Source organism: Streptomyces sp. NPDC093795, from assembly GCF_044764665.1.
In the GTDB taxonomy this organism is placed as follows: domain Bacteria; phylum Actinomycetota; class Actinomycetes; order Streptomycetales; family Streptomycetaceae; genus Streptomyces.
On sequence record NZ_JBIWIO010000002.1, the window covers coordinates 283123 to 339521 of the forward strand.

General features: G+C 72.0%; 52 protein-coding genes, 1 tRNA gene and 2 pseudogenes (2 of these 55 only partly in view). 18 read left to right on the forward strand and 37 right to left on the reverse strand.

The window, feature by feature from the left end; translation table 11 throughout:
• A protein-coding gene (locus ACIRB7_RS06305; protein ID WP_403593132.1) for an FG-GAP-like repeat-containing protein crosses the window boundary here: on the reverse strand, positions 1-219 show its 5' end (the start). 1998 nt of this gene lie to the left of the window's left edge; only the first 219 of its 2217 coding nucleotides appear in the window; the start codon lies at positions 217-219; its stop codon lies beyond the left edge, outside the window.
• Between the two features lie 279 nt (positions 220-498).
• Between ACIRB7_RS06305 and ACIRB7_RS06310 the strand changes: the two genes are divergently transcribed.
• A complete protein-coding gene (locus ACIRB7_RS06310; RefSeq protein ID WP_403594356.1) occupies positions 499-1872 on the forward strand; it encodes an esterase-like activity of phytase family protein in 1374 nt (457 codons plus the stop codon).
• Positions 1873-2053: 181 nt separating this feature from the next.
• On the opposite strand, the gene ACIRB7_RS06315 is transcribed toward ACIRB7_RS06310, so the two are convergent.
• Both ACIRB7_RS06315 and ACIRB7_RS06320 read right to left on the reverse strand, forming a co-directional pair.
• The gene (locus ACIRB7_RS06315; RefSeq protein ID WP_403593134.1) at positions 2054-2719 is read right to left on the reverse strand and encodes an endonuclease; all 666 of its coding nucleotides are present in this window, start codon (positions 2717-2719) and stop codon (positions 2054-2056) included.
• Positions 2720-2821: 102 nt separating this feature from the next.
• Positions 2822-3238, reverse strand: a complete 417-nt coding sequence (locus ACIRB7_RS06320; protein WP_403593136.1) for an arsenate reductase ArsC — start codon at positions 3236-3238, stop codon at positions 2822-2824.
• Between the two features lie 88 nt (positions 3239-3326).
• Here ACIRB7_RS06320 and ACIRB7_RS06325 point away from each other — a divergent pair, with 88 nt between their 5' ends.
• The 6 genes and pseudogenes from ACIRB7_RS06325 (at position 3327) to ACIRB7_RS06350 (ending at position 7709) form a co-directional block, all read left to right on the forward strand.
• Complete coding sequence (locus tag ACIRB7_RS06325; protein ID WP_403593139.1) at positions 3327-3641, forward strand: ArsR/SmtB family transcription factor; 315 nt, start codon at positions 3327-3329, stop codon at positions 3639-3641.
• Between the two features lie 47 nt (positions 3642-3688).
• Entirely contained in the window at positions 3689-4603 is a 915-nt protein-coding gene (locus ACIRB7_RS06330) for an aquaporin (protein WP_403593142.1), read from the forward strand.
• Positions 4604-4723: 120 nt separating this feature from the next.
• Positions 4724-5782, forward strand: coding sequence for an ArsO family NAD(P)H-dependent flavin-containing monooxygenase (locus ACIRB7_RS06335; RefSeq protein ID WP_403594359.1), 1059 nt, complete (start codon positions 4724-4726; stop codon positions 5780-5782).
• Between the two features lie 124 nt (positions 5783-5906).
• Positions 5907-6083, forward strand: a pseudogene (locus ACIRB7_RS06340) (flavoprotein); the annotation flags it as partial.
• Positions 6084-6210: 127 nt separating this feature from the next.
• Positions 6211-6699: a hypothetical protein gene (locus ACIRB7_RS06345; protein WP_403593144.1), complete on the forward strand. Its 489-nt coding sequence runs from the start codon at positions 6211-6213 to the stop codon at positions 6697-6699.
• 545 nt (positions 6700-7244) lie between these two features.
• Complete coding sequence (locus ACIRB7_RS06350; RefSeq protein ID WP_403593147.1) at positions 7245-7709, forward strand: pyridoxamine 5'-phosphate oxidase family protein; 465 nt, start codon at positions 7245-7247, stop codon at positions 7707-7709.
• A 16-nt stretch (positions 7710-7725) separates the two neighbouring features.
• On the opposite strand, the gene ACIRB7_RS06355 is transcribed toward ACIRB7_RS06350, so the two are convergent.
• The 5 genes from ACIRB7_RS06355 to ACIRB7_RS06375 form a co-directional block, all read right to left on the reverse strand.
• Positions 7726-8244, reverse strand: coding sequence for a hypothetical protein (locus ACIRB7_RS06355; RefSeq protein WP_403593149.1), 519 nt, complete (start codon positions 8242-8244; stop codon positions 7726-7728).
• Between the two features lie 282 nt (positions 8245-8526).
• The gene (locus ACIRB7_RS06360) at positions 8527-9435 is read right to left on the reverse strand and encodes a hypothetical protein (protein WP_403593152.1); all 909 of its coding nucleotides are present in this window, start codon (positions 9433-9435) and stop codon (positions 8527-8529) included.
• Positions 9416-9919 carry an Imm21 family immunity protein gene (locus ACIRB7_RS06365; protein WP_403593155.1) on the reverse strand — a complete coding sequence of 168 codons (504 nt, stop codon included), beginning with the start codon at positions 9917-9919 and terminating at the stop codon, positions 9416-9418. The genes ACIRB7_RS06360 and ACIRB7_RS06365 overlap by 20 nt, the downstream gene beginning before the upstream one ends.
• A gap of 230 nt (positions 9920-10149) precedes the next feature.
• A complete protein-coding gene (locus ACIRB7_RS06370) occupies positions 10150-10560 on the reverse strand; it encodes a RidA family protein (protein WP_403593158.1) in 411 nt (136 codons plus the stop codon).
• A 505-nt stretch (positions 10561-11065) separates the two neighbouring features.
• Positions 11066-11138: transfer RNA gene (locus tag ACIRB7_RS06375), tRNA-Arg, on the reverse strand.
• A gap of 293 nt (positions 11139-11431) precedes the next feature.
• Here ACIRB7_RS06375 and ACIRB7_RS06380 point away from each other — a divergent pair.
• The 4 genes from ACIRB7_RS06380 (at position 11432) to ACIRB7_RS06395 (ending at position 17413) form a co-directional block, all read left to right on the forward strand.
• Positions 11432-13048 carry a dynamin family protein gene (locus ACIRB7_RS06380; protein ID WP_403593161.1) on the forward strand — a complete coding sequence of 539 codons (1617 nt, stop codon included), beginning with the start codon at positions 11432-11434 and terminating at the stop codon, positions 13046-13048.
• A gap of 10 nt (positions 13049-13058) precedes the next feature.
• On the forward strand, positions 13059-15059 hold the full coding sequence (locus ACIRB7_RS06385) for a GTP-binding protein (RefSeq protein ID WP_403594362.1): 2001 nt from the start codon (positions 13059-13061) through the stop codon (positions 15057-15059).
• Positions 15060-15196: 137 nt separating this feature from the next.
• Positions 15197-15721 carry a single-stranded DNA-binding protein gene (locus ACIRB7_RS06390; protein ID WP_403593164.1) on the forward strand — a complete coding sequence of 175 codons (525 nt, stop codon included), beginning with the start codon at positions 15197-15199 and terminating at the stop codon, positions 15719-15721.
• Positions 15722-15946: 225 nt separating this feature from the next.
• The gene (locus ACIRB7_RS06395) at positions 15947-17413 is read left to right on the forward strand and encodes an LAETG motif-containing sortase-dependent surface protein (RefSeq protein WP_403593167.1); all 1467 of its coding nucleotides are present in this window, start codon (positions 15947-15949) and stop codon (positions 17411-17413) included.
• Positions 17414-17766: 353 nt separating this feature from the next.
• Here ACIRB7_RS06395 and ACIRB7_RS06400 read toward each other — a convergent pair whose 3' ends face one another.
• The 13 genes from ACIRB7_RS06400 to ACIRB7_RS06460 form a co-directional block, all read right to left on the reverse strand.
• Entirely contained in the window at positions 17767-19029 is a 1263-nt protein-coding gene (locus ACIRB7_RS06400; protein WP_403593170.1) for a tyrosine-type recombinase/integrase, read from the reverse strand.
• Positions 19029-19226, reverse strand: coding sequence for a helix-turn-helix transcriptional regulator (locus tag ACIRB7_RS06405; protein ID WP_403593173.1), 198 nt, complete (start codon positions 19224-19226; stop codon positions 19029-19031). Before ACIRB7_RS06405 ends, ACIRB7_RS06400 begins: the two co-directional genes overlap by 1 nt.
• A 2-nt stretch (positions 19227-19228) precedes the next feature.
• Entirely contained in the window at positions 19229-20623 is a 1395-nt protein-coding gene (repSA, locus tag ACIRB7_RS06410; protein ID WP_403593174.1) for a replication initiator protein RepSA, read from the reverse strand.
• Positions 20620-20796 carry a hypothetical protein gene (locus tag ACIRB7_RS06415; RefSeq protein WP_403593177.1) on the reverse strand — a complete coding sequence of 59 codons (177 nt, stop codon included), beginning with the start codon at positions 20794-20796 and terminating at the stop codon, positions 20620-20622. Before ACIRB7_RS06415 ends, repSA begins: the two co-directional genes overlap by 4 nt.
• A 91-nt stretch (positions 20797-20887) precedes the next feature.
• Positions 20888-21436 (reverse strand): GGDEF domain-containing protein, encoded by a 549-nt coding sequence (locus ACIRB7_RS06420; RefSeq protein WP_403593180.1) that lies wholly within the window; start codon positions 21434-21436, stop codon positions 20888-20890.
• Positions 21437-21441: 5 nt separating this feature from the next.
• Entirely contained in the window at positions 21442-21771 is a 330-nt protein-coding gene (locus ACIRB7_RS06425; protein ID WP_403593182.1) for a SpdD-like protein, read from the reverse strand.
• A gap of 11 nt (positions 21772-21782) precedes the next feature.
• Positions 21783-21941 (reverse strand): hypothetical protein, encoded by a 159-nt coding sequence (locus ACIRB7_RS06430; protein WP_403593185.1) that lies wholly within the window; start codon positions 21939-21941, stop codon positions 21783-21785.
• A gap of 19 nt (positions 21942-21960) precedes the next feature.
• A complete protein-coding gene (locus tag ACIRB7_RS06435) occupies positions 21961-22152 on the reverse strand; it encodes a mobile element transfer protein (protein ID WP_121828191.1) in 192 nt (63 codons plus the stop codon).
• Positions 22153-22164: 12 nt separating this feature from the next.
• On the reverse strand, positions 22165-22860 hold the full coding sequence (locus ACIRB7_RS06440; RefSeq protein ID WP_403593188.1) for a DUF2637 domain-containing protein: 696 nt from the start codon (positions 22858-22860) through the stop codon (positions 22165-22167).
• Between the two features lie 28 nt (positions 22861-22888).
• Positions 22889-23065, reverse strand: coding sequence for a hypothetical protein (locus ACIRB7_RS06445; RefSeq protein ID WP_403593191.1), 177 nt, complete (start codon positions 23063-23065; stop codon positions 22889-22891).
• Positions 23066-23149: 84 nt separating this feature from the next.
• Positions 23150-24505 (reverse strand): FtsK/SpoIIIE domain-containing protein, encoded by a 1356-nt coding sequence (locus tag ACIRB7_RS06450; protein WP_403593194.1) that lies wholly within the window; start codon positions 24503-24505, stop codon positions 23150-23152.
• 2 nt (positions 24506-24507) lie between these two features.
• The gene (locus tag ACIRB7_RS06455) at positions 24508-24852 is read right to left on the reverse strand and encodes a hypothetical protein (RefSeq protein ID WP_403593197.1); all 345 of its coding nucleotides are present in this window, start codon (positions 24850-24852) and stop codon (positions 24508-24510) included.
• Between the two features lie 139 nt (positions 24853-24991).
• Positions 24992-25771, reverse strand: coding sequence for a GntR family transcriptional regulator (locus tag ACIRB7_RS06460; RefSeq protein WP_403593200.1), 780 nt, complete (start codon positions 25769-25771; stop codon positions 24992-24994).
• 18 nt (positions 25772-25789) lie between these two features.
• On the opposite strand from ACIRB7_RS06460, the gene ACIRB7_RS06465 reads away from it, so the two are divergent.
• From ACIRB7_RS06465 to ACIRB7_RS06475, 3 genes and pseudogenes are all read left to right on the forward strand, one after another.
• Positions 25790-26257, forward strand: a complete 468-nt coding sequence (locus ACIRB7_RS06465) for an NUDIX domain-containing protein (protein WP_403593203.1) — start codon at positions 25790-25792, stop codon at positions 26255-26257.
• Between the two features lie 601 nt (positions 26258-26858).
• Positions 26859-27293: a hypothetical protein gene (locus ACIRB7_RS06470; protein ID WP_403593205.1), complete on the forward strand. Its 435-nt coding sequence runs from the start codon at positions 26859-26861 to the stop codon at positions 27291-27293.
• Between the two features lie 10 nt (positions 27294-27303).
• Positions 27304-28072, forward strand: a pseudogene (locus ACIRB7_RS06475) (transposase).
• A 65-nt stretch (positions 28073-28137) separates the two neighbouring features.
• Here ACIRB7_RS06475 and ACIRB7_RS06480 read toward each other — a convergent pair.
• The gene (locus tag ACIRB7_RS06480; protein WP_403593208.1) at positions 28138-29736 is read right to left on the reverse strand and encodes a hypothetical protein; all 1599 of its coding nucleotides are present in this window, start codon (positions 29734-29736) and stop codon (positions 28138-28140) included.
• A gap of 284 nt (positions 29737-30020) precedes the next feature.
• Between ACIRB7_RS06480 and ettA the strand changes: the two genes are divergently transcribed.
• Genes ettA through ACIRB7_RS06495 form a run of 3 tightly spaced genes read left to right on the forward strand, consistent with a single transcriptional unit; the run spans position 30021 to position 32777 of the window.
• Entirely contained in the window at positions 30021-31685 is a 1665-nt protein-coding gene (gene ettA / locus ACIRB7_RS06485) for an energy-dependent translational throttle protein EttA (protein ID WP_403593209.1), read from the forward strand.
• A gap of 4 nt (positions 31686-31689) precedes the next feature.
• On the forward strand, positions 31690-32115 hold the full coding sequence (locus ACIRB7_RS06490; RefSeq protein ID WP_351209849.1) for a thioesterase family protein: 426 nt from the start codon (positions 31690-31692) through the stop codon (positions 32113-32115).
• Complete coding sequence (locus ACIRB7_RS06495) at positions 32112-32777, forward strand: hypothetical protein (protein ID WP_403593212.1); 666 nt, start codon at positions 32112-32114, stop codon at positions 32775-32777. The genes ACIRB7_RS06490 and ACIRB7_RS06495 overlap by 4 nt, the downstream gene beginning before the upstream one ends.
• A 24-nt stretch (positions 32778-32801) precedes the next feature.
• Here ACIRB7_RS06495 and ACIRB7_RS06500 read toward each other — a convergent pair whose 3' ends face one another.
• From ACIRB7_RS06500 to ACIRB7_RS06520, 5 genes are all read right to left on the reverse strand, one after another.
• Positions 32802-33458, reverse strand: coding sequence for a hypothetical protein (locus ACIRB7_RS06500; protein WP_403593215.1), 657 nt, complete (start codon positions 33456-33458; stop codon positions 32802-32804).
• A gap of 96 nt (positions 33459-33554) precedes the next feature.
• Positions 33555-34523, reverse strand: coding sequence for an ABC transporter ATP-binding protein (locus ACIRB7_RS06505; protein ID WP_403593218.1), 969 nt, complete (start codon positions 34521-34523; stop codon positions 33555-33557).
• Entirely contained in the window at positions 34520-37363 is a 2844-nt protein-coding gene (locus tag ACIRB7_RS06510) for an FtsX-like permease family protein (RefSeq protein WP_403594365.1), read from the reverse strand. Before ACIRB7_RS06510 ends, ACIRB7_RS06505 begins: the two co-directional genes overlap by 4 nt.
• Before the next feature lie 98 nt (positions 37364-37461).
• On the reverse strand, positions 37462-40809 hold the full coding sequence (locus ACIRB7_RS06515; protein ID WP_403593221.1) for an FtsX-like permease family protein: 3348 nt from the start codon (positions 40807-40809) through the stop codon (positions 37462-37464).
• Positions 40810-41046: 237 nt separating this feature from the next.
• Positions 41047-41451: a globin gene (locus ACIRB7_RS06520; RefSeq protein WP_403593223.1), complete on the reverse strand. Its 405-nt coding sequence runs from the start codon at positions 41449-41451 to the stop codon at positions 41047-41049.
• 85 nt (positions 41452-41536) lie between these two features.
• Between ACIRB7_RS06520 and ACIRB7_RS06525 the strand changes: the two genes are divergently transcribed.
• The gene (locus tag ACIRB7_RS06525; RefSeq protein WP_403593226.1) at positions 41537-42499 is read left to right on the forward strand and encodes a methyltransferase domain-containing protein; all 963 of its coding nucleotides are present in this window, start codon (positions 41537-41539) and stop codon (positions 42497-42499) included.
• A gap of 19 nt (positions 42500-42518) precedes the next feature.
• Here the strand turns inward: ACIRB7_RS06525 and ACIRB7_RS06530 are convergent, their stop codons facing one another.
• The 10 genes from ACIRB7_RS06530 to ACIRB7_RS06575 form a co-directional block, all read right to left on the reverse strand.
• On the reverse strand, positions 42519-43931 hold the full coding sequence (locus ACIRB7_RS06530; protein ID WP_403593229.1) for an FHA domain-containing protein: 1413 nt from the start codon (positions 43929-43931) through the stop codon (positions 42519-42521).
• Positions 43932-43972: 41 nt separating this feature from the next.
• Positions 43973-45304 (reverse strand): VWA domain-containing protein, encoded by a 1332-nt coding sequence (locus tag ACIRB7_RS06535; protein ID WP_403593232.1) that lies wholly within the window; start codon positions 45302-45304, stop codon positions 43973-43975.
• A 54-nt stretch (positions 45305-45358) separates the two neighbouring features.
• Positions 45359-46837, reverse strand: coding sequence for a PP2C family serine/threonine-protein phosphatase (locus tag ACIRB7_RS06540; RefSeq protein ID WP_403593235.1), 1479 nt, complete (start codon positions 46835-46837; stop codon positions 45359-45361).
• Positions 46838-46839: 2 nt separating this feature from the next.
• Entirely contained in the window at positions 46840-49380 is a 2541-nt protein-coding gene (locus ACIRB7_RS06545; RefSeq protein WP_403594368.1) for a tetratricopeptide repeat protein, read from the reverse strand.
• 59 nt (positions 49381-49439) lie between these two features.
• The gene (locus tag ACIRB7_RS06550; protein ID WP_403593237.1) at positions 49440-50714 is read right to left on the reverse strand and encodes a hypothetical protein; all 1275 of its coding nucleotides are present in this window, start codon (positions 50712-50714) and stop codon (positions 49440-49442) included.
• Positions 50715-50761: 47 nt separating this feature from the next.
• A complete protein-coding gene (locus ACIRB7_RS06555) occupies positions 50762-51799 on the reverse strand; it encodes a glutamate ABC transporter substrate-binding protein (protein WP_403593240.1) in 1038 nt (345 codons plus the stop codon).
• An 11-nt stretch (positions 51800-51810) separates the two neighbouring features.
• Positions 51811-53274, reverse strand: a complete 1464-nt coding sequence (locus tag ACIRB7_RS06560) for a hypothetical protein (protein ID WP_403593242.1) — start codon at positions 53272-53274, stop codon at positions 51811-51813.
• 320 nt (positions 53275-53594) lie between these two features.
• Entirely contained in the window at positions 53595-54569 is a 975-nt protein-coding gene (locus ACIRB7_RS06565; RefSeq protein ID WP_403593245.1) for an N-acetylglucosamine kinase, read from the reverse strand.
• Entirely contained in the window at positions 54560-55825 is a 1266-nt protein-coding gene (locus ACIRB7_RS06570; protein ID WP_403593248.1) for a 6-phospho-beta-glucosidase, read from the reverse strand. Before ACIRB7_RS06570 ends, ACIRB7_RS06565 begins: the two co-directional genes overlap by 10 nt.
• A gap of 8 nt (positions 55826-55833) precedes the next feature.
• Positions 55834-56399, reverse strand: partial view of a carbohydrate ABC transporter permease gene (locus ACIRB7_RS06575; RefSeq protein ID WP_403593251.1) — the 3' portion only. Its footprint extends 340 nt past the window's final position; 566 of the gene's 906 nt are visible here — the last part of the coding sequence; the start codon falls outside the window, past its right edge; the stop codon is at positions 55834-55836.

The following is a 56399-nucleotide window of genomic DNA, read 5'->3' on the forward strand; positions in this document are numbered from 1 at the left end:
GTGCGAGTCGTAGGTGAAGAAGCCGGTGGAACCCGTACCGAGGAGCCGGGCACCCGTCGGGAAGACCGGAAGGGCGGCTGCCTGATCGGCCGCAACGGGACCCGAGGTCGCCGCGAAGGCGGCCGGCGCCGAGACGAGGGTGCCGGCGCCGAGCGCCGTGACGGCCAGGACCGCGGTGACGGCCGCGGCGAGACGGGAACCGGTGGAGCGGAACTGCAAGGTGAACCCCCACGAGAAGGACGGGCACGGAAACCCGTACCCGAACAGACTCGCGATCGGGTCGAGTGGTTGTACGGAGAGTTCGTTGTACGGAAAGTTCGCCCGTTCACCCAGGGATCGCCCTGTCGTCGCGGACGCGACGCTCGCCGTTGTGGCCGGAAAAGGACCATGGGGCCGCTTCCCCGGGCGAGATCGACATGCCCACGGGCGACATTCCATGTGCATGTGTTCAAGGGAGTCCAGATGAGTCCGCTGAGCCCGCTGAGTCTGCTGAAGCCGATGAGTTCGCTGAAGCCGCTGAAGTCGGTGAGCTCGCCGAGTTCGCGCCTCCTGCGCCGGCCCGCCGTCGTGGTCCTGCCGCTGACCTCCGCGCTCGCGCTGTCGGTGGTCGTCGGTACGGCCGAGGCGGAGCCGGCGCGACACGGCTCCGTCGCCCGGGTCGTCTCCACCTCGACCCTGCCCGACATCCCGCTGGCCGCCTTCAGCAACTCCCTGCTGCCCGGCAGCGTCGACGACGACCGGGACGTCGACCTGGGCGGCATCGGCAGCGACCTGTACCCGGCCGAACGGCGCAACGAGTACTGGACCGTGACGGACCGTGGGCCCAACGGGCAGATAGCCGTCGGCAAGGACAAGCGGCGTACGTTCCCGGTGCCGGGCTTCGACCCGGCGATCGTGAAGGTCCGGGCCGTCGGCGGCCGCGTCCAGGTGCTGAGCTCCATCCCGCTCACCACGGCCTCCGGCGCCCCCGTCACCGGCCTGCCCAACCAGCCGGGCCGCGACGAGATCCCGTACACGTACGACGCCTCGACCCCGCTCCCGTACAACCCGAACGGCCTCGACACCGAGGGCCTCGTACGGGACAGGGACGGCAGCTTCTGGCTGGTGGACGAGTACGGCCCCTCGCTCGTGCACGTCTCGGCGAAGGGCCGGGTGCTCGCCCGCCACGTCCCCGAGGGCCTCCGTCTGGCCGGTGCCGACTACCCGGTGATCGAGTCGCTCCCCTCGGTCTTCCTCAAGCGCAAGATCAACCGCGGCTTCGAGGGCCTCGCGCTGCTGCCCGGCGGCGACCTGGTCATGGCCCTGCAGAGCCCGCTGCTCAACCCCGACAAGGCGTCGGGCGAGGACTCCCGCACCACGCGGCTGCTGCGCTTCTCGACCCGTACGAACCGGGTCACGGCGGAGTACGCGTACCGCTTCGACCCGGTCGGTGTCGTCGAGCCCGGCCAGACGAAGACGTCCGAGCTGAAGATCTCCGCCCTCGTCGCACTCGGCGGCGACCGCCTCCTCGTCCAGGAGCGCACCGACAAGTCCTCCCGCCTGTACGAGGTACGCCTCCGCCGCGGCTCCGACATCCTCGGCTCGACCTGGGACACGTCCGCCGCCCCCACCCTTGAGCAGCTCGACGACGAGGCGGCCGCCGGCGCGCCGGTCCTCGGCAAGCGCCTGGTCGTCGACCTCAACACCGTCGAGGGCGTGCCCGGCAAGATCGAGGGCGTCGCCGTCGAGGATTCCTCGACCCTCGTCCTCCTCAACGACAACGACTTCGGCAAGACGGACGGCCCCGAAGCCTTCGACGCGAACGGCCGCCTGGTCGACAGCGGGGTGGAGACCACTCTGGTGAGGGTCAGGCTGGCGCATCGGGTGGGGTGAGGGGGGCGGGGGCGACGGGGGGTCGGGGCGGCTGTCTGGCGTCGGGGCGTCCGGCTCATGCGGCCTGTGGCTTGGGTGCCGTGTCGGCTTCGTGAGGCCTGCGGCCTGCGCGCCGTATCGGCGTCATGCGGCCTGAGGCGTCCGCCTCATGCCGCCCCGCGGCTTCCGCGCCGTGTCCGCCTCACGCCGCCCGCGGCTCCCGCGGCTCCCGCGCCGTGTCTGCCGTGCCCGTCGCGTCCTTGGACAGGCTGACGCGCACGAGGGCGGTGGCCAGACGGGCCACGTCCTCGGGGGGTACGTGCCGGGCGAGGCCGGCCGGGGTGTGGGGGAGGCCGAGGCGGTCGGCGGCGCCGCGTGACCGCTCGTCGAAGAACGGGCGCAGCTCCGGCCAGACGGCCTGGGCCTCCCGGCAGAAGATGTCGGCGCCCACCGGGCCGATCCTGGGCACCTCGCGCAGCAGCCGGCGCAGGACGTCCGTGTCGCCGGCCGCCTGTTCGCGGAGCCGGCGCAGATCGCCGTGGTACCGGTCGAGGACCAGCGCAGCGCCCTCGCCGAGCGCGGTCGCGGTGCTCTCGTCGTACCGGACGTAGTGCGCCCGCCCGAGGGCGTCCACGCGTGCCTGCCAGGTGGAGTCCGCCATGGCCCGCGGCGTCCGCAGACCGGCCGAGAAGAGCTCGCGGGCGGCGGCGGTGGCGATGTCCGCCTTGATGCGGATGGAGCACAGAACGGTGAGAACCAGGAGCTGGTACAGCGGGGCGGGTGTGTCCCGCAGAGCGATCCCGGCCTCGTCGGCGTAGGTCCGCCCGTGCTCCCGCAGGAGCTGCTCGATCGTCTCGGCGGTGTTCACGTGCCGCTCCTCGCCGTCGTCGCGCGGTGCAGTGCCCGAAGGCCTCCCACCGGGCGGCTACCCCGACGGCGCCGGGTCACCCACGCATGAGAGCCCCGGAGGTCACGCCTCCTGCTTCGCGTCGATCTCGGCGACGAGGCCCTCGATGAGGAGCTTGATCTCGTCGCGGATGGGGCGGACGGCCTCGACGCCCTGGCCGGCCGGGTCCTCAAGGGCCCAGTCGAGGTACTTCTTGCCGGGGAAGATCGGGCAGGCGTCGCCGCAGCCCATGGTGATGACGTAGTCGGACGCCTGGACGGCCTCGGTGGTGAGCACCTTCGGCTTCTGGTCGGCGATGTCGATGCCGATCTCCGCCATGGCTGCGACGGCGGAGGGGTTGACCTGGTCGCCCGGGACCGAGCCGGCGGAGCGGACCTCGACGCGGTCGCCGGCCAGGTGGCGCAGGAATCCGGCGGCCATCTGGGAGCGGCCGGCGTTGTGGACGCAGACGAAGAGCACGGAGGCGAGCGGAGCGGTCATCGGTTCTTCCTTGGGGCAGGGGTGAGCCGGTTTCGTGAGAGTCAGCCCACGCTGGTATCAGCCTCGGGTGATGTGAGAGTATCAGTCCATGATGACGTCAGTCGACACTGAACTGATCCGGGTACTGGGTGACCCCCTGCGGCTTCAGATCGTGACCCTGCTCGCCCGCGAGACGCTGTGCACCACCCACCTGGTGGAGGAGACGGGCGCCAAGCAGACCAACCTCTCCAACCACCTGAGGGTGCTGCGTGAGGCGGGGGTCGTGGAGACCGAGCCATGCGGCCGGTTCACGTACTACAGGCTCCGCCCACATGTCATCGAGCAGCTCGCCGGTCAGCTCGCCGTCCTCGCCGAGACCGCGCGCGCCACCACCGAAGCGAACGTCAAGCGGTCCTGCCCGTAGCCGACCCCGCCCTGCCGCACCTGCCGTACCTGCCCGAGGAGAACCCGTTGTCCGTCACCGAGCCCGTCGGCGCCGCCCCCGCGGCGGAGCCCGCCGCAACAGCCGACGAGCGCCAGCCCGTACGGGACGCGGCCAAGCCGACCGCCGACGAGCACCATTCGGCACAGGAGGGACCCCGGCCGACCGCCGACGAGCCCCGGCCCGTACGGGGTGAGACTCGACCGGCTGCGGACGAGCCCCAGCCCGCGCCGGGCGGCACCCCGCCGCGTACGCCTCTGGTGGCCCGCGCCGCGGCCGAGTTCGTCGGTACGGCCGCGCTGGTGGCGATCGTCGTCGGCTCCGGCATCCAGGCCACGGAGCTCACGAAGGACGTCGGGCTCCAGCTGCTCGCGAACTCCACCGCCACGGTCTTCGGACTCGGCGTACTGATCGTCCTCCTCGGCCCCGTGTCGGGTGCCCACTTCAACCCGGCCGTCACGCTCGCCGAGTGGTGGACCGCCCGACGCGGCGGCGCCGGGGTCGACACCCGAGAGCTGGCGGTCTACGTGCCGTCGCAGGTCGCCGGTGCGATCGCGGGCGCGATCCTCGCGGACGCGATGTTCGGCGAGCCGCTGGTGAAGTGGTCCACCCATGACCGCTCGGCCGGAAACCTGCTCCTCGGCGAGGTCGTCGCGACCGCCGGCCTGATCCTGCTGATCTTCGGCCTGGCCCGCACGGACCGCCTGCGGTTCGCGCCCGTCGCCGTCGCCTCGTACATCGGGGCCGCGTACTGGTTCACCTCCTCCACCTCGTTCGCCAACCCGGCGGTGACGGTCGGCCGCGCGTTCACCGACACCTTCGCGGGCATCGCCCCCGCCTCCGTCCCGGCCTTCATCGGGATGCAGCTCGTCGGCGCGGTGGTGGGCCTGGCCTTGGTGGCGGTCATCTTCATGCGGCCCAAGGCGAACGGGTCGAACGGGTGACGCGGCAGACAGCCCGGGAGGTCATCTTCGTGCGGGCCAATGGGTGAAGCGGCAGATAGACCGGGCGGTCATCTTCGCGCGGCCCGAGGCGGGAACGTGACGCGGCCCACGGCGGGGAACGTGGCGCGGCGGACGGACGTGGTGGTCATCGGCGGCGGCCAGTCCGGTCTGGTCGCCGGCTACCACCTGCGCCGTCTCGGACTGGACTTCGTGATCCTCGATGCCCAGTCCGCCCCGGGCGGCGCCTGGCCCCACACCTGGGACTCGCTCCGTCTGTTCTCCCCGGCCGCGTACTCCTCCCTGCCCGGCCGCCTCATGCCGCCGCAGCCGGGGGAGACGTACCCGGACGCCGCGCACGTGGCCGCGTACCTGAGCGCGTACGAGCAGCGGTACGAGCTCCCCGTCCACCGCCCGGTGAGGGTCTCCGGCGTCCACCGCGACGGCGCACGCCTGCGCGTGGAGACCGAAAACTCCGGTACGTGGCTCGGTCGCGCCGTCATCAGCGCGACCGGCACGTGGTCCCGGCCCTTCGTCCCCGCCGTGCCCGGCCGGGCCGAGTTCACCGGCACCCAACTCCACACCGTCGAGTACGACGGCCCGGCGGCGTTCGCCGGGAAGCGCGTGACGGTCGTCGGCGGCGGCAACTCCGGCGCGCAGATCGCCGCCGACCTCGCGCACGGCACCGAGCTGACCTGGGTCACCCTCCGCGAACCCCGCTACCTCGCCGACGACATCGACGGCCGCGCCCTCTTCGACCACGCGACCGCCCGCCGCCGCGCCCTCGACGAGGGTCGGACCGACACGGGAGGCGTCGCCTCGCTGGGCGACATCGTCGCCGTACCGCCCGTACGGGAAGCACGCGACGCGGGGCTCCTCAAGGCGCAGCCCATGTTCGCCCGGCTGACCACGACCGGCGTGGAGTGGGCCGACGGCACGCGTGCGGACTCCGACGCGATCATCTGGTGCACCGGCTTCCGCCCGGCCTTGGCCCACCTGGCGCCGCTGGGCCTGCGAGGCCCCCGGGGCCACATCCCCACGGCGGGGACGCAGGCCCTCGGCGAGCCCCGCGTCCACCTCCTCGGTTACGGCGACTGGACCGGCCCCGCCTCGGCCACTCTGATCGGCGTCGGACGGCCAGCCCGGGAGGCGGCGAGGTCGATCGCCGGACTCCTGAGCTGACGGCGGCGGGAACCGTCAATCGATCGTAAGGGTGGTCAGGCGGTCAAGCGGCGGTGATGGCGGCCTTGGTCAGCAACTGCCCCATGGCGGCGAGGGCGGCCGGTTCGACGCGGTAGGAGAGCCGGGTGCCGCGCCGCTAGGCACCTGGATCCTGCGCCGCGGCATCTCGGGCTCCACCTTCGGCGGCGGCACGGCGGACCAGCTGCCCGCCCGCGGCGCCCTCGGCCTCGCCGCCGAGGCCGCGGTCGACGAGGGCCACGCGGACGCCGTCACCGGCTTCCGCACGGACGCGTTCGAGCGTGCGGCTCGTGACCTACCTCAACACCCCCCTGGACGAGGCGGGACCGGGGACAGGAGGCGGCAGTCCATGATGGCGATGACGGGCACACCGGGCTCGACGCGTACGTCCCCTGAGTACAAGGAAGTCCATGGCCACGGAACGTAACCTGCGGACGAACTTCGCCTTCTATCCGACCGAGGCGGGCGGCGGAGCCTGGCACGTCACGCCGGCGTACCTGGAGCGGGCGCTGCGGGAGGCGTTCCCGGATGCGACCATCGGCCACCGAACGTCCGGCGTCCACGAGATGACCGTGCTGGACTTCGAGATCGAGCTGTCGCCGGACGTGTGGCTGGACGGCACGGCGGCCATCACCGAGCCCGACTACGCCTACATCACCCTCACCGACGTGACCGCGGACGAAGCCGGCGCCTTCGCCGTCTGGTTGCGTGACTCCTTCGTCCCGACGCCGAATCTCGTGCGCTACGCCAGTAGCCTCGCCATGGCGAACGGGGACACCGCCGCATTGCCGCTGCCGACCGCAGGGGACTCCACCCACCCCTCCATGCCGGCGTGCAGCGGTGTCCAGCGGTTGGTGTGGATCCCGAACTCGCCTTCCGGGCCGATCCTGAATCCGTAGGCCGTGGAGAACCGGCAGTCTCCCGCTGGAACAAGCCACCCGCCCGCAGTCGGGCCTTCAGGTGCATCGGCGCACAGGACGCGCGGCCCGCCCTCGTACGCGGGAGCCGGCGGCAGGGCGATGCCACCCCACCGGTCCTGGAAGGCCATGGCGCGGTCGATTGCCGCAGCGGGGATCCCGTGGCTGAGCCATACGCCCCGGTACGGCCGGCGGTCCGTTTGCGGCACCCGCAGTCCGTGCGCCTCGACGAAGGTCCGGGCCCGGCGGCTCAGGCCTCCCGGTGCTCGAGGGGTCGGCAACACACTCATGTTCGGGATTATGGCCGCCGGTCACGGGCTGCGTGGAGCAAGGCCTCAGGCGGGCACCCACCAAGCGGAACCATAAATAAGACCGAAAGCGATAGTCTGCAACGAAACTATCGGCTACGGTCTCTCTTGTTGCCTCAACCGGCAGGAGAGGCGGCAGGTTTGCCGCATCCGACTCACGCCGTCCCCCGCTCCTCTTTCGAACCCGCCTCACCCCCGCCCACCGAAAGGCCGATCCCCATGAGCAAGCACACCGCCACCAAGACCACCACCGCCACCGCCACCGAGACCACCACCGGCACCACCCAGAACGACGGCCCCGCCCCCCGGGTGCTCACCGACCAGGAGCTCTCCGGACTGTTGAGCCAACAGCAGTTCGGCGTGCTCGCGAGCGTCAGGAGCACCGGCCACCCGCACCTGTCGACCGTCCTCTACGACTGGAACGCCGAGGAGCGCGTACTGCGGGTCTCCTCCACCGCAGACCGCCTCAAGGTCCGCCAACTGCGCCGCGACCCGCACGCCTCACTGCACGTCAACGGCCCGGACATCTGGTCGTTCGCCGTGGCGGAGGGAGAGGCGGAGATCGTGGACCCGGCCGACGGCGCGGCCCCCGGCGAGCAACCGCTGCCTGACCGACGCGTGGCCATCCTGATCAGGGTCTCCCGCCTGTACGGAACCGCCCTGGACATCCCCACCCAGGACTGAGACCGAGGCGAGGGCCCTATCGGCTGGACGGTAGGACTGGTTCGGGCAGCGCGAGGGCGCGGGCGAGGGCGGCAGCGACGGAGACTGCCCGCTCGGGCAGGTGCCTGGCGCTCCAGTCGGCGGCCAGCACGAGGAACGCGGTCAGATCGCGCTCGACCCCTTTCAGCAAGGGCAGCAGCTCGCTGGTCGGTACGTAGATCACGGGACTGTTGTCCTGCTCGGCGTCGACGGTCAGCCGGACGGCGTCGCCGGAGAGCTCGGCGATCGCGTCGGGGTCGTGACCAAAGGAGACGGGTCCGCCGCCGCCGATGACTTCGTACCAGACGCGCCACTCCTCCAGGCCGTTGCAGCAGCCAGGGAGGAACGCGACGCCGGTGGAACTGTCCGTGACGCGCAGTCCACCGGACGCGAAGAGGCTGTCGAAGGTGAGCAGTCCGTGCAGAAAGGAACCGACCGGGTCTGCCGGCCGGGGCGGCCGGTCGTCCCCCGCGTCGGGATCGGGGTCGATGTCGTTGCATTCAGCGATACGCCTCACCGCTGTCCCGACCTCAGCGGGGCTGAGCCCACCGCCGAGCGCCAGGTGGCTGAACGACTCACCCCCAGCGACAGGCCAGAGGGCAAAGGGCTCAGGAGCGTATATCTCCAGAACAGGCTGCATCGCGATCACGCACCAGAGTGTCTCGCACCCCCCTTCCCTGCGGCCTCCGGACCCGTCTTCAACGGCCGCCGCTTCGCGGGTGGCTGGATTGGATCGGCCCCGGCGGGCGGACGGTTGGGGCGGATGGCCGCCGAGGCCGGACCTGCTTGCGTACGTGGGTCAGAGGGCGGCGAGGTACTCCTCACCCTTCTCGGTGATCCGCATGGCGTTGTCGATCACTGATCGGTTGGCGAGACCGTCGCGATGCAGGCCCTTGAAGTGCGCCGTGATGTCACGGGAAAGGATGGCGTCGCCGAGTTTGTCGGTCAGCCAGGTGACGTCGCTGGTCTTCAGTGCGGGTACGCCCAGTTCCTTCGCCAGCTTGATCGCCCAGAGGAGCCGGTCGCGCTTGAGCTTGATCTGCTGGTAGGGCGGCACGCCGTCGATGGACGCCGGAACGTGGTCGATCTCGGAGAAGTCGTCGGGCACGGTGAGCCTGCGTGGTTTCCGCCGTGCGTTCGCACGGGGGGTGGCTGCTGATGCCGATGATGTGCGGGTGCGCTTGCTCCGGTGGCTTTCGTAGCCGTCTTCGAGGAGGTTTAGGAGGGAGTCGGAGAAGTAGTAGGAACCTCTCTCCGTTCCTTCGTGGATCCAGCCGGCCCGCACGGCCTTGTCGAACTCCCGCGAGAAGTGCGTGGGGATGCGTTCGCGCGCCCGCTCGAAGAGTCTTCGAAGATCCTGGTGGCCAAATGTCTCGCGGCCTTCCACCAGTGTCAGGTAGGCGGCGAAGGCGGTGATCTTCTCCGGGACAGTCTTCGCACCGGAGGCGTCGAGGGCGTGGCGGGGACTCTCCGGCAATGGCTGCCGCGCCGGCTGGCCGCGGGAAGGCAGCTCTCGGATGTTCTCTTCCCTTGACGGAGAGAGTTCGGGGAGCGAATCGGGCGGCTCGGGGCCCGGAGTGGCGCGGATCAGCCCCGTAGGGGCCTGGATGATGGCGATTACCTGTGCGCCCTGGGCCACATTGATGTCCTGCTCGAACGTGATGCGACCACTGAGCGCCAGATGGACTTCATTGCTTATTTCGGACATATAGAAAGGGTATCTCGCGAGGCGTGTCTGGCACAGGCCTGCCCCGAGCCGGGCGACAGGGTCCCTCTCGGGGGGGCGAGCGGCACGGATCGACGCGGAGCGCCTCCGCCGGCTGCTGTGCATCCTGCAGGGAGCCGAGGATCCTGGCGGCCTCGTAGGCGGCGTCGGCGAGGACGTATCGCCCTCCGAGTTCGAGGGAGAGGATGTCCTTCCAGCCGTCGGCTGTCGTGGCGGCGTGGACGGCGGACAGCAGTCCCGTGTCGTCGTCGGCGTAGCACCAGCGTGCGAACGTGAGGGGCTCGGCGAGCCAGGTGACGGACAGGGGCTCGGCGCCGAGCGTCAGGATGTCGCGGCCGGCCATCCGCAGGGCCGAGACGTACTCGTCGATCACGTCGTCCGCCTCGCTCCCTTCCCAGGTCGGAAGGAGTTCCTCCGGGATGAGCACGTAGCGGGCGAAGTCGGTGCGGTCGAGCCAGGTAGCCATGCGACGGATCATCACACCCGTCTCTGACAGGCGTTGAGCGTGGCCGTGATGCTGAATCAGAGGAGCTCGGTCGTGGCCGGCCCCTTCTGCTGGGCCAGTTGTCCTTCGACACTGAAGCCAGTCATCGTGTCATTCGACCTTGTCGACCGGTCGGCCTATGGCATGAGCCGCAGGACGGCAACTGTTCACATCCACGGCCCTGCTCGGCTCCCAGTGAATGTCAACGGGTCTCAAGAATCGAGCACGGCGGCGACGGCCTCGATCTCGACGAGCTGGTCCTTGTAGCCGAGCACGGTGACACCCAGCAAAGTACTGGGGACATCGTGGTCACCGAACGCTTCCCGGACCACCTCCCAGGCAGCCACCAGGTCCTCCCGCCGGGCCGATGCGACGAGAACCCTTGTACTGATGACGTCCCGGAGTGACGCGCCGGAGTCCCCGAGAGCGGCCCGCATGTTCTCGATGGCTTTCGCTGCCTGACCGGCGTAGTCCCCGATCGCTGCAGTGGAGCCGTCGTCGTTGAGCGGACACGCCCCGGCGAGGAAGATCAGACGTGCCTCAGCAGGTGCCGTGGCCGCGTAGGCGTACTCCGCGACATCGGAGAGAGAGGCGGAGCGAATCAAGGTGATGGCACGAGCCATGGCGGCCAGGTCCTTTCGCGTCGAGCGTGCAGCGCAGACATCCTGCCAACGCCCCGTTGGTCCCGTCTCCCCATTTCCTCGCCGACCCACTACGCAGTGACTGCGCGCGGAGACCACCCAAGGGACTGGATACACCCCGTGGCCACGTCAACGTAGGCGACCGCCCGGAACCTCAACCGCATGGAGGCGCCCTGTACCGGCAGCACCACGACGACTCCCCGCTCGACCGCGATGCCGACCCGCGCCCCGGACGCCAGGGACCCGTACTTGTGGTCGCCAGCTTCAGCAGCAGCGCGCCCCGCACGACCTGGTGGCGGTCTTCGCCTCCTCGCTCGCCCGCCGCATCCCGTCCAGCGTTCCTGTCTGCCCGCCGGAGGCCGCCCTGGGCCGGTTTCAGCCGGACAGATCGAGCCATCCCGGCGTCTCTCCCCGGAGCTCCTGCCCTCGGCCGCAAATCTGTCCCGACCAGCAAAAAGACCCTCCCGAAGGAGGGTCGATCGCGGAGCGCCCCCGGCAGGACTCGAACCTGCGGCCAAGTGCTTAGAAGGCACCTGCTCTATCCACTGAGCTACGGGGGCCGGGTGGTGGCCGTGTGGCCAGGAGCCCCTTGTGGGTGGGGTGTGGCCTGACGGGACAAGGATAGGGCTCCGATCGCCTTGGCCCGGTTGCTTCACCTGCGTGGCACGATGTGGAGGTTCGGTGAAGCGGAACGATAATCGCAGGCAGGTGCGATTTGCGCAGCGCTTTTCGCATCGCTCGGGGCGGGTGTTGTGCACTCGTTATGCCTGAGGTTCCGGTCGCCGCCGCTCTCTTCGGCGCGCAGGGCCGCAATAGGCTTCAAAAACACTCATAAATTGGGCATTCTTCGCATGTGGTGACCTTGGACGAACGGCCTCAGCTGATCGACGCACTCTCCGCCCTGCGCGACCGTGTCGCCGCCGTGCGTCTCCCCCTGCCCCTCCCCGACACACCACGTGCCCGGCAGACCCGGGCCGAGCTGCTCGCCCAGCTCGACGATTACCTCGTACCTCGCCTGAAAGATCCCGACGCCCCGCTCCTCGCCGTCGTCGGCGGCTCCACCGGAGCCGGGAAGTCCACGCTCGTCAACTCCCTTGTCGGGCGGCGCGTCAGCGAGTCCGGCGTGCTCAGACCCACCACCCGCACACCCGTGCTCGTGTGCCACCCCGAGGACCACCACTGGTTCGCCGGAATGCGCGTCCTCCCGCAGCTCACCCGCGTCTGGCTGCCCCAGACCGACGACGACCACCCCCCGGAGGAGCCCCCCGAGGAGAACGCCCTGCGCGTCGAGACGGCCTCCACCGTGCCCCGGGGGCTGGCCCTCCTCGACGCGCCCGACATCGACTCCCTCGTCGTCGAGAACCGCCTCCTCGCCGCCGAGTTGATCTGCGCCGCCGACATCTGGGTCATGGTCACCACCGCCTCCCGGTACGCCGACGCCGTGCCCTGGCATCTGCTCCGTACCGCCAAGGAGTACGACGTCACCCTCGTCACCGTCCTCGACCGCGTCCCCCACCAGGTCATCGGCGAGGTCTCCCGGCAGTACGCGGCCCTGCTCGACAAGGCGGGCCTCGGCGACGTACCCCGCTTCACCATCCCCGAGCTGCCCGAGTCCGCAGACGGCGGCAGCGGCCTCCTGCCCGACAGCGCCGTCGCCGCCCTGCGCGGCTGGCTCGCCCACAGCGCCGGGGACCCGGCCGCCCGGCAGCAGGCCGCGGACCGTACCGCCTCCGGCGTCATCGACTCCCTCGACGCCCGGCTCCCCGAGCTGGCCGCCGCCGTCGCCGCGCAGTACGCCGCCGCCGTCCGCCTCGGCGGCGCCGTCGAAGCCGCCTACGGCGAGCAGCGAAAGCGCGTCCGCACCCTGCTCGGCCGCGGCGCCGTCCTCGCCGGCGACGCCCGCACCCGCTGGCGCGGCTACCCCCGCGACAGCACCGCCGACGAACTCCTCGACGCACTCGTCGAGTCCCTCGCCGCCCTTCTCCACTGCGCGGTCTCCGCCGCCGAGGAACGCGTCGACGACGCCTGGCGCCGCGAACCCGCCGCCGCCGCCCTGGGCCCCGTACGGACCGGCGCCGACCGCGAGGTGGGAGAGCGGATCGGCGTCGAGGCGCGGCGCTGGCGCCGCGTCCTGGAAGAACTCGCCGAGGACGAGGTACGCGGGGCGGAGCGCCCCTCCACCTCCCGTACGGGCGCCCCCGAGGCCGACACCGTCGCCGCCCTCCTCGCCGCCGCCCTCCTCGGCGGGCGGCGCACCCGGCCCGCGGGTGAGCGACTCGCCGAACTCCTCGGCGCCCAGTCGGCCCTGCGTCTGCGCGACAAGGGCGGCGAACTCGTCCTCGCGTACGTCGACCGAGTCCTGCACGCCGAACGCGACCGGCTCCTCGCGCCCCTCGAAGCACTCGACGTGACCCCCGAGCCGCAGGCGGAGCTGATCGCCGCGCTCTCCGTACTGCAGAAGGAGAAGTGACGTGGTTGATGTGGATGTGGATGTGGACGGGGGCGGCGGGGGCGGGGACGGCGATCGCGGGGGAGGTCTGCGTAGGGAATCGGGTGGGGGACCGGGGGGGAAATCGGGTGCGGAACCTGGTGGGGCTGGGGACCTCGGCCGCGCGCGTGACGCCGACGCCTACGCCGACGGTGACGGCAACGATGACGGCGACAGCGGCGGTGACGGTGGCCGCGACCGGCGCCGCTGGGACGACGGGCTGATCGCCCGGCGCGCCGATCAGCGGACGGCCGCCGCGGCCGGCGTCGGCCCCGGCGGCGACGGGTCCGCCCAGGCCGGTCCGCAGGACGAGGACACCCTGCCGCCCCTCGGCGGGAGCTACGGCGGCCCCCTCCGTATCCGCCTCGACGCCCTTCACGAGCTCGTCGGGCTCTCCCGTACGCGGGTCGAGAGCGAGGCCCTCGCCGAGGCCGGGCGGGTGCTCGACGAGGCCGCCGCCCGGCAGCGGCTCTCCGCCCGGCACACCGTGATCGCGATCGCCGGCGCCACCGGAAGCGGCAAGTCCACGCTGTTCAACGCCCTCGCCGGCGTACCCGTCTCGGAGACCGGCCTGCGTCGCCCCACCACCTCCGCGCCCATCGCGCTCAGCTGGTCCGAAGGCGCCGCCGGACTGCTCGACCGGCTCGCCGTCCCCAGCCGGCTCCGCCGCCGGCCCCTCGCGGGCGGCGCCGCCGACACCGAACTCCATGGGCTCGTCCTCATCGACCTGCCCGACCACGACTCGGCGGTCACCGCCCACCGCGACCAGGTCGACCGGGTCCTCGGCCTCGTCGACGCCGTCATCTGGGTCGTCGACCCCGAGAAGTACGCGGACGCCGCCCTCCACGAGCGCTACCTCCGGCCGCTCGCCGGGCACGCCGAGGTCACCTTCGTCGTCCTCAACCAGATCGACCGGCTCGGTACGGAGGCCGCCGACCTGGTCCTCGACGACCTGCGCCGCCTCCTCGACGAGGACGGCGTGGCGCTCGGCGAGCACGGCGAACCCGGCGCCACCGTCCTCGCCGTCTCCGCCCTGACCGGCGACGGCGTACCCGAACTCCGCGAACTCGTCGCCCGTTTCGTCCAGGAACGCACCGCCCCCGAGCGCCGGCTCGCCGCCGACGTCGACGCCGCCGCCACCCGGCTGCGCCCGGCCTACCTCGCCGACGGTCGGCCCGGCCTCGACGAGCGGGCCCGCGAGGCCTTCACGGACCGGCTCGCGGCCGCCGTCGGCGCCCAGGCCGCCGGCGAGGCCGCCGAACGGGTCTGGCGCCGGGGCGCCATCCGCGCCTGCGGCACGCCGTGGCTACGGCTCTACCGCTGGTACGAACGGCTGCGCGCCCACGGTTCCACCGACCCGCGCCTCTCCTCCCCGGTCGAGGACGAGCTGACGGCACGCCAGTGCGTGGAGCAGGCGGTACGGATCGTCGCCGACGAGGCCTCGCGCGGGCTCCCCACACCCTGGGCGCAGGCCGTACGCGAGGCGGCGGCCCGCGGGGCGGAGGGGCTGCCCGAGGCCCTGGACGAGCTGACGGTCACCATCGGAGACCCGGCGGCCCGGCCGCCCCGGCCCGCTTGGTGGCCCGCCGCCGTCCTCGCCCAGGTCGTGATGACGCTCCTGCAGATCTTCGGCGCGCTGTGGCTGGTGGGCCAGATCGTCGGCGTCGTGGAACCGGAGCTGCTCCCGGCGGTCCTCGTGATGCTCGGCGGCATCGTCGGCGGACCGCTCGTCGAATGGGCCTGCGAGGGCGCGGTGAAGGGTCCGGCCAAGCGGTACGGGCAGGAGGCCGAACGGCGCCTGCGCGAGGCGGCGGCGGCCTGCGGCCGGGCCCGGGTGCTCGACCCGGTGGCGGCGGAGCTGATGCGCTACCGGGAGGTGCGTGAGCAGTACGCGACGGTCGTGGGGATCCGTTCCTCGGCGCGGATCGTCGGCGGGAGCCGCTTCGGCGCGACCCGCTGGGGTGCGACACGGGCGGGTGTACGAGGGAGGTAGCGGCTCCGCTCCCCTCACTCTTCCGGATGACGGAGTTGTGCCCATCCGTGCAGCTGTCCACAGGCGCGGGCGGGAACTTCCCTTCCGCCTCAGCATGGTGGGGACCGAAAGAGAACGCAGAGGGTGGGGGCGGGACCATGAACGACACGACCGTGACGCTCGTCGGCAACGTGGCGACGGCGGTGGAGTACCGGGACACGGCGACCGGCGGGGTGGCGAGGTTCCGCTTCGCGGTGACCGAGCGCCGCTATGACCGTGAGCGGGGGCTCTGGTCCGACGGGAGCACCAGCTTCTACACGGTGTCGGCCTGGCGGTCGCTCGGCGCCAATCTCGCGGCCTCGGTGTCCGTCGGGGAACCACTGGTGGTGCACGGCCGCCTGAGGGTGCGTGAGGACGAGCGCGACGGCCGGCGCAAGACCTTCGTGGACGTGGCCGCGCTGGCCGTGGGCCATGATCTGACGCGGGGTACGGCGGCCTTCCGGCGGGCGGCGCGGCCCGAGCCCAGGCCGCATCCGGAGCAAGCGGAGGGCCTTGTTCCGGCGCCGGAACGGGACCCGTGGACGGAGGCCGCGGCGGAGGCGGTGACCGAGGCGGCGACCGAGGTGGCGACCGAGGTGGTGGCTACGGCACACGAGACTTCGCGACTGGTGACCGTCCCCTGACCTTGCGTTGTGGCGATTTGTCGACCAACTCGCCGTGGGTGATAACGATTCCGAGACGGAATGGTTATCTGAACGTATGGCAGGGCACCGGGGGGTTCCGCATCCCTAGGATTCGCGGGTACTCATGTGGCACATGAGCCCATCGGGTCTGTGAATCTGCTGGCGTGCGCTCCCCCCACGCGAATTGACCATGTTCGCGGAGCGGCTCGCCCGGAGGGGAATGCAATGTTTTCAGTTCGAGGGCGCGGCGCTGCCCGCCTTGCCGCTGCGACCCTGGTCTCCGGCCTCGTCGCAGTCGGATCGCTCGCGACCGCCGGTCCGGCGCTCGCCGATGACGGTGCTTCGGGTACCGGCGGTGTGATGGCGAAGCTCGGCGGCATGACCGAGGACGCCGGCTCCGTCGAGATCACCGAGAAGAACGGCTCCAAGTGGCCGGTCGACGGTGGTCTGTTCAAGATGGAGGTCGATGGCGGGGGCACCCTCTTCACGTACTGCATCGACCTCCGTACCGAGGCGAAGCAGGACTTCGACTACAAGGAAGTCGGCTGGGACGAATCCTCCCTGCACGACAACGCGAACGCGGGCAAGATCCTCTGGATCCTGGAGAACGCCTACCCGAAGCTCTCCGCCGAGGCCCTCGGCGGCAAGGTGGGCGTCGACCTCGACAAGAAGGAGGCCGCGGCCGGCACCCAGGCCGCGATCTGGACCCTCTCCGACGACGTCACGGCGACGCCGAAGGAGGCGGACGCCGAGGCGCTGAAGAAGTGGCTGCTCGAGAAGGCCGTCCAGCTCGACGAGCCGACCGCCTCCCTGAGCGTCTCCCCGGCCTCCGTCGCCGGTAAGGCCGGCGGGAAGCTCGGCCCGATCACCGTCGACACCAACGCCGCGACCGCCAAGGTCTCGGTCGTCCCGGGCGCCCCCGCGGGCGTCACGGTCGTCGACAAGGACGGCAAGGCCGTCACCGAGGTCCCGAAGGGCAAGACCGAGGTCTTCTTCGACGTTCCCGCCGGCACCGCCGACGGCGCCGCCGAGCTGACCGCCGAGGCCACCACCAAGGTCTCCCTCGGCCGTGCCTTCGTCTCCGTCGACGGCCCCTCGCAGACCCTGATCCTGGCCGGCTCCAGCGAGTCCACGGTCACCGGCAAGGCCTCCGCGACCTGGGCGAAGACGGGCGCTGTCCCGGCCGTCACGGTCGCCAAGGACTGCGCCAAGGGTGGCCTCGAGGTCGTCGCCTCCAACGAGGGTGACGAGGCCTGGACCTTCGACCTGAAGGGCACCTCGCACACCGTCGCCCCGGGTGAGACGAAGACCATCCCGGTCCCGCTCACCGAGGACGAGGCGTACAAGTTCACGATCACCGGCCCGAACGGCTTCGAGGAGACCTTCGAGGGCGTCCTGGACTGCGAGACGGCCACCCCCGGCCCGAAGCCGTCCGAGACCCCCACCACGGAGCCCTCGACCGAGCCCACCCCGTCGGTCTCTCCGTCGACGTCCACCGGCACCACCGGTGACACCGCGGGCGGCTCGACCGGCACCACGGGCACGACCGGCACCACCACCGGTGGCGGCGACCTCGCCGAGACCGGCAGCTCCAACGCCACCCCGATGATCGCGGGCATCGCCGCCGCGCTCGTCGTGATCGGCGGCGGCGCGGTGTTCTTCCTCCGCAAGAAGAAGACCGCCGGCCACTGAGCCCAGGCCCCCGGTGCCGGCCCCGCCGGCACCGGGACGGCGCCTGACCCCACAGGGTGATCCGCGTCACACCAGACCCGCCCCGTGACCCCCGCACGACCCCGGACCGCACCAGCGCCCGGGGTCGTCGCACGTCCGGGCCCCGTTCCGTCCCCGTTCCGTCCCGTACCGCCCGGTACGGACCCGTTCCCCTACCGCCCGGTACGAGCTCCCCGAGACCCCCTCGGACCCCCCGCCCCCGCCTTACCGGTTTCCGCCCGGGGCTAGCGGTCAGGCAAGATGGGGTGTTTCTCTCCGGCGGAGGGTACAAAACAGCCCCTCACCAGCAGTTTTCCCGCTGATGAGGGGCCGTCTCAGGCAGCCTGGGCCGTCTCTGGGCCGTCGTGAGCGTGACCGGCGGCCCGGTACATCGCACTGATGGCTTTCCGAGTCCGCGTCTCGCTGCTCGGCATGAGGTGCGTGTACACCCGGAGCGTGAACCCCGGATCGCTGTGCCCGAGGTAGAGACTCAGCGCCTTGATGTTCTCGCCGGCGTCCAGGAGGACCGAGGCGTAGAAGTGCCGGAGCGCGTGCATCCCGTGCTCACGAGCGGCGGCGTACCGGTGCCCCTTCTCCGGGACCGGGATGATCCCGGCGGAGGCGAGCGCCGGCTTCCACGTCTGGTCATTGAAGGCGTTGCTCCACAGGGCCGTTCCGGCAGGCGCCGTGAACACGAGCCGGTGAGTCACCTTCGGTCCGCTCGGCGTCAGCCACGGCAACGTCACCTCGACCGGCGGGAAGCGCTTCATGTGCTCGCGCAGGGCCGCCGAGACCTCGGGGTCGAGGGGGACGTCCCGGAGCTTTCCGCGCTTCGGGGGAGCGAAGACGAGCCCACCTCGCACCTTCTTCACCTGCTGACGGACGTAGAGCCAGCCGAGATCCCCGATGTTGTCGACGGCGACCCCGAAGATCTCCCCTTGCCGAAGCCCGCATCCGGCGCCCACGTCCACCATCGCCTGGAAGTGCTCAGGCAGGCCGGCACGGACCCCGAAGACCTGGGACGCGGACCAGGGATGCACCCGAGTCGGCGCCGGCCGGGGAGCCTTGACCGACCGAGCCCGGCAGGGGTTCGAGGCGAGGAGCCGATCGTCCACGGCAGCGTTCAGCACCGAGGACACCGCGTCGAAGATGAGTCGTCGGTACGAGGCGGACCCCACGGTCTCTTCGAGCTGCCGGCTCCAGTCGCGGATGTGCTCCGCCTGGAACGAGCCGATGGGGCGGCCGCCGAGGTACGGCAGTGCGTGAAGGCGAAGGCGTCCTTCGACGGCCGCACGGCTACTCAGGTCCGTGGTGAGAGCGGCGATCCAGCGCTCGGCGTACTCCCGGAACGTCGTCCGACTGGCCTTGGGGTCGATGTACTGCCCCCGCGCCATGTCGGCCTCGATGTTGGTCAGCCAGACGTCGGCCAAGCGCTTCTGCTTGTCCGGGAAGCTCTTGCTCTTCTCCGAGCCGTCGGGGCCGACGTAGCGAGCGCGGTAGCGCAAACCGATGCCGTAGCGGTCGGTCTTGACTTTGAGGGGCTTGCCGTTGGGGCCGGTCTCGACTCTGAACCATCGATCCTGGATGTGTCCGGCCATCAGGCAGCGGCCCCTTCCATCTGTGCCTGAACCCAGGTCTGCACGTCGGTGGGGTCGAAGCGCACGTGCCGGCCGACACGGAAGCCCCGGGGGCCGATCCGCTTGCGCCGCCACTGGTAGATGGTCTCGATGGGCACGCCGAGGAGTTCGGCGACGTCGACCGGGGTCAGGTACCGGTCGGGGAGGCTGTGCGGCATGGTCACCACTCCTTCTCTTCAGGCAGTGCGCGTAGGGCTTCGCGGGCGGTCTCGCGGTTGAGTTGGATGTCTCGGGCGATGGAGGCGGCGAGGGCGGCCTCTCCGGGGGTGTGGCCTTGGCCGACGTAGGCCCAGGAAGTGAGGACGAGGACGGTGTCCGGCTCGATGTCGTCGAAGCCGCGGGCGGTGCGTTCCTGTGCGGCGCGGTAGTCGGCGCGGGTCTGGCGGAGGTCGCTCAGGGTGGTGGAGTACTGCCGGGACTTTGTGGAGAAGTGGCCCCGGAAGCCGAGCATGTGGGCCCAGGCGAGGAGTCGGCGGTCGGGGTAGAGGGGGTCGAGGTCGAAGCAGGCTTCGACGAGGCGGCGGGTGTGGTCGGGGACGCCGAGGAGGACGAGGGCCTCCCGGTTGCCGATGCGGCGATCGAGGCTGCCGGTCGTCTCGGCGGCTTTCGTGGAGTACTTGGCGATGTAGGAGGCCACGGCCTGTTCGGTGATGTCGGAGCCGTCGCCGAAGGCTTTGACAGGGCGGATGTCGAGCTGGGTGCCCCAGCGGAGCCGACGGGCGGGCTGCTCACCGGCGGCGGGGACGGCGACGGTCGTGTATGAGTGCGCGGCAGCGGACTGGATCGAGGCCGTGAGCAGTTCGGTGGTGGCCCAGGACGGGGGAGGGGTGTCCGGTCCGTCCGGTCCGTCGAGCCTGACCACGACATGGAAGTGGACGGCGCCCCGCTTCTGGAACTCGGCCACCTTCCCGTAGGAGATCCGGGCGACCTCCTTCAATGCCCGCTGCGAGAGGCCGGCAGCGGCGGCGATCTCTCGGCTAAGCCGCTTGGCGAAGCGGTCCCAGAGTTGTCCGGCGTGGTTGTTGAAGAGGACGGCGGCGACGTAGTCGTACGACTCGGGGTCGAGCGGGGTGCCCAGTTCGGCGGCGTCCTCGGGGTGGCGGGTGCCGCAGCGGCAGGGGCGGGTGCCGGGCCGGTTGTGGACGGGCCCGAAGGACGGCGCGGTGAGGGTGAGGAACACGCGGGGGTGTTCGCGGACGGCGGCGGGGATGTCACGACGGTCGTCTCCGGCGAGGCCGGCGCGGATGAGGTGGTAGGTGTCTCCGGCGTAGGTCCAGGCGCAGGCGGGGCAGCGGGAGGCCCGCCGGTTGCCGCAGGCGACCCGGAGCCGTCCGCCGGGTTCGGTGTCGGTGGAGTAGCGGTGGAGGGTCTCGCCGGTGGTCTTGTCCTGGGTGAGGGTCCAGCCCTGGAGGTGGATGGGCTGGGAGCAGCCGCCGGTGCGGTGGATCTGTTCCTTCCAGCGGTCGAAGCCGGTGGACCCGGCCACCCGAAGCATGTCGCTCAGGGTGGCCGAGTCCAGGCCCGCCACGGTGGCGGTGTCGGTCAAGGTGGTCACTTCCCCGCGCGGGTGAGGGCGGCGGGGAGGGTGTGGCCGAGGCCCCGGCAGGTGGGGCAGTTGACGCGGACGGTGTCCCGGGCGCCGGTGGCCGTCTGAAGGCCGGTGGTGATCGTGACGGCGGCGAAGCCGTCGCAGTCGCGGCAGACGCGCGGGGTGGTCTGGGGCATCATGAGCTTTCCCTTTCGGGTCCGGTGGATCTGGGAGGGGTTCAGGCGCCCGGGGTGGCGGAAGTTTGGCGACGGAGGCCGTCCCGGGGGCCGCTTAGCGTGTGTTGTTGCGCCTGCCGTGGCCCTTGGCCGCGTACATCGCCGCGTCGGCAGCGGACAGGGCGTCGGTGAGGGTCGGTACGGGCAGCTGGTCGCGGTGGCAGCAGCCGACCGAGGCGGAGACCGGCAGGACGTGTCCGTTGTGCGTGACCGGCTGGTCCAGGGCGGACCAGAGGTCGAAGAGACTGGCGGCGCCAAGGTTGGTGACGATGGCGGCGAACTCGTCTCCGCCGAGGCGGGCGGCGATGCCGTGGCGTCCGCACCAGCCGTCCAGTCGCCGGGCGGTGGCGGTGAGGACCGCGTCTCCGGCGGCGTGGCCGTGGGTGTCGTTGATGGCCTTGAAGTCGTCCAGGTCGACCAGGAGCACGAGCGCGCCGGGGTGTTTGGCGATGAGGCGTTCGGCGCGGGCGGTCCATCCGGCGCGGGTGTGCAGGCCGGTCAGCGGGTCGCGGCGGGCGGTGGCCAGGCGGCGCCAGAGCAGTCCGCCGTGCAGGGCCCAGCCGAGGGCCGGTAAGCCCGCCGCTGCGATCGTCTGCGTGTCCATGGCCGTCACCGGCTCTTCTGCATGTCGCGGACGATGAGGCGCAGGACGACGGCGATCAGGGCGACGGAGACGCCGGTGATGGCGACGGCGAGGAGCATGGAGACGAGGACGGTGCCGACGATCAGGACGACGGTGCCGCCGCCGGCGGCGAGGGCGAGCGCGCTGCCGGGGGTGAGCTGGACCGTGGTCCGGGGCGCGGTGACCGGCGCCGGGGCGGGGGTGTGATCGTGGTGGCAGGCCACCGGCTCGACGGCGGTCGTCGGGGCGGTGGGCTGGGCGAGCGGGATGGTGTGGCCGGTCGGGAGCGGGTTGACCGGGATGCGCGGCTGGAGCATGACGGTTCTCCCTACTTGTTGATCGTGGTGTCGATGAGCGGGGCGAGGACGCTGTCGGCGAGGAGGTAGCCGCCGAGGAGGATCACGGCGATGAGCCACCAGGGCGGGCGGATGAGCTTGATGCCGAGGCCGCCGACGACGATCAGGGCGAGCCAGAGGGGGACGTCCATGACGCGGTTCTCCTTCGGGTCAGCGGGCGGTGCAGCGGTGGGTGCGGGCGGCGAGCTGGGCGGCGGAGGAGCTGGAGTAGTCGGCGGACCAGCCGCAGCGGTCGGCGGTGCAGACGGCGGCGTACTTGGTGCGGCCGTTGCGGTCGCGGTGGGTGCCGATCTGCACCGGGCCGATCCGCATCACGGAGTGGAAGCGGTCGCGGGCGGGCATCGCGGTCTCCTTTCAGGCGAGCTGGCTGGCGATGGCGTTGGCCATCAGGGGCGGGACGCCGAGGCGGGCACGCAGGGTGTCGGCGTCGATGGGGTAGCCGGTGCGGGCGCGGTGGTCGGCGGCGACCTTCCGGGCGTGAGCGACGAGCGCCGGCGGTACGGCCACGGGGGCGGGTTCCGGGACCGGCTCCGGCTCCGGCTCCGGTGATGGGAGGGCCGGCGGGGGAGTGATCTCCGGGTCCGGCTCGGCCATGTCGTCCCGCTCGATGACCGCTTCCACGGACGGGGGCTGCTCAGTGTCCGGCGCGGATGTGACCGGCTTGGCGACCGGCCGAGGCTCACGGGAGTGGACGAGGAGGGTGCCGCCCAGGAAGGCGAGGGCGGGCCATCCGGCGACGAGGATGCGCAGCCAGTCCGGAACGTCGCCGAGGTCGAGGAGTCCGGCGGTGGCGACGTTCGCGCCGAGGGACGCGGTCAGGGCGACGATGAACCAGGTCCAGGCTGAGCGGGCCGAGTCACCGGCCGCCCTGAGGCTCCGGAGGCGGTGCCAGGCGGCGACGAGGAGGAGGTCGACGGAGACGGGGTAGGCCCATGCCTTCCATCCGGTCTGGCCGGCGGCTTCGGCGAGGTCGTGCAGGTGGGCGAAGGACAGGGCACCGGCGATCACGGCCTGGACGAGGACGGCATCCGGTCGCAGGGTGGGGCGCATCGCGGTACCTCCTTCCTTGATCGAGGGGTCAGGTGGTGGCTTCGCCGGTGCCGAAGCAGGTCAGGCAGAGGGCGGCCTGTCGGTGGTCGGTGTCGCGGAGCCTGCGGGAGCCGACGCGTACGGTCTCGGCGGTCTCACCGGCGCCGGTGCAGTCGGGGCACTTCTTCGGCGCGGTCTTCCGGGCGGTGGCCTTGCGAGCGGCCATCGGGGCACTTCCTTTCCGGTTCCAGGCATGCAAGGGGTAGGGATCTGGCGTGAGACGGTCACGCCAGCCGTGAAGCAGAGGGAGTCAGGCAGTGGCGGGAGCCGTGGCGATGGCGGGTGCCGAGGGCTTCGCCAGGGGCGGCAGGACGGGCCGGAAGGCGTCCAGCGCGGGGATCTCCGGAGTGCGGTGAGCGTGCGCGTTGCAGGTGTTCACGGCCCGCCGCAGGGTGAGGTGCGGGGTACGGATGCGGACCCAGCCGCCGGAGGAGTCGCCGACGACGGCGGTACCGGGCCGGTCGGTGGGAATCTGGATGGTGGCGAGCACGGCGTCCGGGGAGATGTCGCCGAAGGCCATGTTGGCGGACGTCTCGTCGTTGACGCGGTGGGCGGTACGGCCAGTGAGCTGGGCACGGAGCATGGTGATGCCCTTACCGAGTTCGGAGCCGAAGCGCTGTCCGCAGATCTCCAGGTAGATGCCGGCGGCGCGACCGAGCTGGGAGAGCCGCACGAGAGAGGTGACGATCCGGTCCCGGCGCTTCTCCTCGTCCTTCGTGGCGTAGAGCGCGAGTTCGGCGACCTCGTCGACCAGCAGGACGATCGGAGTCGGGCGCAGGTGGTCGGGGAGGTCCCAGATGTCGGCGGTGATCTCCGCGTCCGGGATGTCCGCGCTCAGCCGCTGCTCGCGCCGGATGATCTGGTAGACGTCCTCCATGTGCCCGACGAGGGCGTCGAGGAGCTCGGCGGCGGTGTCGGGATTGTCCGCTAGGGCCGTGAACCTGCGCGCGAGTGGGGCGAGTTCGACGCCCTGCTTGCAGTCGATCCCGACGAGGGCAACGTCCAGCGTGGCGAGAGCGGTGACGAGGTTGCGTTGATAGACGGACTTGCCGGACTGCGTGGCGCCGACGTTCAGCGCGTGGGGGATCTGGCGGTAGTCGCGGTAGTAGACCTCCCCGTCCTCCCGCATGGCGACCGGCACCCGCATCACCCCGCCACCAGGCAGGGCGGGCATCTGCACGCGCTCGAGGACGTCGTAGCCGGTCATCCGCAGTTCGACCACTCCCGAGCGGATCTCCCGGGTGGTGACGTTCCGCATGACGAACGAGTGTCGCAGCCGGTCCGAGGCGGCCGAGAAGTCGAACGCGTCCTGACCCGGGCGGAGTTTCACCCGAAGTACCAGGCCCGTCCGCGTCGGCCGCAGCCGCAGGATCCGGGGGGACCGGGATTCCGGAATCGGCCGGCCGGTGAGGCGGGCCAGGGTGAGGCGCCAGCGCGAGGGCGGGACGGTCAGCCCACACGCGTCCATGACGGACGAGTACCGGACCAGGACCCGCACGATCGCGAGGCCGATGCCGAAGCTCATCCAGTACCAGGCCGGACGCTTCCACCGCAGCAGCAGCGCGACCGTGGCGACCAGGGCGAGGCCGACCGTTAACGCGGTCATGGTCAGGCCGCCTTCGTGGCGGCGAGGGAGGTGACGGCGACGGCGCGGAAGCTGATGCCGTGGCGCTTCTGGCCGTTGAACTCGTTCTCCCACGGCCGGGCGACGACGCCGGTCAGGGCGACCGGGGTACCCATGGCCAGCTCGCCGGAGATGCCGGTCTCGGGGACGGTCAAGTTCAGGATCTCGGCGTTCCCGTCCATGACGAACATGACGTCGATCGTCATCATCGTCGCGCCGGTCTCGCGGTCGGTGGCGACCTCCCCGGTCTGCCGGTTCGCGATCTTCGGGGCCGGGGGCTGGGCCACCATCACCATGGCCGTGGAGGTGTCGACGGGGATCTGACGCACAGCGGATCACTCCTCTATAGAGGTTGGGCTCGTGCACTCCTGTATAGGAGTGACATGAAGAAGAGTGCATCACTCCTGTACATGAGTCAACCCGCCGCGAAGAGGAAATCGCAGCGGGTTGCGTGGAGTTGAGTTGGCGTCAGTCTGAGGCGGGGATGCGGTACTGGAAAACGAACTGGTCAGCAGCCATGAGGGTGTCACAGACCTCGACCACAAGTCCTTCCTCAGTGACCGCGTTCCGGAGGAGGTGGATCACCGGTGCACCGGGGCTCAGCGCGAGTTCCGATGCCTCTGCCTTCGTGGCCGGCCGTGCTTGGAGCGTCTCGACGAACTCGGCGAAGACGTGGCCCTGACCTTCGAGTCGGGCGTAGATGCCGCCAGGGCCCGGGTTCTCCTCGAACAGCTCCGGGATGTCCTTGACCACGTCCCACGGCAGGTAGGAGGAGGCCGTCTCGACCGGGGTGCCGTTCCGGAAGTACAGGCGGCGACGGGCGAGAACCTTCGTCCCAACTTCGAGGTCCAGGCGTTCGGCGATCTCGGCCGGCGCCTCCATGGGGCCGATGTACAGAACACTCACCTTCGCGGTGGCGCCGGACTGCTCGGACTCGGCGAGGTACGCGGCCTTACCGCCCCGGCGGTGCGAGGCACGGAACCGGTCCGAGGAGCGAAGCCGTACAGGCGGCCGGTCCTTCACGATCGAACCCTTACCGTGCCGGGTCTCGACCAGGCCACTCGCCCTGACCTCCACCATGGCCTTACGGATCGTCCCGCCCGCGACGCCGTAACGGTCCACGAGCTCAGACTCGCTCGGCACCATCTCGCCGGGCTTGAGCACGCCCGCGCGGATCTGCTGAACGATCTCATCGGCGATCTGCACGTACCGAGGTACGGCTCGACCACCTCCTACTGGAGTTCCCACGGTCCTACTCACTCTCCTATGCTCCTGTACATGAGTAACAGCGCCCGCGAAGGCCAGTCAACGCCACTGCACTCCGTGTCGGTGGCGGGAGCGGTTGTCCGAGAGGACGGGCGCCTCCTCGCGATCCGCCGAGCCGACAACGGGACGTGGGAGCTGCCAGGCGGCGTCCTCGAACTCACGGAGGCCCCAGAGGCAGGCGTCGTGCGCGAAGTCTGGGAAGAAACCGGCATCCAGGTCCAGGTGGACGAGTTGACCGGGGTCTACAAGAACACGACGAGGGGCATCGTCGCTTTGGTCTTCCGATGCAAGCCTGCGGGCGGTGCCGAGCGAACGTCGGACGAGTCGACAGCGGTCGAGTGGCTCACGCCGGCGGAGGTCGAAGAGCGCATGGCCGAGGTCTACGCGATTCGGTTGCTGGATGCGTTGGACGGGGCGGGGCCCCATGTGCGGAGCCACGACGGCAAGCAGCTCATCGCGGTGCGGTGAGAGTTTCTCTACTTCATCAAGGCACCCACCGCGCACGGCGCGGTGCGCGCGGCCCGTCGCCCGGGCCTGCGCTCCTGTCTGACGCCCCGCTCCAGCCCGGCCGCCGTCCGCACGCCTGACAGCTCGGGTTGATGGGCAGCCAAAGCAAGCCTTCAAGCACGGCAACCGTCACATGGCACGCGTAGCCACGAGCACTGCCGACTGCGGCAAGGACGGACGACCAAAAGACAGCCAGCGGCGAGAGAGGGGTGGCCTCTTACGCAGGGCCGGCCGACTGCCGGGCTTGAGTCGGGCGGGGCCCGTACCCCCGCCGTCACGGATGACGGGAGCGTGAGGCGACCGCACCACCGGGAATGGGCGGGCGGGGAGCAGCTGCTGCCGCGATGTGACGGAGGCCGGTGTGGTCGCTCCGCGTCGGTACCGGTCTCGTCGTGGCTGATGAGCGCGTCGTTCAGGTGGTCTTCTGAACGTTTCTCTGCCCCATCCTATGGCCCGCTGGGCACGGTCCGAGCGGGCCACCGGCCAAACCAGATCCGCCGGCCTAAAGGCTGTCCCGTATAAGGCTGTGAGCTGGTAGGTCGGCTGGCGGTACTGTCGGCCGATGGAGTCTGAGAAGCCGAACGGGTGCCCGCTTCACGGCGACGGGGCGGCTGCCCAGAGTCTCGCGGGGCGCCTGCTCACGGAGGTCCTCGCTTCGCGGCACGTGTATGGCGGCGGTGATCTCGCGGGGCCGCTGGACGTGTGGCTGATCGATGACCGGGGTGCAACCGTTCACGTCACGACTGGATCGGACGGGTGCCTGATCGTCGAGGAGTCGGAGCCCCACACCGGCTACGACATGGGCGACTCGGGACGCGTCACTGTGGGAGCGATCGGCAGCGAGACACCGTTCGCGGATCACATCGGGGAAAGCATTCTGGCGGTGCGGGAAGAGCACGAACCGAACAGTGGACGCGTTGCTCTGGAGCTCTCATTCCCCAGAGGGCGCGTCCGCTGCGAGAGCTGGGCGGGGGACCTCCGTCTGACCCTGATGTGATGATCTTGCTGTGGCTGGTGTGATCACGGCGTCGGAGCCGTCCTGGATAGCCCCGTTCACCGGGCTGAGCCCGAGGCAGTTCGGGAATGGTGACAGTGCTGCGGCGCGAGGGGGCGGACGCGGTCCGCAGGGGCCGGCCGTGGAGTCTTCCGCTGGAGGACCGGGCCCTGCTGGTCGCGGCGTACTGGCGCACGAACCTGACCATGCGGCAGCTCGCTCCGCTGTTCGGGGTGTCGAAGTCGGCGGCGGACCGGATCATCGACCATCTCGGGCCGATGCTCGCTCTCCAGCCCCGCAAGCGGTTCGCCAATGACGCCGTGCTGATCGTGGACGGCACCCTGGTTCCCACCCGGGACCACACCGTGGCCGAGCGGTCGAAGAACTATCGGTACTCCACCAACCACCAGGTCGTCATCGACGCCGACACTCGCCTGGTCGTCGTGGTCGGCCGGCCGCTCGCCGGGAACCGCAACGACTGCAAGGCGTGGGAGGAGTCCGGAGCTAAGGCCGCCGTCGGCAAGACGCTCACGATCGCCGACGGCGGCTACCCGGGCACCGGACTCGTCATCCCGCACCGCCGCAAGCGCGGCCAGAGTGACCTCCCGGACTGGAAAGAGGAACACAACAAGTCCCACAAGCAGGTCCGGGCCCGGGTCGAGCACGTCTTCGCCCGCATGAAGACCTGGAAGATCCTCCGCGACTGCCGTCTCAAGGGCGACGGCGTCCACCACGCCATGCTCGGCATCGCCCGGATGCACAACCTCGCCCTCGCCGGATAGGCCAGCGGGTCGAACCGCGGCCTACCCCGCCCGAGGCGACCTACAGATCATTTGCGGGACAGCCCTTAGGGATTCGTGGAGCGGCTTGACTGGAGCGTGGACAAGAAAAGGTCAATATCAAGCACAGCGCGACGAATCGCCCGCAGGTCTTGAGTCGGCACTTCCACGTACTCGGGCTCTTCGTTCTCGGGGCCGATTGGGAGAACGCCCTGCGGTGCATAACGTGTCTGCATCAGGTCTACGTATGCGCCGTAGTCGATTACGTAGACGTCGTATCGCTCGCCTGGCTCGTCCTGCGCTGAGTACCCTCGCCGGACAACGTGTAGGACTCTGGCGTCGAATAGAGCGAGCAAGAGAGCGTTACTGGCCTGCTTCTGGTTTACCAGGAAGCCGCGTGCGCGGCGTTCTCGGATCACCTTATCGATGATCCAGTTGAGAAGTCGTGAAGCCTCCTCTTTGCTCCTTAGGGCAGCCTCTTTGTCGGATTGGAACCAGCTTCGACCTGCCGCCCTTACGTCATGTACAGAAATCTTCTCCATGGCGGCTCTAACTGCAGCCTTTGCGGCGATATTCAATGCGTCACGGGGGACGCCCTCGGCGGCTCTCACCAATTCGTCAAACGCTCGCGTATCGGTGAACCCTTGCCGAACGATCCCCTGGGCGGTAGTGACTGAAGCGATAGGAGAGTTGGGTGCCCCTCCGAGTGTGAGGTGATTGAAGAATAGGCTCTTGAAGAAGTCGCGCGACCTCTCCTTGTTTTCTTCGAACACCATGAACTCATCCAAGCTGACGTTGGCGGCGATGTCAGCCCCCAGTTCCAGGCCGATGAGCTGTCCGCTGGGCAGCGTGGTGCGAAAGTTCGTCTGTTGTTCGATGGCTGCCACTTTCACGGTCAAGCCACGCAATGGAAGAAGGCAACGAACCAGGAATTCACCCAAGTAGGGCTGAATATCGCCAGGCACGCTACTCCATTCATCGAGGAGTAGCCAGACTCGCCGTTCTCGCATGGATTCGAAGAGCTGTCGAAGGGCGCGCGCTATGTCGCTGAAATTTAGAGAGATCCCCTCCGTTCCGCGTCGAGTTTCTGTGGTGAGGCGTCGAGTTTCGTCTGACGCCTCCCCGGAAAGGTCAACTTCTGGAGCTTTGAAGCCGAGTTTGGCCGCGAATCCAGACTTCGATGATTCGGTCCGCTCTCCTTCTTTTGAAACTTCCACTTCGCCAGTTACGCGCACTGAAGAAATGGAATCCAAGAGGGCGTCAAGTTTGGAGATGAGAGATGTATCTGTGATCAGTTCATCGTCTTCCAGGGTAACTTCCATGAGCGCGTCATGGAACTGGTTCAGTAGGTCGACGAGGAGCCTTGACGCACGCTCGGTAGGTTTTACCTCCTCCCCAAGGAATAGTCCCTCAGGGGAGCCGACGGTGCGCAGGTCGAGATAGACGGGAATGTCTCTTTGTGTTCTAACTACGGTCTCAAGGTAGCGAAAAGCGTGGGTTTTGCCCGTACCTCGCCTACCGTACAGAATCTGATGATCGACCGATTCCATTACGATTGCCACGCCGGAATCCACGAAGGTGTCCCGGAGTTGTTCGCTTTGGCGCGACTCGGCTCGCTTTGGGACCAGGTTGAAAGCGCGGTTCATAGGGGAGAGACCAGTAGCCATGGCGCGATGTTAAGTCCACGATGAGGTTCTACGGGCGGGTTTACGCAGAGTCGCATCAAAGATCAGGGCGCCGGCGTCGGATGAGTGAGGGCGCTGGGCCGTCTCTGGGCCGTGCGAGGGGGCTCACGGGTGACCGCTGGCGGCCAACGGTGACAGGTCGGCTACGAGGGTGGCCCGGGAACGCGCAGGTCAGCAGGCCCCCCGCCTACTGGTTCGCACCCGGGGCTAGCGGTCAGGCAAGATGGGGTGTATCTGCCCACTCACTCCTAGCCGGACGGTTTCTCTTGGCTGAGTACATCTACACGATGCGCAAGACGCGCAAGGCGCACGGCGACAAGGTCATCCTCGATGACGTGACGCTGAGCTTCCTGCCCGGTGCGAAGATCGGTGTGGTCGGCCCGAACGGTGCCGGTAAGTCCACCGTTCTGAAGATCATGGCGGGCCTTGAGCAGCCGTCCAACGGTGACGCGTTCCTGTCGCCCGGCTACAGCGTCGGCATCCTCATGCAGGAGCCGAAGCTGGACGAGGCCAAGACGGTCCTGGAGAACGTCCAGGACGGCGCCGCCGAGATCATGGGGAAGCTCAAGCGCTTCAACGAGGTCGCCGAGCTCATGGCGACCGACTACTCGGACGCGCTGATGGACGAGATGGGCAAGCTCCAGGAGGACCTGGACCACGCCAACGCCTGGGACCTCGACGCCCAGCTGGAGCAGGCCATGGACGCCCTGGGCTGCCCGCCCGGCGACTGGGCCGTCACCAACCTCTCCGGTGGCGAGAAGCGCCGCGTCGCGCTCTGCAAGCTGCTGATCGAGGCCCCGGACCTGCTCCTCCTCGACGAGCCCACCAACCACCTCGACGCCGAGTCGGTGAACTGGCTGGAGCAGCACCTCTCGAAGTACGCGGGCGCCGTCGTCGCCGTCACGCACGACCGGTACTTCCTGAACAACGTCGCCGAGTGGATCCTCGAGCTCGACCGCGGCCGCGCGATCCCCTACGAGGGCAACTACTCCACGTACCTGGAGAAGAAGGCCACCCGCCTCAAGGTCGAGGGCCGCAAGGACGAGAAGCGCGCCAAGCGCCTCAAGGAAGAGCTGGAGTGGGTCCGCTCCAACGCCAAGGGCCGGCAGACCAAGTCCAAGGCGCGCCTCGCCCGGTACGAGGAGATGGCGGCCGAGGCCGACAAGATGCGGAAGCTGGACTTCGAGGAGATCCAGATCCCGCCGGGCCCGCGTCTGGGCTCCATCGTCGTCGAGGTCAACAACCTCTCCAAGGCCTTCGGCGACAAGGTCCTCGTCGACGACCTGTCCTTCACCCTGCCCCGTAACGGCATCGTCGGCATCATCGGCCCGAACGGCGCCGGCAAGACCACGCTCTTCAAGATGATCCAGGGCCTGGAGGCCCCGGACTCCGGCGAGGTCAAGATCGGCGAGACGGTCAAGATCAGCTACGTCGACCAGACCCGCGCCAACATCGACCCCAAGAAGACCCTCTGGGCCGTCGTGTCGGACGAGCTGGACTACATCAACGTCGGCCAGGTCGAGATGCCGTCGCGCGCGTACGTCAGCGCCTTCGGCTTCAAGGGGCCGGACCAGCAGAAGCCCGCCGGCGTCCTCTCCGGTGGTGAGCGCAACCGCCTCAACCTGGCGCTCACGCTCAAGGAGGGCGGCAACCTGCTGCTCCTCGACGAGCCCACCAACGACCTCGACGTCGAGACCCTGTCCTCGCTCGAGAACGCGCTGCTCGAGTTCCCCGGTGCGGCCGTGGTCATCTCCCACGACCGCTGGTTCCTCGACCGGGTCGCGACGCACATCCTCGCGTACGAGGGCGAGTCGAAGTGGTACTGGTTCGAGGGCAACTTCGAGTCGTACGAGAAGAACAAGATCGAGCGCCTCGGCCCGGACGCGGCCCGTCCGCACCGCGCCACGTACAAGAAGCTGACCCGAGGCTGAGTCAGTGACCAGGCACATCTACAGCTGTCCCCTGCGCTGGTCGGACATGGACGCCTTCGGGCACGTCAACAACGTCGTCTTCCTGCGGTACCTGGAAGAGGCGCGGATCGACTTCATGTTCCGGCTGGCGCCGGGGGACGGTTCCCCCTCGTTCTCCGGCGGGTCCGTCGTGGCCCGGCACGAGGTCGACTACCTGCGGCCGCTGGTCCACCGGCACGCGCCGGTGACCATCGAGTCCTGGGTGACGAAGATCGGCGCGGCTTCGCTGACGATCGCGTACGAGATCAAGGACCCCGACGTCACGTACGTACGGGCGTCCACGGTCGTCGTGCCGTTCGATCTCGAGGCGCAGCGGCCGCGGCGGATCACCGCCGAGGAGCGCAGCTTCCTCGAGGAGTACGTGGACGACGGGATGACGTCCGCCGCATGACCGTGCTCGCTCCGCTGCACTTCGACGACGCCAGGGAGGCGGCGGCCCTCGCCGCCTTCCTGACCCGGCTCGTCCACTACGACCGGGCCGCCGTCGTCCGCCTCCAGGCGGGCGGCGGGGCGCTGGCCGTCTTCGGACGGCCGCCGTCCTTCGAGGTCCTCGCGATCCGTACGGCCCGTCTCGTCGACGCGGTGGAGCTCGACGCCACCGTCTCCGCCGGTGAACTCCTCGAAGGCATCGAGGAGTCCGCGGGCAAGGCGGTCGTCCCGGACTCCGTGACCGGGCCGCCCTGGGCGGGCGTGCTCCCGCCGCGCGCCGACTGGGCGCCCGTCGCCGGGCTCCCGAGCGCGGCGGAGATGCGGGGCGCGGTCGCCGCCGCCGTCGCCGAGTTCAGGGCGCGGGACGAGGAGCTGCCCGAGGAACGGCGGACCAGGGACGAGCGCGACCGCATCGGCCGCGCGATCTGGTCCCGGACCCTCGGCCCCACCGGGCTGCCGCTCCGGGCCGTGCACGCCGCCCAGTCCCTGGGCTTCCTGCCGCCCACGCCGGAGGAGACACCGGTCGCGCTGTTCGCCTCCGGGCCCTGGCTGCGGCTGCGTACCCCGTACGGCTCCATCGCCCTGCGCACCGCACCGATGTCCCTGGCCGTCACCCCCCGTTGATCACCGCACGGCGGGCGGCCTGCCCTATCGGGGCGCTCGCCCTGCCCCTCGGCGTGCCCCTCGGCGGGTCATCGGCGGGTCCTTCGGGCGGCTCTCCAGGCGGCTGACGTGCCGCGCCGCCGCCGTCGCGGCGGACAGCGTGATCAGCGCCAGGAACCCCGGGAGCCACGGCGAGTTGGAGCCTTCGAGGGCCGGGTCCACCCGGCGGCGCGGATCGTAGGCCACCCGGATCGTCGCGCCGTCCGGCGCGACCCTGCGGTCCTCCGCCAGGGACGACGGGTAGCCGCCCGGGCATCGCAGGGTGTGGTGGAAGAGCGTCGTGTCGAGACCGCCGTCGAAGATCGCCTCCTTGTGCTCGCCGGCGACCTTCTCGACGACGCACTCGGCGACCTCACCCCGCGCCGCCGCCTGATCCGCCGTGGACGCCGTCAGGAGCAGCCCGCCGGCCAGCCCCAGCGCGCCGAAGAAGCCCAGGCTCCCGGTCACCAGGGCGAAGTACGCCACCCCCGCGACGACGATGGCCGCCCCGCCGACCGAGACCGCGACCGCGGTGGACGGCGCCGACGCGCCCCCGAAGCACCAGACCGCCCAGACGGCGAGCGCGACCGCGGCCACCGCCGGCAGGAACACCGCCACCCGGGCCCTTCGCGCCTTCCTCGACGGCACGCTCACCACTCGCATGGATCCCCCTGGCACGGACACCACCCCCCAGGAGAGGGACGTGTGCCGGCCCTCCCCGGTTTCGCCGGAGCCCCGCCCCGGACGCGAGAGCCTTCCTCAGCCCTCCGCGTCGTCCGGCCACACCCCGATGTGGTCCTGCTCCAGTTCGAGCGCCACCCGGTGCTCCATCCCGAGCGCCTGCGTGTACTCCGCCGGCAGCTGGAGCCGGCCCGCGCGGTCGAGCATCGCGTACTCCCGGGCCACCAGCGACTCCTGGCCCTGCTCGTCGACCTCCGTACGGCGCAGCACCTCGGAGGACGTGCGGCCGTCGCGGATGGCGACCGTGCGGCGCACCTCGGAGGCCACCGCCTGGTCGTGGGTGACGATCACGATCGTCGTGCCCAGCTCGTCGTTGGCGCGACGGAAGGCCGCGAAGACCTGCTCGCCCGTGGCCGAGTCCAGCTCGCCCGTCGGCTCGTCGGCGAGGAGCACGGACGGGTTGTTGGCGAGGGCGACCGCGATGGCCACCCGCTGCTGCTGACCGCCGGACAGCTGGTGCGGCCGCCGGTCGCGGGCCTCCGCGATGCCCAGCATCGCGAGGAGCTCCTCGGCCCGCTGCGCCTTCTGCCTTGACCGGCCCCGCAACTGCATCGGCAGCGCCACGTTCTGGGCGGCCGTCAGGTAGGGCAGGAGGTTGCGGGCGGTCTGCTGCCAGACGAAGCCGACGACCTCGCGGCGGTACCGCAGCCGCGCCTTGCCGTCCATCGCGAGCAGGTCGCACCCGGCGACCCGGGCCGCGCCCGCGGTCGGTACGTCCAGGCCCGCCAGGATGTTCATGAGCGTCGACTTGCCGGAGCCCGAGGCGCCGACCAGGGCCATCAACTCGCCCTCCTTGACGAGGAGGTCGAGCCCCTGGAGGGCCTGCACCTCCACCCCGTCCGTGGTGAAGATCCGGACCAGCCGGTCGCAGGCGATGAGCGCGTCATGACCGTACGAGGGCCGGTCGCGCCGCGCGGTCACCCGTCGCTCCAGCTCCTCCAGGGTGGTGTCGGAGGCGGTGCTGGGGATCGTCCCGGTCTTCGTCATCGTGCGTCTCCTGCCCTGAGTTCCTTGATCGAGCCCTTCCGCCCCGCCCACCACGCCTGACCGGCCGCCGCCGTCGCCGTCAGGACGACGACCACGAGCGCGGGCACCACCAGCGACCACGGGTCCGCCCGCAGCGGCGCGCTGTCCAGCGGCGCGAACCCCGGTGTCGTCGCCAGCGCGAGCCGGAACAGGTCGATGCCCGGCGCGAGCAGCGGCACCGTCGCCCAGCCGACCAGCGTCCCGCCGAGCGCCGCGAGCACCGCCTGCGGCACCGCTTCGAGCCCGAGCAGACGACGGCCCTGCTTCCGGGTGAGGCCCATCGTCCGCAGCCGGGCGAGGAGCGTCGTCCGCTCCGGCGCGTTCTGCATCAGGGACAGCAGCACGGCCACCACGGCGAAGCCGCCGCCCACGCCGATCGCGCCCAGGTACATCCGCTCGGCGCCCGACTGGAGCGGCGAGTCCACGTAGCCGGCCCGCTCCTCGGCGCGCATCGACACGAGCAGGGCGTCGGACTTCGCCTTCACGGCGGCCCGCAGCGCGGCGCCGTCCCGCGGGCCGGTGACGAGCAGTGTGGTGGGGGTCCTGTGGGTGAGGTCGGCGGCGTTGACGAGGAGGAAGTCTGCGCCGGGCAGGGCCGGAGTGGCCGACCGGACGGCGACCACCTTCACCCGGAAGACGCCTGCCGCCGTCACGATCTCCTGCGGCTCCTCGCCGAGCCGTTCGGCTACCGAGGGCGAGGCGATCGCGGGCAGCACCCGCTCGGTGTCCGCGGCGGCCTCCTTGCCGCCCTTCCCCGTCGACGCGAGCAGCCCCGCCGGGAACGGCCCGAAGCCGGTGCGTTCCGCGTGGCGGGTGTACGAGCCGGGTTCGACGCCCACCAGGGTGCCGCTCATCGGCTGGACGGTGGTCCCCTGGTGGGACGGCAGGGCCACCCCGTACTCGATCTGCACGGGGGCCACGTCCCGTACCCCCGCCGTCCCGCGCACCGACTCGGTGAGCCCGGCCGGCAGCGGGGTCCACTCCACCGAGCCGTCGATCCGGGCGTCCGCGCCGGTCGCCAGGAGAGCGGCCCGGTCGCGGGCGTCGGCGACCCCGGCCAGGACCGAACCGCCGAACGCCGCCGTCGTCAGCGCGAGGACGAGCGCGAGCAGCGGGAGCGTGCCCGCGGACGACGAGCGCCCGGCGCGCGCCAGGGCCAGCGGCCCGACCGCCCCCCGCAGCCGACGGGCCGGCCGGCCCAGCCATCGCAGCGGCAGCGGATAGATCCGTACGAGGAGGGAGGCGGCGATCAGGCCGACGAGGACCGGCGCGGCGCTCACCAGAAGGTCACCGGAGGCGCCCGAACCATCCGAGGCACCAGAACCAGCAGAACCACCGGAGCCCCCGGAACCATCAGTTCCGCGGAGCCGCAGCGAGACGACCGCGCCCACGGCGAGGACAAGGACGGTGAGTTCGGCGACCGTACGGCGCCGGGAGGGGCGCGCGGTGAGCAGGTCGTCGCGCCCGCCGTGCAGGCGCGGGCGCCGGTGCAGGACGACCGCACGCAGCGGCAGGACGAGCATCGCGAGGAGGGCGACGGCCGAGGCGGCGAGCAGGGAGGGGCCGAGGGGGATCGCGTCGGGCCCGCCGCCGGGTGTCCGTACCGTCACCACCGCGAGGACCAGGGCGAGCGCCGCGGCCGGTACGGAGACGGCGGAGGTCTCGCCGAGCAGCCGCAGGCCGATGCCGGTGAGCGAGGCGCCACGGGAGCGGAGCAGGGCCAGTTCGCCGTCCCTGCGGGCGACGAACAGCCCGCCGGTCATGGCGAGGACGACCGCCGCGACCGCGCCGATCCCGAAGACGGCGACGGCGACGACCGGACCGATCGCCTCGCGCATCGAACCGTACGAGTCGACGATCGTGTCGAGTTCGGTGGTCAGGGCCCCGGTGGGCCCCACGACCTCGCGCATCCTGAGCAGGTCGGGGCCGCCGGCCGCCGAGTCGAGCGCGGCGGCGAGCCGGTCGGTGTCGCGGCCGGTGAGGTGGCCGGACGTGGGCATGAACCGGAAGAAGACCTCCGGGTCGCCGAGGGTGGAGAGCGCGGCGGCCGCGGACGTGGGGGAGAGGAGCAGCGCCCCCTGCCAGTAGTACTTCACCTCTCCGTCGGCGACGAGCGGGGCGTACGCGGGGGTACGGAGCAGCGGTTCCACCGCCCAGTACGCGGCTTCGGGGCCGCGCGGCTCCACGATCCCGGTGACGGTCACGGCGAGCGGTTCCGTGCCGGCCCTGCTCGGCACGTGCACGACGGAGCCGGGCTTCAGCCGCAGGGCCGCGGCGGTCTGCGCGGTCACCACCGCTTCGGGCGCGCCGGACGTGCCCGCCGCGAGCCGGCCGGTCCGCAGCGTGGCGTGCTCGGTGAGCCCGGACGGGGAGGAGAGCACGAACTCGGGGGACATGCCGTCGGGCCGGGGCAGCCAGGGGTCGAGGCCCTCGACGCGCTTGACCGTACGGACGCCGTGGACGCTCTGTCCCGGGTCGGTCCTGATCGGCTCCGGGAACAGGGCACGGACCTCGTCGTGCTGCTTCCGGAGGACACCGGGGGCCAGGGTCGACTCGGGTGGGGTCACGCCGAGGGGGGCGGTGAGTTCGAGGACGGTGGTGCGGGGCGCGGCGGTACGGATGTCGTGCCGCAGCCCCTCGGTCTCGTACGCGTCCATCGCCCGCGGCAGCGCGGCCGCGAGGTACGCGGTGACCAGGACGAGCAGGGCGAGCGACGCGGCGGACCGGGGCGCGGTCCGCAGCCGGGTCCGCACCCAGGGCGCCACGGCGCGGGCGGGCTTGTCGGACCTGGGCCGGGCCATGTCGGGTGCCTTCCTGCGTACGGCGGGTGTGCCGGTGCTGTGGCCGTCGGGAGCGTGGTCGTCGGCGTGATCGTCGTCGTACGGGGCCGTCGGCGCCATCAGTTGTCCCCCTGGTGGCGCAGGGTCACGGCCGGGTCCGTCGGGCGCAGCGCGATGACGGCGACCATGGCGAGCGGCAGCGCGGCGACTCCCGCGAGCAGCAGGGCGACGTGGCCGAGGGGCAGTTCGACCAGGACCGGGGGGACGGGACGGGCGGCCTGGCCGGTCAGGAGGACCAGCGGGACGACCGCCCGGGCCAGGACGGCGCCGAGTCCGATGCCGACGAGCAGGCCGATGCCGATGAGCAGTCCCTGTTCGGCGGCGATCAGCCGGGCGAGGCGGCGGCGTGGCGCGCCGAGCGCCCGCAGCACCCCGAACTCGGCGGACCGTTCCCGCATGGCGCCGGCCGAGCCGACCGCGAAGCCGACGGCGGCGAGCGCGGCCGCGGCGGCGGCGACCGCCATCAGGGCGGCGTTGGGGCCCGCGCCGAGCGGGTCGCCGAGCAGTTCAGCGGCGACCTCGTCGCGTACGAGGACCTGCGCGGGGTCGGCGTCGGGCCGGGCGCGCAGGGCCGTGGCGACCTCGTCGGCCCGGCCGGGGGCGACGGTCAGCCACCATTCGGTGGGCGGCACGGTCGAGGCCTCGCCGGTGGAGAGGTACTGGTTGACGGCCGCCAGGTCGAGGAGGACCGTACCGCCGTCGTCGGGGGTGGCGACGGGGGAGAGGGCGGAGGCCGCCTGGGCTCCCGGCCCTGTGGTGGGCAGCTCGTCGACGACGTGGGCGACGGTGACGCGGACGCTGCGGCCGCCGATGGCGACCTCGATCTCGTCGCCGGGCCCGGCTCCGGTCGCCGTCATGAAGGCCCCCGTGGCCACGGCGAACAGCTGCTCGGGCGCCTTCGGCCCGGGTGCGGTCATCCGCAGGGCGAACTCCTCGGCCGCCGGGGAGGGTTCCTTGTCGGACGCGCTGGTGGCGGCGAACGAGACGGTGTACGGGGCGGGCCGGCCTCCGGGCCCGGCGGTGCCGGGGACGCCGGAGGTGGGGCTGCCGCCCACGGCGTCGCCGTCGGTCGCCTCGTACAGGTGCGTCCAGGGGGCGAGGATCCGCCCGGGGGCGTGGACCTGCTCGCCGCCGTCCGCGCGGACGACGCCGAACCGCTCCGCGCGGAGGGTCCCCGTCCCCGCGCCGTCGTCGAACCGGCCGGTCAACTCCAGGCCGGTGAGCGTGAGCAGGCCGCCGGAGCCGCGGCCCGCGTCGGCGCCCGGTACGGCGGTCAGGGAGCCGAGGTCGACGGTCAGCCGGTGGGTCCGGCCGTCGGTGGGCAGCAGGCCCATGGCCTGCCGGTACGGGACGCCGTTCGGGTCCTCCAGGACGGCCGTGACCTGGGCAGGGGCCGCCGTCGCGGTGAGCCGCAGGTCCGCGGTGAACGCCCGGGTGCCGGCGGGCAGCGGGAGCCCGGGGCGGGTGGTCGCCGCGGGGGCGAGCGGGGCGAGGAGGGAGCGGACGGGGGCGTCGGCGAGGTCGGGGCGCATCAACAGGCCGCCGGCGGCGTTGCGGGTGTCGACGGCCAGGACGGTCGCGTTCCTGCCGGCCACGTCCATGCCGGTGCGGTACACCGGGGCCACCGCGCGGACACCGGGTACGGCGCCCAACTGCTCGGTCCGGGTGGGTTCGCCGGGGCCCGCGCCGAGGACACGGACGGCCGCGCCGGTGCGGAAGTCGGCCTGGTCGCGCTGCGAACGCTCCCACGACCGGTTCTGCCCGATGGCGAGCATGCCCATCGCCACGGCGAGGACGAGGAGGAGGACGGGGCCCGCACCGCGCAGCGGCCGGCGGCTGAACTGCCAGCCGGCGAGCGCGGCGGAGAGACCACGCCCGCCCGCCGCGCGCCGCTCGGCCAGCTTGGCGGCGGGCGGCAGCAGACGCAGGGTCAGGACCGTGCCGGCGAGCAGGGCGAGGGCGGGCGCGGCGACGAGCACCGGGTCCATGGAGCCGCCGCCGGGTTCCCCCGTGCCGAGGGTGCCGCCCGCGGCCGCGGGGCGCTGCAACTGCCAGTACGCGATGGCGGCGACGGCGAGCAGACCGAGGTCGGCCCCGGCCCGCACGGGGCCCGGCAGCGACGCCGAGCGGGCCTTGCGCAGCGAGACGACGGAGCCGTCCCCCGCAGCGAGCGCGGGGGCGACGACGGCCGCCGCGCAGCACACCGCCACGGCGGCGGCGACCAGCCACACCTGGAGCGAGGGCGCCGTGTCCAGCTCCACGCCGAGGGAGGAGAGCGCGGACCGCTCGGCGAAGAGCCGGGTCAGCGGTCCCGAGAGGAGCGGGGCGGCGAGCGCCGCGGGCAGGGCGAGCAGCAGCGCCTCGACGGCGGCGAGCCCGGCGATCCGGCGCCGCGAACCGCCGCGGGCCCGAAGCAGCGCGGTCTCCCCGGAGCGCTCGGTGCTGAGCAGCCGGGCGACGAGCAGCAGCGCGTACGCGGCGAGGAGCACCAGCTGGACGGCGACGATGAGGAGGGTGGAGCGGGAGACGAGCAGGGACCGCTGGGTCTGTTCGAGGACGGTCGGCAGCGCGGTGGTCGCGGAGATCGTCGTACCGAACCGGTCGGGGGCCTCGGCCAGCGCCTTCGGGCCCTCGGTCGCCGAGGCGCGCAGGGCGTCGATGCGGTCGGTGGTGAGGCCGGTGAAGTCGGCGGAGCCGAGCCAGGACGTGGCGCCGGAGCTCAGCGCCCCTGAGGCGAGCGCCGCCGGGTCGGCGAGGAGCGGGCCGTACGTCGTGAACGCGACCGTCCGCACCCCGCGGCCGCCGGCCAAGTCCAGCTGCCAGTACAGGTCACCGGTGTCGACGGGCCGGTAGACGCCGGTGATCCGGGCCTTCACCCGCCGGTCGTCGAGCCGGTCGCTCAGATCCAGTACGGTCCCGGGGCCGACCCGCAGCCGCCGGGCCGCCTCCTCGGGCAGCGCCGTCTCGATCACGCCGGCGGTCCGGGCGGCGGAGGGCCAGGCGCCGCGGACGAGGGACAGCTTCGAGCGGTCGAGCGCGGCGAAGTGGGTGAGGTCGGGGTCGCCCTTACGGGCGGCGGGCGCCTGGAGACTCCGGGGCAGCGCGTACGGCCCGGAGTGGTCCAGGCGCCGTACGGTCACGGGCAGGCCGTCGAAGGTCCGCCGCATCCCCTCCTGGACGGCCTCCTCGGCGCCGGCCCGCTTGGCGGTGGGCACCTGCCCGCTCACATGCAGCGAGGCGGCGGCCGCGGACCTGCCCCGGAGACCGGCCTGGAGCGCGGCGTCCCCGATGGCCCCGGAGAAGGAGGCGAGGGTGGCGAGCACCGAGGTGGTCAGGAGCACGGCGAGCAGCGCGGCGGCGAGCAGCAGCCGGTGTGCCCTGACACGCAGAAATACGAACCCCGTCACCCATCCCCCTGGCCACCCTGATCACGGTGCGCACGTCGAACGTGGTCGAACGCTCCCGAGACTTCCCTCGGATGCTTTCAGAGGGCATGTGCCGCTGGAAACCGCTTACGGTCCGACCTTGATGCGATCGTGACCGTTATTCGGGGTCCCGTCTCCGGAATGTGTCCGTCCGTGACAGGTTCCGCGACAGGTGAGTTCCGTGGCAGGTGAGTTCCGTGAGAGATGGGTGAGGGGTCGTCAGCCGGCCGTGTTCACCATCGAGGCCGCCGCGTACGTCAGATAGCGCCAGAGCTCGCGCTCGTGCTCCGGGGCCAGGGCCAGGTCGTCCAGGGCCGCGCGCATATGGCGGAGCCAGGCGTCGTGGGCCGCCTGGTCCACGGTGAACGGGGCGTGGCGCATCCGGAGGCGGGGGTGGCCGCGATCGTCGCTGTAGGTGCGGGGGCCGCCCCAGTACTGCATCAGGAAGAGGGCGAGGCGCTCCTCCGCCGGGCCGAGGTCCTCCTCGGGGTACATCGGGCGCAGCAGCGGGTCCCCCGCGACACCCTCGTAGAAGCGGCGGACCAGACGGCGGAAGGTCTCCTCCCCGCCGACCTGCTCGTAGAAGGTCTGCTCCTGCGTCGTTTCCCCGGGAATCTCGTTCACCGTCCCATCGTCTCAGATGACCCGTCCTAGGACTTGAGGTCCAGGACCGCTCGCCGGGGACCCCCGGCGGCGGGAGAGTGGAGGCATGGATGAGCGGCGGGAGCGGCCGGACGAGTTCGCCGAGGCCGGCGCGCGGGCGCGACGGGCCCTCGTGCGGGAGATCGAGGCGGACGGCTCGCTGACCGATCCCGCCTGGCGCGCCGCCTTCGCCGAGGTCCCGCGCCACCTCTTCGTCCCGTACTACTACGTGCCCGGGAACGGCGGCTACGAGCGGCTCTGGTCCGGCGACCCCGACCCCGGGCGGCGGGACAGCTGGCTCCGCGGGGCCTACGAGGACACGGCGATCGCCACCCGGGTGCGGGACGGGGAGCTGGTCTCGTCCGCCAGTCAGCCCTCCCTGATGGCGCTGATGCTCCAGGCCCTGGACGTACGCGACGGGGACGACGTCCTGGAGATCGGAGCCGGGACCGGCTACCACGCGGCCCTGCTCTGCCACCGGCTCGGCGAGGAGCACGTCACCACCGTCGACCTGGACGAGGAGATCACCGAGTCCGCCCGGACCCATCTGGCCGCCGCCGGGTACCGCCCGGCGGTCGTCACCGCCGACGGCGCCCGCGGCTGTCCCGAGCACGCCCCCCACGACCGGATCGTCGCGACCTGCGCGCTGCCCTCGGTCCCGTACCCCTGGCTCGCTCAGTGCGGGCCGGGCGCCCTGGTCCTCGCCCCGCTCTCCACCGGGCTGCTCCTGCTGCGGGTGCGCGACGGGGCGCACGCGGAGGGACGGTTCCTCGCGACCTCCGCGTACTTCGTGGCGCTCCGGGGCGCCGCGGGGCGCGTCCCGCGGCCCGATCCGGCCGGGGACGAGCGCTTCCGCTTCCTCTGGGGTCTGGTCGGCGGGACCCTCGACAGACGGGAAGCGCTCTCGCTCTGGCTGCGCGAGCGGCGGCCGGAGCGGGAGCGCTTCGGGGTGACGGTCAGCGGCGACCGGCAGTGGGCCTGGCTCGACGACCCCGGAGGGCCGTACGCCTGGCCCCTGCCGGGCGCGTGAACGTACGGGTCAGGCCGGGTCAGGCCAGACGGACCGTGATCGTCGTCCAGGCGCCGACGTGCACCCGGTCGCCGTCCTGGAGCTGGACGGGGACGTAGGGCTGGATCGGCTCCTCGCCGCCGTTGACCGTGGTGCCGTTGGTGGAGTTCTGGTCCACCACCGCCCACGAGCCGTCCGGCTGCTGCACGAGCACGGCGTGCTGGTGCGAGACGCCCGGGTCCTCCGGCGGCACCGACAGGTCGATGTCGGGCGACTCGCCGGTGGAGTGCCGGCGGCGGCCGATGGAGATCTGGTTGCCCTGGAGCGGCAGATGCTTGTCCGGCGAGTACGCGGGCAGGTTCAGGCCCGTCGCCTCGGGGCCGCTGCGCTGCATCATCGCCATGAAGTAGTCGCGGTCCGGGCCGATGACCGCGGTCCAGGACAGCGGCTGCCGCGGCGGCTGGTACTGCTGCGGAGGCTGCTGCTGACCCTGGTGCGGGGGAGGGCCGTGGGGCGGCTGGTGCTGCGGAGACCCCTGGGGCCCCTGGTGCTGCGGGGGCGGCGGAGGCGTCTGGTGCTGCGGAGGCGCGTGATGCTGAGGCGGTGCCTGGGGCGCCTGGTGCTGCGGAGGTGCCGGCGGCCCCTGGTGCTGCGGAGGTGCCTGCGGCGCTTGGTGCTGCGACGGCGGCGAGAGGACCCAGTCGTCGTCCGCGCGCGGCTGCGGCGGCGCGGGCGGCGCCGGTGCCTGGGCCGGAGCCTGGAGGTACGCGGGCGGGGCGGGCGGCTGCTGCGCGGACGGCTGCTGCATGGGCTGCTGCTGCGCCGGCGGGCGCTGCGGCGGAGCCTGGTGGTGCGTGGGGTCGCCCCCGAGCGGCTCGGCCGGGCGGTTCACCTGCGAGGGCCGCGAGCCCTGGTACCCGAACGGGTCCTGCGGCTGCTGCTGCTGCTGCGGCTGCTGCTGCGGAGGCGGGGGCGTCTGGTGCTGCGGCGGGGACTGGAAGCCCGGCGGCAGGTTCAGACCGGGCGGCGGCCCGGGCTGCTGCGGCGGTGACGGGGCGTTCTGCGGGGCCAGCGGCGTGTACGAGGTCGCCGTGTTCGTGAGGAAGTTCCAGCGGCACTCCTCGCAGAACGGCGCCATGTACTCGCGCGGGGTACGGCACTGCGGGCAGAGCTCCGCCTGGGCCGTCGCGTTCGGGTCGCCACCGGGGCCGAAGCCACCGGGAGCGGCCGGAGCACCGGGACCCCCGGGGCCGGGCGCGCCGGGACCACCGGGCGGCGGGCCCATCGGGGGCCGGCCGGGGCCACCGGGGCCGGGGTATCCGTACGCGGGGGGCGGCGGCGGGGGAGGCGGCGGTACGGCACCCGTCGGCGCACCCGCCCCGGCCATGCGATGGCCGCAGACCTCGCACCAGTCGTCGGAGACCGACTGGTGTCCGTTCGGGCAGGTAGGCATGTCGGTGCTTCCCCCTCTCGTCGTCCGGCCCGGTGGCCGGGCTACCTCTTGACGCGAACGGTCTTGGTGGAGCGCGTTTCGAGTGTCATCTCGTCCGCATCCGCGACCTTCGCCTTCAAACGCACAGTACCGGTCGCCGCGTCGACGACGTCGACCACCTTCGAAAGCAGTTTCGCCGTATCCGCGTTCCCCGAGGCCGCCGCGAGCTGCACGGCGCGGCCCAGTTTGGCCGTCGCGCCGTCGTGATCGCCCGATTTGCGGGCATCGAGGCCCTGTTGGATGACGTCCGCCAGCTCGGCCTGGCCCGTGTAGTGCGCGACCTGAGGGTTGATCGACGTCGACATCGCCAGGTCGTCGGTCCACACCGCCCGTACCAGTCCCTGAGACAGCGGGCGCGGGTCGCCGCCCGCCGGGTCCGGGGCGATCAGGGAGACCCGGGCGGCGAGCATCTCCTGGCCGACCGCGGCCCGCGGGACCCGCACGCTGACGTGGTAGTCGCGGGACTCGTCGCCCCACGAGCCCGTCGGGTAGTCCCCGGCGCGCGGTCCGGCCTCGGTACGCCGCCCCGTCAGGTCCTCGACCGTCGGCGCCACCTGCTTCACGTACGCGATCTCCACGCCGACGGGGGTCCAGAGCCGCAGCGCGACGTCCGCGACGCCCTTGCCCATCGCCTGCTCCATCATCGCCGTGAAGTCGGCGGCGAGGGCGGACGGGTCGGCGACGATGTCGGCGGTGCCGAGGAGCGCCGAGGCGATCCCGGTGACCTCCTTGACCTCCCAGTCGGTTCCCACCCCGCGCGCGTCACAGGTGAAGCGGCCCGCGCAGACGTCGAGCGCGGCCCGCAGTTCCTCCGGCGACTCGTGCTCGTTGCGGCCGTCGGTGAGCAGGATGCCGTGCCGGATGGTGAGGTCGGCGGAGGAGAGCAGCCGGTCCGCGAGCCGCAGCCAGGTGCCGATCGCCGTGCCGCCGCCCGCGCTCAGCCGGCGCAGCGCCTCCTTGGCCTCGGCCCGGGTGCGGGCGTCGGCGACGGCGAGGCGGCCGTCCCCGGGGTAGACCTCCTTCGCCACGTGCGTACCGGCGACGACGGCGAAGGACGTGCCGTCGCGCAGGGTGTCCACGGCGGCGGCGGTCGCCTCACGGGCGCCCCGCATCTTGGTGGAGGGGTAGTCCATCGAGCCGGAGCAGTCGACCATGATCACGACACCGGCCGTCCCGGCGCCCGACGGGCCGTAGAGCCGATGCCCGCTGGTGCCGCCCCCGGTCGCCGTGACCGTGACGATCGCGCTGACGTCACGCCCGCCCTCGGGCAGGAACTCGTTCTGGTAGACGTCCACCGAGAACTGCGGCACGGTCGACTTGGAGAAGTTCGCCATCTGTTACGGCTCCTCGGACAACAAGGCTGAAGGGGACGGGGGACCGGCGACCGCTCAGGCGGATCCTGCCCCTTGAGGGGTGACGGTGAACGGCACGAGGGCGACCGTGATGTTGTCGTGGCCTCCGCCGTCCAGGGCGTGGCCGACCAGGACCTGGGCGCTGTGCAGCGGGCGGTGCGCCGCGTCGGCGGGGACGACCCGGGCCATGTCGTCGGCGCCCTCCGCGTAGTTCCACAGGCCGTCCGTGCAGACCACCACCACGCCGGACCGGTCCGGCTTGAACGCGGCCGTGTGCGGCTCCAGTTCGTACGCGTCGGCGCCGAGCCAGCCGGTGATCGCGTGGGCGCGCTCGTCCGCGTATGCCTCGGCCTCGTTCATCAGACCCGCAGCGACCATCTGGGCGGCCCACGAGTCGTCCTCGGTGAGCCGGGCGGGCGGGGTGGCGCGGTCGTCCGGCACCCAGTAGACGCGGCTGTCCCCGACCCAGCCCACCACGAGCAGGCCGTCGGTGACGACGGAGCCCACGATCGTGCAGGCCGGGGCGTTGCGGTGGCGGTGCGGGTCCTGCTCGGTCCCGTCCTGGTCCGGCTCCTCCGCGAGGGAGTTGACGGCCTCGGCGGCGGCGACGATCGCCTCGTGCATCGCCTGCTGCGGGTGGGTGCCCCGGGGGAGCGCCGCGAGCAGCGAGGCACCGGCCGCCTCCGCGGCCGCGGCGGACGCCTCGTCGGGCCGGGTCGCGGAGGACACGCCGTCGCAGACGATTGCGACGGTGGCGGGGGAGCCGTCGGGGAGCGTGGTCGCGGATACGGCGAACGCGTCCTCGTTACGGTGATGGCGCAGCCCGCGGTCGCTGACGGCGGCGACACCGCCGAGCTCCCGCTCCATGTGGTCGCGCTCGCGGGGCTGCGCGTGCCCGCAGTTCTCGCAGTAACCGTCGGTGTCGACCCGCCCGGCCCGACAGGCCACACACACGGTGGCGGTGGGCGCGGGGGAGGGAGCGGCGGGGGCGGGGGCGGGGGCGGGAGTTGCGGGAGGAGCTGCGGGGACAGGAGGAGCTGCGGGGACAGGAGGAGCGGCGGGCGCGGGAGGAGCAGCCGGGACCGGGGGCACCCGTACCGCCGTACGCGGGTCGGGCGCGGCCAGCTCGAAGTCCCCGCTGCCCGTGGTGGTGTTCCCACCGGGCGGCACAGGACCGTCCGTACGGACCGGTACAGGACCGTCCGGACGGACCGGCACAGGACCGTCCGTACGCACCGCCATCGTCGGCAGGTCACGGCCGCCGGAGTCGGTGCCCGGGAGGTCGCCCGGGTGCTGGGTCATGGTCGACAGCGAACCGGGCTCCCGCGGCGGGGCGTCCGGCCAGTCCACGGGGGTGCCGATCGCCACGGTCGGGCGGTCCGGCTCCACCCCGGCGGCCGGCACGGCCATCAGGTCGTGACCGCACGCCCCGCAGAACCGGTCACCCGACTCCAGCGGCTCCGCGCAGTCCGGGCAGACCACGAGTCCGTGCGACGGCTTCGGCTTCTGGGACATCCTCACACCCACGTCCGGGGGCGGAAGCGGTTGGCCCGCTCCACCAGTTCGATCCTCTCCTCGCCCCGCTGGGCGAGCCGGGCAAGTACCCGGTACGAGCGTTCGAGGCCGAAGCGCAGTCCGCGCTCGTCCAGTTCACTTCCGAGCAGCAGAGCCCCGCCGCCCGGTTCCGCACCGGGACTACCGGAGAGTACCCAGTCGAGGGCCGCTCCGAGGACCTCCGCCGACAACTGCTCCCGGCGCACCGCGTCGAGACCGAAGCCCTGGAGCGCGGAGACCTGCGCCGCCGACGCCGTCAGATCGGCGCCGATCGGCTCCCACGCCGGGCGCCGCCGCAGCCGCGCCCGTACGGTCGCGACGCGGGCCGCCGTGTAGTGGATCGAGGCCTCCGGTACGGATTCCAGCGTCGCGACGGCACCGGTACGGTCCCCCGCCGCGAGCTGCACCCGGGCGAGGCCGAAGGCCGCGCTGACGAAGCTGGGGTCGGTGGCCCACACCAGGCGGTAGTACTCGGCGGCGTTGTCCAGCTGGCCGAGCACCTCGGCGCAGATCCCGAGGGCCAGCTTCGGCGCCGGCTCCCCGGGGAAGGCGTCGTAGATCGCGTCGAAGGCGAGCGCCGCGTGCTGGTGGTCGCCGGTCACCAGGGAGGTGACGCCCCGGTACCAGACGACCCGCCAGTCGTCCGGGTCCCGCTCCTCGATCCCGGCGAGGGTCTGTACGGCCGATGCCAGGTCGCCCAGCTCCAGCTGCGCCCGCAGGGTGCGCAGCCACAGCTCGGCGGAGTGGACGGGCGCGGCGTGGAGCGCGCCGAGCAGCTCACCCGGAGCGGCGGCGGCGAGACCGGCGAGGAAGCCGGCGTTGGGGTCGCCCGGGTCGACCCGGGGCACGGGCAGCGCGAGCGCGGTGGCGGGCGTGTCGAGCGCCGCGAGCAACTCCCCTAGCCCGGGTGCGGCGCCCCCGACGGTCGGCGCCGCACCCGGAACGGCACCGGGCGCGGCCCCGGCGACCCCGGCCCCGGCAGCCGCCGGCGTCCGCCGCCCGCGGCCCGTCCTCCGGGCCCCCAGCAGCGACACGTCCTCCGTCAGCTCGGCGAAGAGCGTCGTGTCCGTGACGCGGACCTCCGTGCCGAACAGCGTCGAGAGCGCGGGACGGGGCCGTCCCGACTGGAGCGCCACCACCTCCCGCAACACACCCGTCAGCTGCTCCGCCATCTCCTGCGCGGAGGCGAACCGGCGCGCCGGGTCCGGGTCGGTGGCACGGACCAGGAAGCGGTAGAACGACTCGTACGTCCGGAAGACCGCGATGTTGTCCGGCTCGGGCAGCGAGTCCACGAAGACGTTCGTGTAGCCCTGGAAGTCGAAGGTCATCACGGCGAGCGTGCGCGCCACCGTGTACAGGTCGCTCGCCACCGACGGGCCGACCTCGGCCACCTCCGGCGCCTGGTAGCCGACCGTGCCGTAGATCGCGGACTCGTCGTCGTCCATCCGCCGGACCGCGCCCATGTCGATCAGCTTCAGCTGGTCCTCGGTCTGGATGGCGTTGTCGACCTTGAAGTCGCAGTACAGCAGGTTCCGGCTGTGCAGGTGCCCGAGCGCCTCCAGGGCCTCGATCCCGTACGCGCAGGCCTGCTCGACCGGCAGCGGATCGCGCCGGCCGTCCGGGGTGCGCCGGTCGTTGGCGATCTCCTTGAGCGACTTGCCGCCGACGTACTCCATGACGATGTAGCCGTCCAGGGAGCCGGTGCGCTGGTCGAGGTGCTCGACGAAGTTGTAGATGCGGACGATGTTGGAGTGCTCGATCTCGGCGAGGAAGCGGCGCTCGGAGATCGCGGCGGCCATGGCGTCCTGGTCGCCGGTGTCGAGGAGGCCCTTGAGGACGACCCACCGGTCCGACACGGCCCGGTCGACGGCGAGGTAGACCCAGCCGAGACCGCCGTGCGCGAGACAGCCCGCCACCTCGTACTGGCCGTGCACGATGTCCCCGCCGCGCAGCTTCGGCACGAAGGAGTACGGGTGCCCGCACTTGGTGCAGAAACCCTCCGTACGCCCCGGCCGGTCGCCCCGCGAACGCCCCACGGGCCCACCGCAGTCGGAGCGGGAGCAGAATCGCTTCCGCTCGGGGACCTCGGGGTTCTCCATCACCGCGCCCCGCGGGTCGGGGCGCGGCACCTCCGGGATCGACACCAGGCCCGCGCCCAGCCGGTTCCTGGCGGACTGGCCGGTCGACGAGCCCGAGCTGCGCACCGACACCGAGCGGGACGCGGAGGGCCCGGAGAGCGAACGCGAGAGCCGCCCGGAGACCGAACGCCGGGAGGTCGAGGAGCGCGAGGACGCCCGCGAGGAGGCCCGCGAACTGCTCCGCGAGGAGCTGGAGTCCGCCCCGCCGACCCCTGCTCCCGACCCCGGACCCGTACCAGAAGCCGTACCCCTGCCCGTGCCCTTGCCGGGCACGGCCATCCCCGTCGGCGTCGAGCCGATCAGCCCTCCGGGGGCGACCACCGGCGCGAGGCCGCAGGTGTCGCAGTACAGCTCGCCGCCTCCCATGTCCTCGTACGAACCCTCGCACGAAGGACGCTGACAGCTCCCCACGCCCGTCTCCCCGCTCACTGTCGTCCTCCCGCGTCTCTCGGGCCGGACAGTACGTCCGCCGCCGCCTGCTGGTAGCGCAGCACGGCCTGTTCCGCGACCCGCAGATCGCAGGGCGCGCTCCACAGCATCCGCCGGGCCGCGTCGTACCGCTCCACGAGCAGCGGGTCCTCCGCCGCGCCGAGCCGTGCCACCTTCGCCTTGTACGCGTCGAGCCGGCCGCGCAGTTCGGCCCGGACCGCGAGCGGCGCCGTGACGGCGGTCAGCGACTCGCGGGCCCGGAGCAGTTCGTCCTCTGCCTCCCGCTCCAGGGACTCCAGAAGCGGGGAGAGCCGGTGCCACTGGGCGTGCCTGCGGTACTCCGCGGCGGCGGCGAGCCGCTCCTGGAGCACGGTCGGCGGCCCGCTGACGGCCGGGACCTCGGAGGCGGCGATCTTCGCGAGGACCTCGCCGCGCGCGGCCCGCGCCTCGGCGAGCGTACGGTCCGCCCGCGAGAGCACGTCACGCAGCCGGAGCAGCCGGTCCTCTGAGTCCTGCCGGACCGCGAGCACCGCCTCGATCTCCCGCCGGACGTCCTCGAGGGCCAGGGCCGCCCTGTCGTACCGCTCGGTGTCGGGCCGGCCGCCGCCGGGCGCCGAACTGCCCGCCGCGGGGCGCCAGAAGGCCAGCGGATCGGTCACCACCTGGGAGCGCAGCCGGGTCAGCTCGGCCGTGATGTCGTCGAGGTCGTCCCCGGCCGGGTGCTCCCCGGGCCGCACGCCGACTGAGTGGGCGAGCGAGCGGGTACGGCGCAGCTCGGCGGCGAGCAGGTCTATCCGGGCGGGCAGCGCCGACCAGACGGCGTCGGCGGTGACCACCAGGTCCAGCGAGGACGCGTACAGCTCGTTCATCCGCCGGACGAGGCCCTCCAGGGTGAACCGCTCGGAGAGCAGCCCCTGTTCACCCGCCCCGCCCGCGACGAGCACGCTCTCGCCGCGCAACCGGTCGGTCAGCTCCACCAGCTCGTCACGGCCGGGCCAGCGCCGCCGGGCGCGCACCTCGCGGGCGTCCCGCAGGGCGCCGGTGTACACGTCGAAGCAGGTCCAGAGCAGGGTGATGGTCCGCTCGGTGGCGGCCCAGCGGTCCCGGGTCGTCCCGGTCAGCTCGGCCCCTTCGAGCAGTCTGCGGCCCGCGTGGTCCTGGAGCGCGAAGAGCGAGTCCTCGACCGCCTTGTGCTCGGCGCCGAGCCGCGCCAGCGCACGGTCCACCTCGTCCCGGTCCATCACCGGCCCAGGGGGTCCCGTGACGCCCATCGATCACCTCTTCCTCTCCGTGTACCGGGCTCTCGTGCGGGGCGGGGCTACTTGTACAGCGGAGTGGGCGGGCCGGTTATACCGGGCAGGTCCTTCTCCAGCCAGTCCTTGTACGCCTGCTGCCAGGGGCCCTGCCGGTAGTTCACGAGGACCTGGTTGACCCGGCGGACCAGGTCGTCGTTGCCGAGCTTGGCGGCCACCCCGTAGAACTCGGTGGTGAACGGCCGGCCCTTCAGCTCGACCGCGGGATCCTGGGCGGCCTGGCCGGCCGCGAGGGCGTTGTCGGTGACGACGGCGTCGACCTCGCCCAGCTGGAGCCTGGCCAGGCAGTCCAGCTGGTTGGGGACGGTCAGCAGGTCCTTGTCGTCCTTGGTGCCGTCGCCCTCGTCCTTGAAGAGCGCGCCGAAGGACTTCTCCTCCAGGGCCTCGTAGGCGGTGGAGCCCTCGGCGGTGCAGATCCGCTTGCCCTCCAGCGAGGAGTCGTAGCCGGTGATGTCCTCGGCGAGCTTGGGTGCGAGGACCTGCTGCCCGGCCTGGAAGTAGGCGGTGGAGAAGGCGACCTGCTGGATCCGCTTGCAGTTGATCGTCATCGTGCGCACGACGAGGTCGACCTTGCCGCCGTCCAGGGCGGCGATCCGCTGGTTCGTCGGGATCGCCCGGAAGATGACGGCGTTCTCGTCGCCCAGGATGTCCCGCGCGATGGCACGGGCCAGATCGATGTCGAAGCCCTCCAGGGTGCCCTTCTCCGGGTTCCGGTAGCCCCAGCGGTAGCTGGACTGGTCGACGCCCACGATCAGCTTCCCGCGGGCCTTGATCGCCTGGATCGACGGGCCGTCGGCCGTCGAGGGCCGCAGGGACGCCGCCGGATTCTCACAGGTGTCCGCCTTGACCTGGATCCCCGTGCCGACGCCCGGCCCGGCCCCGTGGGTTCCGGAGGTGGCCGCCGCGTCGCCGCCGTCGTGGGTCAGCGGAAGCAGGGTGAGCGAGGCGGTGAGCCCGCAGGCCACGGCCATGGCGGCCACCCCGCCCCAGCCCCGGAACCGCTGCGCCGTCCGCCGCACCAGCGGGTACGTGCCGCTCGGCATCCCGCCCCCTCTCACCGGTACTCCGACAGTCTGCGGTTGATGCCGAGCACGGCGCCCGCCGCGCCCAGGATGCCGAGGGCCGCCGCGCCCAGGGGCAGCGCCGTCAGCGCGTCCCTGGCGTCGCCCGCGGAGCGGGTGAACTCGGTCTGCTCGTGCGCGAGGGCCCGCTCCAGGGCCGCGTCGACCTGGTCGAAGGACTGCCCCGTCGACCGGTCCGACTCCTTGGAGCCGACGATCCGGCCCAGCGCGCCGTCGAAGTCACCGGCCTCGTCCTTCGCGCGGGCGTCCTTGTGGCGCTTCTGCCACTCGGCCGTGTGGGAGGCGGCCTCGTCGACCGGGCCCCGGCCCGCGTCGTCGTCGGCCCGCTCGCGCGCGGTGGCGAGCGCGGTCGTCAGGGCGTCCATGCTCGCCGTGTACTCGGCCTCGTACCTGTCGTTCTTGCCGTCCTCGGTGAGGACGGCGCCCCGGGCGACCAGGGTCAGGTTCTCGTTGGCGCGGGCCGTGAGCGAGCTGATCCGGGCGGTGTTGAGGACCTGGAGGGACTCCTGCCCGTGCGCCCGCGCGCTGTCGAGGCCGCTGCGCGCGACCGTGTGCGCGGCGAGGAGCCAGATCACGACGACGACCGTGGCGGCGGTGGCGGCGAGCAGGCCGTGGTTGAAGACCCGGTGCGTCCTGACGTAGTTGCGGCGCTGGGCCCAGACGAGGGCGGCGAGGGTGAGGACGCCGAGCCCGAGGGCGAGGAACGGCCAGGTGCGGGCCGACTCGTCGTCCTCCTGGAGCCGTACCGTCTCCGCCGCGTACAGCCGCTCGGCGGCGGGCAGCAGGGTGCTGGTCATCTGCTGGTTGGCGTACCGCAGATAGGCCCCGCCCAGGGGGAGGCCCTGCCGGTTGGCCGCCCGCGCGCGCTCGATCAGGCCCGTGTAGCGGGGGAGTTGCTGGTTGAGGGTGGCGATCTCACGGGCCGACTCGCTCGAACCGGTGGTGGCCGAGGCGGCCTTGACGAGGAGCCGGGCGGCGGTCGCGATGTCCCGGTCGTACCGCGCGCGGGAGTCCGCGGGCTCCAGGGTGCCCGCGAGGAAGCCGCTGGCGGCGGTGGTGTCGGCGTCGGCGAGGGAGCGGTAGATCGCGGCGGCGTCGGCGGACAGCGGCTGGCTGCGGCTGACGACGTCGTCGGCGGCGGTGGCCCGGTCGTCGACCTGGAGGGCGGTGACGGCCCCGAACGCGACGACGAGCAGCGCGAGGACGGCGCCGAGGATCTGGAGCCGGCCGGGCTCGGTCGTCGCGGCGACCCGCAGCCGCTCCCGTCCGACGGCGAGCGCTCCGCGCCCCGCGGGCGGGGCGGCGCCGGGCGCGGGCGACTGCGTGGACGACGGCTGCGGGGACGACGGCTGCGCGGGCACGCCGACCGGGCGTGCGGGCGCGGGCGCCGTGCCCCGCGCCGCCGAGGCGGCGGGCACGTTCGGCGGGTGTGTCACTTGACCTCCCCCTCGGTCGCTGACGTCGGCCCGGCCAGCAGTATGGCCTCAGGGGGCCGTCCGCACACCGGTATTGACTCGATCTTGTTCTTATCCTGCCGTATGCCTCCGGCACACCCGCGGGCGAACCCCCTCAGGGCGACCTCAGGACCACCCGCCCCATGACCACCCCGTGACCACCCCACGACCACCCCACCACCCCCTCACTCTGAATACGTCCCCGGCCCGTGATCGGTTCCGTTCGGGACGTCGCTCGAACAGGTGAACATGCCTGCGGGGCGCCCCTCCGAGAAGAAGGAACGCCCCGCCGCCCGCCCCGTTCAGGCCCCGTAGTGCCCCCGCAGCCGGGCCGCAGCCTCCGGGCCCGCCGCCGTCTCGTCCAGGGCGAGCAGCCCCGCCCCGAGGACCGGCGGCGCCGTCACGAAGCCGACGACGGCCTTCGGCGCCCGCTCCGCGAGGAGTTCGAGGATCCGCCGCTCCAACTGCGGGTGCCGCGCGGCGAGCACGCTGCCGCCCAGCATCACCGGAGCCTCCTCGTCGAGCAGGCCGAGCCGCCCCAGGGCGACCGCCGACAGGGCGACGACCTCCTCGGCGAGCCGGTGCACGAGGGAAAGGGCGACCGGGTCCCCGGCCGCGCTCACCCGGAACAGCACGGGCGTCAGCTCGTGCCGCCGCACGAACGGCACCCGACCCAGGTGCAGCGCCTCGATCAGCTCGTACATCGTCTCCAGACCGAAGTGCGCCGGCAGCGCCCGCGCCAGCTCGGTCGGCTCGCCGCGCCCGTCCTCGGCGCGCGCCGCGAACCAGATCGCCTCCTCGGCGAGACCGCTGCCGCCGCCCCAGTCCCCGGAGAGCTTCCCGATCGCGGGGAAGCGCGCGGTCCGCCCGTCCGGGGTCATCCCGACGCAGTTGATCCCGGCCCCGCACACCACCGCCACACCGCGCGGCTCGTCGAGCCCCGCCCGCAGGATCGCGAAGGTGTCGTTGTGCACCCGTACGGACCGGCTCCAGCCCCTGCCGAGGAGTTCGGCCTGGAGCGCGGCCTCCTCGACGGGCAGGTCGGCGTTGGCGAGACAGGCCGACACATGGGCGAACCCGGCCGGTCCGCCGGCCTCGGCGCTCGCCCTGCCGACGATCTCCGCCAGCGCGTCGACCGCCGCCACCACCCCCACCAGGGGCGGCTGGAACCCGCCGCCGCGGGCCGCGCCGAGGACGGTGCCGTCCGCGCCGAGGACCGCGACGTCGGTCTTGCTGTTGCCGGCGTCGATGGCGAGCACGGCTCCGGTCAGGCCCACGCGAGGTGCTCCCGGTTGTGCGCGATGAGCCGGTCGGTGAGCCCGTCGGCGTACGCGTACTGACCCACCAGCGGGTGCGCGAGCAGCGCCTTGAACACCCGGTCGCGGCCCCCGCGCAGCGCTGCCTCGAGGGCCAGGTCCTCGTAGGCCGTGACGTTCGCGATCAGTCCTGCGTACAGCGGGTCCACCGGCGCGACCGGCAGCGGCGAGGCGCCCTGGGCGCCCACCGCGGCCTGCGTCTCGATGACGGCGTCGTCCGGCAGGAACGGCAGCGTGCCGTTGTTGTACGTGTTCACCACCTGGTACGGCGAACCCCCGCCGCCCAGGAGGGACGCGGCCAGGTCCACGGCCGCCTCCGAGTAGAAGGCGCCCCCGCGCTTGCCGAGCAGCGCCGGCTTCTCGTCGAGCGCCGGGTCCCCGTACATGTCCAGGAGTTCCTTCTCCATCGCGGCGACCTCGGCGGCCCGCGAGGGCTTCGTGCCGAGCTCCCGTACCACCTCGTCGTGCGCGTAGAAGTAGCGCAGGTAGTACGAGGGGACGACGCCGAGCCGGTCGAGGACCGGGCGCGGAAGCCGCAGGTCGTCGGCGACCGCGTCGCCGTGCTCGGCGAGCAGCCGGGGCAGCGCGTTCTCGCCCTCGGGCCCCCCGATCCGTACCGCCGTCTCCCAGGTCAGGTGGTTGAGCCCGACGTGGTCCAGGTGGATCTCGGACGGGGCCACGCCGAGGAGCTTCGCGAACTTGCGCTGGAAGCCGATGGCCACGTTGCAGAGGCCGACGGCCTTGTGCCCGGCCTGGAGCAACGCGCGCGTGACGATGCCGACGGGGTTGGTGAAGTCGATGATCCAGGCGTCCGGGTTGGCGCGCCGGACCCGCTCCGCGATGTCCAGGACCACGGGGACCGTGCGCAGCGCCTTGGCGAGACCGCCGGCGCCGGTGGTCTCCTGGCCGACGCAGCCGCACTCCAGCGGCCAGGTCTCGTCCTGTTGGCGGGCGGCCTGCCCGCCGACCCGCAGCTGGAGCAGGACGGCGTCGGCGCCCTCGACCCCGGCGTCGAGGTCGGTGGTGGTGACGATCCGCCCCGCGTGGTCCTGCTTGGCGAAGATCCGCCGGGCGAGACCGCCGACAAGCTCGAGCCGCTCGGCGGCGGGGTCGACGAGGACGAGTTCGGTGATGGGCAGGGTGTCGCGCAGCCGCGCGAATCCGTCGATCAGTTCGGGGGTGTAGGTGGAACCGCCCCCCACGACAGCGAGCTTCATATCGCGTATCAGCCCTTCACTCCGGTCAGTGTGACTCCCTCGACGAACGCCTTCTGGGCGAAGAAGAAGACGAGGATCACGGGGGCCATGACCAGCACGGTCGCGGCCATGGTCAGATTCCAGTCGGTGTGGTGCGCGCCCTTGAAGGACTCCAGGCCGTAACTCAGCGTGTACGCCGCCGGGTTCTCCGAGGTGTAGATCTGTGGTCCGAAGTAGTCGTTCCAGCAGTAGAAGAACTGGAACAGCGCGACGGCGGCGATGCCGGGCTTCGCCATCGGCAGCACGACCTTGAGCAGGGTGCGCAGTTCGCCGCACCCGTCGATCCTCGCCGCCTCGATGTACTCGTTCGGGATGGTCAGGAGGAACTGGCGCAGCAGGAAGATCGCGAAGGCGTCGCCGAAGGCCATCGGGATGATCAGCGGCCACAGGGTGCCGGAGAGGTCCATCTGCTTGGCCCAGAACAGGTACATCGGGATGATGACGACCTGCGGCGGCAGCATCATCATCGAGATGACGAGCAGCAGCGACAGATGCCGGCCGCGGAAGCGGAACTTGGCGAGCGCGTACGCCACGG

Coding starts and splice junctions, on each gene's coding strand:
- ACIRB7_RS06530 (WP_403593229.1), bottom strand. CDS start 43,931: ATGCCTACCTGCCCGAACGGACACCAGTCGGTCTCCGACGACTGGTGC.
- ACIRB7_RS06525 (WP_403593226.1), top strand. CDS start 41,537: ATGGATGAGCGGCGGGAGCGGCCGGACGAGTTCGCCGAGGCCGGCGCG.
- ACIRB7_RS06325 (WP_403593139.1), top strand. CDS start 3,327: ATGATGACGTCAGTCGACACTGAACTGATCCGGGTACTGGGTGACCCC.
- ACIRB7_RS06570 (WP_403593248.1), bottom strand. CDS start 55,825: ATGAAGCTCGCTGTCGTGGGGGGCGGTTCCACCTACACCCCCGAACTG.
- ACIRB7_RS06440 (WP_403593188.1), bottom strand. CDS start 22,860: ATGCGCCCCACCCTGCGACCGGATGCCGTCCTCGTCCAGGCCGTGATC.
- ACIRB7_RS06535 (WP_403593232.1), bottom strand. CDS start 45,304: ATGGCGAACTTCTCCAAGTCGACCGTGCCGCAGTTCTCGGTGGACGTC.
- ACIRB7_RS06405 (WP_403593173.1), bottom strand. CDS start 19,226: ATGCCGCACAGCCTCCCCGACCGGTACCTGACCCCGGTCGACGTCGCC.
- ACIRB7_RS06435 (WP_121828191.1), bottom strand. CDS start 22,152: ATGCCCGCCCGCGACCGCTTCCACTCCGTGATGCGGATCGGCCCGGTG.
- ACIRB7_RS06310 (WP_403594356.1), top strand. CDS start 499: ATGAGTTCGCTGAAGCCGCTGAAGTCGGTGAGCTCGCCGAGTTCGCGC.
- ACIRB7_RS06480 (WP_403593208.1), bottom strand. CDS start 29,736: ATGGCTACTGGTCTCTCCCCTATGAACCGCGCTTTCAACCTGGTCCCA.
- ACIRB7_RS06390 (WP_403593164.1), top strand. CDS start 15,197: ATGAACGACACGACCGTGACGCTCGTCGGCAACGTGGCGACGGCGGTG.
- ACIRB7_RS06550 (WP_403593237.1), bottom strand. CDS start 50,714: ATGGGCGTCACGGGACCCCCTGGGCCGGTGATGGACCGGGACGAGGTG.
- ACIRB7_RS06420 (WP_403593180.1), bottom strand. CDS start 21,436: ATGGACACGCAGACGATCGCAGCGGCGGGCTTACCGGCCCTCGGCTGG.
- ACIRB7_RS06540 (WP_403593235.1), bottom strand. CDS start 46,837: ATGTCCCAGAAGCCGAAGCCGTCGCACGGACTCGTGGTCTGCCCGGAC.
- ACIRB7_RS06415 (WP_403593177.1), bottom strand. CDS start 20,796: ATGATGCCCCAGACCACCCCGCGCGTCTGCCGCGACTGCGACGGCTTC.
- ACIRB7_RS06365 (WP_403593155.1), bottom strand. CDS start 9,919: ATGGCTACCTGGCTCGACCGCACCGACTTCGCCCGCTACGTGCTCATC.
- ACIRB7_RS06370 (WP_403593158.1), bottom strand. CDS start 10,560: ATGGCTCGTGCCATCACCTTGATTCGCTCCGCCTCTCTCTCCGATGTC.
- ACIRB7_RS06495 (WP_403593212.1), top strand. CDS start 32,112: ATGACCGTGCTCGCTCCGCTGCACTTCGACGACGCCAGGGAGGCGGCG.
- ACIRB7_RS06350 (WP_403593147.1), top strand. CDS start 7,245: ATGAGCAAGCACACCGCCACCAAGACCACCACCGCCACCGCCACCGAG.
- ACIRB7_RS06545 (WP_403594368.1), bottom strand. CDS start 49,380: ATGGGAGGCGGCGAGCTGTACTGCGACACCTGCGGCCTCGCGCCGGTG.
- ACIRB7_RS06500 (WP_403593215.1), bottom strand. CDS start 33,458: ATGCGAGTGGTGAGCGTGCCGTCGAGGAAGGCGCGAAGGGCCCGGGTG.
- ACIRB7_RS06470 (WP_403593205.1), top strand. CDS start 26,859: ATGGAGTCTGAGAAGCCGAACGGGTGCCCGCTTCACGGCGACGGGGCG.
- ACIRB7_RS06465 (WP_403593203.1), top strand. CDS start 25,790: ATGCTCCTGTACATGAGTAACAGCGCCCGCGAAGGCCAGTCAACGCCA.
- ACIRB7_RS06400 (WP_403593170.1), bottom strand. CDS start 19,029: ATGGCCGGACACATCCAGGATCGATGGTTCAGAGTCGAGACCGGCCCC.
- ACIRB7_RS06555 (WP_403593240.1), bottom strand. CDS start 51,799: ATGCCGAGCGGCACGTACCCGCTGGTGCGGCGGACGGCGCAGCGGTTC.
- ACIRB7_RS06395 (WP_403593167.1), top strand. CDS start 15,947: ATGTTTTCAGTTCGAGGGCGCGGCGCTGCCCGCCTTGCCGCTGCGACC.
- ACIRB7_RS06320 (WP_403593136.1), bottom strand. CDS start 3,238: ATGACCGCTCCGCTCGCCTCCGTGCTCTTCGTCTGCGTCCACAACGCC.
- ACIRB7_RS06345 (WP_403593144.1), top strand. CDS start 6,211: ATGGCCACGGAACGTAACCTGCGGACGAACTTCGCCTTCTATCCGACC.
- ACIRB7_RS06450 (WP_403593194.1), bottom strand. CDS start 24,505: ATGACCGCGTTAACGGTCGGCCTCGCCCTGGTCGCCACGGTCGCGCTG.
- ACIRB7_RS06360 (WP_403593152.1), bottom strand. CDS start 9,435: ATGTCCGAAATAAGCAATGAAGTCCATCTGGCGCTCAGTGGTCGCATC.
- ACIRB7_RS06510 (WP_403594365.1), bottom strand. CDS start 37,363: ATGGCCCGGCCCAGGTCCGACAAGCCCGCCCGCGCCGTGGCGCCCTGG.
- ACIRB7_RS06425 (WP_403593182.1), bottom strand. CDS start 21,771: ATGCTCCAGCCGCGCATCCCGGTCAACCCGCTCCCGACCGGCCACACC.
- ACIRB7_RS06445 (WP_403593191.1), bottom strand. CDS start 23,065: ATGGCCGCTCGCAAGGCCACCGCCCGGAAGACCGCGCCGAAGAAGTGC.
- ACIRB7_RS06505 (WP_403593218.1), bottom strand. CDS start 34,523: ATGACGAAGACCGGGACGATCCCCAGCACCGCCTCCGACACCACCCTG.
- ACIRB7_RS06430 (WP_403593185.1), bottom strand. CDS start 21,941: ATGGACGTCCCCCTCTGGCTCGCCCTGATCGTCGTCGGCGGCCTCGGC.